This is a genomic window from Pseudomonas sp. BT-42-2 (assembly GCF_025847435.2).
GTDB lineage: Bacteria > Pseudomonadota > Gammaproteobacteria > Pseudomonadales > Pseudomonadaceae > Aquipseudomonas > Aquipseudomonas urmiensis.
The window spans coordinates 229,648-285,675 of the sequence record NZ_JAOYTM010000001.1 but is presented as its reverse complement, the minus strand read 5'-3'; the positions used below and the strand labels follow the sequence as shown (position 1 = coordinate 285,675).

At 62.4% G+C, this 56,028-nt stretch carries 50 protein-coding genes and 3 pseudogenes (1 of these 53 only partly in view); 26 read left to right on the top strand and 27 right to left on the bottom strand.

Annotated elements, in window-relative coordinates; all coding sequences use genetic code 11:
* Positions 1-35: 35 nt before the first annotated feature.
* Positions 36-143, bottom strand: a pseudogene (locus OIU19_RS01300) (DNA-binding response regulator); the annotation flags it as partial.
* Between the two features lie 86 nt (positions 144-229).
* On the bottom strand, positions 230-865 hold the full coding sequence (locus OIU19_RS01295; protein WP_264232798.1) for a response regulator transcription factor: 636 nt from the start codon (positions 863-865) through the stop codon (positions 230-232).
* A 200-nt stretch (positions 866-1,065) separates the two neighbouring features.
* Between OIU19_RS01295 and OIU19_RS01290 the strand changes: the two genes are divergently transcribed.
* Positions 1,066-1,731, top strand: a complete 666-nt coding sequence (locus OIU19_RS01290; RefSeq protein WP_264232797.1) for a response regulator transcription factor — start codon at positions 1,066-1,068, stop codon at positions 1,729-1,731.
* Positions 1,732-2,351: 620 nt separating this feature from the next.
* Entirely contained in the window at positions 2,352-3,422 is a 1,071-nt protein-coding gene (locus OIU19_RS01285) for a 3-deoxy-7-phosphoheptulonate synthase (protein WP_264232795.1), read from the top strand.
* 60 nt (positions 3,423-3,482) lie between these two features.
* Here OIU19_RS01285 and OIU19_RS01280 read toward each other — a convergent pair whose 3' ends face one another.
* Positions 3,483-6,434 carry an Ig-like domain-containing protein gene (locus OIU19_RS01280; protein WP_264232794.1) on the bottom strand — a complete coding sequence of 984 codons (2,952 nt, stop codon included), beginning with the start codon at positions 6,432-6,434 and terminating at the stop codon, positions 3,483-3,485.
* A gap of 160 nt (positions 6,435-6,594) precedes the next feature.
* Here OIU19_RS01280 and OIU19_RS01275 point away from each other — a divergent pair, with 160 nt between their 5' ends.
* The 10 genes from OIU19_RS01275 (at position 6,595) to OIU19_RS01230 (ending at position 17,686) form a co-directional block, all read left to right on the top strand.
* Complete coding sequence (locus OIU19_RS01275) at positions 6,595-6,876, top strand: peptidylprolyl isomerase (RefSeq protein WP_264232793.1); 282 nt, start codon at positions 6,595-6,597, stop codon at positions 6,874-6,876.
* Positions 6,877-7,054: 178 nt separating this feature from the next.
* Complete coding sequence (locus tag OIU19_RS01270) at positions 7,055-8,857, top strand: extracellular solute-binding protein (RefSeq protein ID WP_372353278.1); 1,803 nt, start codon at positions 7,055-7,057, stop codon at positions 8,855-8,857.
* Positions 8,854-9,912, top strand: a complete 1,059-nt coding sequence (locus OIU19_RS01265) for a microcin C ABC transporter permease YejB (protein WP_264232791.1) — start codon at positions 8,854-8,856, stop codon at positions 9,910-9,912. The genes OIU19_RS01270 and OIU19_RS01265 overlap by 4 nt, the downstream gene beginning before the upstream one ends.
* Complete coding sequence (locus tag OIU19_RS01260; protein ID WP_264232790.1) at positions 9,912-10,928, top strand: ABC transporter permease; 1,017 nt, start codon at positions 9,912-9,914, stop codon at positions 10,926-10,928. Before OIU19_RS01265 ends, OIU19_RS01260 begins: the two co-directional genes overlap by 1 nt.
* A 120-nt stretch (positions 10,929-11,048) precedes the next feature.
* Entirely contained in the window at positions 11,049-12,440 is a 1,392-nt protein-coding gene (locus OIU19_RS01255) for a sigma-54-dependent Fis family transcriptional regulator (protein ID WP_264232789.1), read from the top strand.
* A gap of 210 nt (positions 12,441-12,650) precedes the next feature.
* Positions 12,651-14,042: a GntP family permease gene (locus tag OIU19_RS01250; protein WP_264232787.1), complete on the top strand. Its 1,392-nt coding sequence runs from the start codon at positions 12,651-12,653 to the stop codon at positions 14,040-14,042.
* An 11-nt stretch (positions 14,043-14,053) separates the two neighbouring features.
* On the top strand, positions 14,054-14,824 hold the full coding sequence (gene hbdH / locus OIU19_RS01245) for a 3-hydroxybutyrate dehydrogenase (protein WP_264232785.1): 771 nt from the start codon (positions 14,054-14,056) through the stop codon (positions 14,822-14,824).
* Positions 14,825-14,879: 55 nt separating this feature from the next.
* Positions 14,880-15,359, top strand: coding sequence for a serine protease inhibitor ecotin (gene eco / locus OIU19_RS01240; RefSeq protein WP_264232784.1), 480 nt, complete (start codon positions 14,880-14,882; stop codon positions 15,357-15,359).
* A 58-nt stretch (positions 15,360-15,417) separates the two neighbouring features.
* Positions 15,418-17,376, top strand: a complete 1,959-nt coding sequence (locus OIU19_RS01235; RefSeq protein WP_264232783.1) for an acetoacetate--CoA ligase — start codon at positions 15,418-15,420, stop codon at positions 17,374-17,376.
* Between the two features lie 34 nt (positions 17,377-17,410).
* A complete protein-coding gene (locus tag OIU19_RS01230; RefSeq protein WP_186554429.1) occupies positions 17,411-17,686 on the top strand; it encodes a peptidylprolyl isomerase in 276 nt (91 codons plus the stop codon).
* A 6-nt stretch (positions 17,687-17,692) separates the two neighbouring features.
* On the opposite strand, the gene OIU19_RS01225 is transcribed toward OIU19_RS01230, so the two are convergent.
* Positions 17,693-18,316 (bottom strand): LysE family translocator, encoded by a 624-nt coding sequence (locus OIU19_RS01225; RefSeq protein WP_264232782.1) that lies wholly within the window; start codon positions 18,314-18,316, stop codon positions 17,693-17,695.
* A 133-nt stretch (positions 18,317-18,449) separates the two neighbouring features.
* Here OIU19_RS01225 and OIU19_RS01220 point away from each other — a divergent pair.
* Positions 18,450-19,256: pseudogene (locus tag OIU19_RS01220) on the top strand (AraC family transcriptional regulator); the annotation flags it as partial.
* A 149-nt stretch (positions 19,257-19,405) separates the two neighbouring features.
* Here OIU19_RS01220 and OIU19_RS01215 read toward each other — a convergent pair.
* The 3 genes from OIU19_RS01215 to OIU19_RS01205 all read right to left on the bottom strand — a co-directional run bounded on the left by OIU19_RS01215 (position 19,406) and on the right by OIU19_RS01205 (position 22,565).
* Positions 19,406-20,683, bottom strand: a complete 1,278-nt coding sequence (locus OIU19_RS01215) for an NTP/NDP exchange transporter (protein ID WP_264232780.1) — start codon at positions 20,681-20,683, stop codon at positions 19,406-19,408.
* Between the two features lie 4 nt (positions 20,684-20,687).
* Positions 20,688-21,596 (bottom strand): aldo/keto reductase, encoded by a 909-nt coding sequence (locus OIU19_RS01210; RefSeq protein WP_264232779.1) that lies wholly within the window; start codon positions 21,594-21,596, stop codon positions 20,688-20,690.
* 87 nt (positions 21,597-21,683) lie between these two features.
* Positions 21,684-22,565 carry a Dyp-type peroxidase gene (locus OIU19_RS01205; RefSeq protein ID WP_264232777.1) on the bottom strand — a complete coding sequence of 294 codons (882 nt, stop codon included), beginning with the start codon at positions 22,563-22,565 and terminating at the stop codon, positions 21,684-21,686.
* Positions 22,566-22,759: 194 nt separating this feature from the next.
* On the opposite strand from OIU19_RS01205, the gene OIU19_RS01200 reads away from it, so the two are divergent.
* A complete protein-coding gene (locus OIU19_RS01200; RefSeq protein ID WP_264232775.1) occupies positions 22,760-23,665 on the top strand; it encodes a bile acid:sodium symporter family protein in 906 nt (301 codons plus the stop codon).
* Positions 23,666-23,707: 42 nt separating this feature from the next.
* On the opposite strand, the gene OIU19_RS01195 is transcribed toward OIU19_RS01200, so the two are convergent.
* Positions 23,708-24,181: a sterol desaturase family protein gene (locus tag OIU19_RS01195; RefSeq protein WP_264232773.1), complete on the bottom strand. Its 474-nt coding sequence runs from the start codon at positions 24,179-24,181 to the stop codon at positions 23,708-23,710.
* 434 nt (positions 24,182-24,615) lie between these two features.
* Between OIU19_RS01195 and OIU19_RS01190 the strand changes: the two genes are divergently transcribed.
* Positions 24,616-25,323, top strand: a complete 708-nt coding sequence (locus OIU19_RS01190; RefSeq protein WP_264232770.1) for an MgtC/SapB family protein — start codon at positions 24,616-24,618, stop codon at positions 25,321-25,323.
* 18 nt (positions 25,324-25,341) lie between these two features.
* Here the strand turns inward: OIU19_RS01190 and dksA are convergent, their stop codons facing one another.
* From dksA to OIU19_RS01175, 3 genes are read right to left on the bottom strand one after another with little or no spacing between them, the layout of a single operon-like run.
* Positions 25,342-25,749: an RNA polymerase-binding protein DksA gene (dksA, locus tag OIU19_RS01185; protein ID WP_264232768.1), complete on the bottom strand. Its 408-nt coding sequence runs from the start codon at positions 25,747-25,749 to the stop codon at positions 25,342-25,344.
* A gap of 13 nt (positions 25,750-25,762) precedes the next feature.
* Positions 25,763-27,100 (bottom strand): dihydroorotase, encoded by a 1,338-nt coding sequence (locus tag OIU19_RS01180; RefSeq protein ID WP_264232765.1) that lies wholly within the window; start codon positions 27,098-27,100, stop codon positions 25,763-25,765.
* 2 nt (positions 27,101-27,102) lie between these two features.
* The gene (locus tag OIU19_RS01175; RefSeq protein WP_264232763.1) at positions 27,103-27,663 is read right to left on the bottom strand and encodes a carbonate dehydratase; all 561 of its coding nucleotides are present in this window, start codon (positions 27,661-27,663) and stop codon (positions 27,103-27,105) included.
* 126 nt (positions 27,664-27,789) lie between these two features.
* Here OIU19_RS01175 and OIU19_RS01170 point away from each other — a divergent pair, with 126 nt between their 5' ends.
* Positions 27,790-28,299 (top strand): GNAT family N-acetyltransferase, encoded by a 510-nt coding sequence (locus OIU19_RS01170; RefSeq protein ID WP_264232761.1) that lies wholly within the window; start codon positions 27,790-27,792, stop codon positions 28,297-28,299.
* 120 nt (positions 28,300-28,419) lie between these two features.
* Here the strand turns inward: OIU19_RS01170 and OIU19_RS01165 are convergent, their stop codons facing one another.
* From OIU19_RS01165 to OIU19_RS01155, 3 genes are read right to left on the bottom strand one after another with little or no spacing between them, the layout of a single operon-like run.
* Positions 28,420-29,982: a sensor domain-containing diguanylate cyclase gene (locus OIU19_RS01165; protein ID WP_264232759.1), complete on the bottom strand. Its 1,563-nt coding sequence runs from the start codon at positions 29,980-29,982 to the stop codon at positions 28,420-28,422.
* Between the two features lie 41 nt (positions 29,983-30,023).
* Complete coding sequence (gene xth, locus OIU19_RS01160; RefSeq protein WP_264232757.1) at positions 30,024-30,818, bottom strand: exodeoxyribonuclease III; 795 nt, start codon at positions 30,816-30,818, stop codon at positions 30,024-30,026.
* On the bottom strand, positions 30,815-31,057 hold the full coding sequence (locus OIU19_RS01155) for a hypothetical protein (protein ID WP_264232755.1): 243 nt from the start codon (positions 31,055-31,057) through the stop codon (positions 30,815-30,817). Before OIU19_RS01155 ends, xth begins: the two co-directional genes overlap by 4 nt.
* A gap of 165 nt (positions 31,058-31,222) precedes the next feature.
* Between OIU19_RS01155 and OIU19_RS01150 the strand changes: the two genes are divergently transcribed.
* Together OIU19_RS01150 and OIU19_RS01145 are read left to right on the top strand one after the other, a co-directional pair.
* A complete protein-coding gene (locus OIU19_RS01150; protein ID WP_264232753.1) occupies positions 31,223-31,723 on the top strand; it encodes a DUF4142 domain-containing protein in 501 nt (166 codons plus the stop codon).
* Positions 31,724-31,748: 25 nt separating this feature from the next.
* Entirely contained in the window at positions 31,749-32,000 is a 252-nt protein-coding gene (locus tag OIU19_RS01145) for a hypothetical protein (protein ID WP_264232751.1), read from the top strand.
* Positions 32,001-32,066: 66 nt separating this feature from the next.
* Here OIU19_RS01145 and OIU19_RS01140 read toward each other — a convergent pair whose 3' ends face one another.
* Complete coding sequence (locus tag OIU19_RS01140; RefSeq protein WP_264232749.1) at positions 32,067-32,243, bottom strand: DUF6021 family protein; 177 nt, start codon at positions 32,241-32,243, stop codon at positions 32,067-32,069.
* A gap of 58 nt (positions 32,244-32,301) precedes the next feature.
* Complete coding sequence (locus OIU19_RS01135) at positions 32,302-33,312, bottom strand: DNA-binding protein (protein ID WP_264232747.1); 1,011 nt, start codon at positions 33,310-33,312, stop codon at positions 32,302-32,304.
* Between the two features lie 384 nt (positions 33,313-33,696).
* Here OIU19_RS01135 and OIU19_RS01130 point away from each other — a divergent pair, with 384 nt between their 5' ends.
* The 5 genes from OIU19_RS01130 to OIU19_RS01110 all read left to right on the top strand — a co-directional run bounded on the left by OIU19_RS01130 (position 33,697) and on the right by OIU19_RS01110 (position 40,414).
* Positions 33,697-35,016, top strand: a complete 1,320-nt coding sequence (locus tag OIU19_RS01130) for an MFS transporter (RefSeq protein WP_264232745.1) — start codon at positions 33,697-33,699, stop codon at positions 35,014-35,016.
* Between the two features lie 213 nt (positions 35,017-35,229).
* Positions 35,230-36,060, top strand: coding sequence for an alpha/beta fold hydrolase (locus OIU19_RS01125; RefSeq protein ID WP_264232743.1), 831 nt, complete (start codon positions 35,230-35,232; stop codon positions 36,058-36,060).
* Between the two features lie 139 nt (positions 36,061-36,199).
* A complete protein-coding gene (locus OIU19_RS01120) occupies positions 36,200-38,524 on the top strand; it encodes a bifunctional diguanylate cyclase/phosphodiesterase (RefSeq protein WP_264232742.1) in 2,325 nt (774 codons plus the stop codon).
* Positions 38,515-39,384, top strand: coding sequence for a phosphate/phosphite/phosphonate ABC transporter substrate-binding protein (locus OIU19_RS01115; protein ID WP_264232740.1), 870 nt, complete (start codon positions 38,515-38,517; stop codon positions 39,382-39,384). The genes OIU19_RS01120 and OIU19_RS01115 overlap by 10 nt, the downstream gene beginning before the upstream one ends.
* Before the next feature lie 79 nt (positions 39,385-39,463).
* Positions 39,464-40,414 carry a site-specific integrase gene (locus OIU19_RS01110; protein WP_264232738.1) on the top strand — a complete coding sequence of 317 codons (951 nt, stop codon included), beginning with the start codon at positions 39,464-39,466 and terminating at the stop codon, positions 40,412-40,414.
* Here the strand turns inward: OIU19_RS01110 and OIU19_RS01105 are convergent.
* Together OIU19_RS01105 and OIU19_RS01100 are read right to left on the bottom strand one after the other, a co-directional pair.
* Positions 40,404-41,513 (bottom strand): SMP-30/gluconolactonase/LRE family protein, encoded by a 1,110-nt coding sequence (locus tag OIU19_RS01105; protein ID WP_372353277.1) that lies wholly within the window; start codon positions 41,511-41,513, stop codon positions 40,404-40,406. The genes OIU19_RS01110 and OIU19_RS01105 overlap by 11 nt on opposite strands.
* Positions 41,511-42,116 (bottom strand): annotated as a pseudogene (locus OIU19_RS01100) (SDR family NAD(P)-dependent oxidoreductase); the annotation flags it as partial. The gene OIU19_RS01105 and the pseudogene OIU19_RS01100, both read right to left, overlap by 3 nt.
* A gap of 272 nt (positions 42,117-42,388) precedes the next feature.
* On the opposite strand from OIU19_RS01100, the gene OIU19_RS01095 reads away from it, so the two are divergent.
* Entirely contained in the window at positions 42,389-43,360 is a 972-nt protein-coding gene (locus tag OIU19_RS01095) for a LysR family transcriptional regulator (RefSeq protein WP_264232736.1), read from the top strand.
* Here OIU19_RS01095 and asnB read toward each other — a convergent pair.
* From asnB to OIU19_RS01060, 7 genes are read right to left on the bottom strand one after another with little or no spacing between them, the layout of a single operon-like run.
* Positions 43,349-45,184, bottom strand: coding sequence for an asparagine synthase (glutamine-hydrolyzing) (gene asnB, locus OIU19_RS01090; RefSeq protein ID WP_264232734.1), 1,836 nt, complete (start codon positions 45,182-45,184; stop codon positions 43,349-43,351). The two genes, OIU19_RS01095 and asnB, sit on opposite strands and share 12 nt — an antisense overlap.
* Positions 45,185-45,195: 11 nt before the next feature.
* Entirely contained in the window at positions 45,196-46,581 is a 1,386-nt protein-coding gene (locus OIU19_RS01085) for an amidase (protein WP_264232732.1), read from the bottom strand.
* Positions 46,568-47,560, bottom strand: a complete 993-nt coding sequence (locus OIU19_RS01080) for an AMP-binding protein (RefSeq protein ID WP_264232730.1) — start codon at positions 47,558-47,560, stop codon at positions 46,568-46,570. Before OIU19_RS01080 ends, OIU19_RS01085 begins: the two co-directional genes overlap by 14 nt.
* The gene (locus OIU19_RS01075; protein WP_264232728.1) at positions 47,557-47,841 is read right to left on the bottom strand and encodes an acyl carrier protein; all 285 of its coding nucleotides are present in this window, start codon (positions 47,839-47,841) and stop codon (positions 47,557-47,559) included. The genes OIU19_RS01080 and OIU19_RS01075 overlap by 4 nt, the downstream gene beginning before the upstream one ends.
* The gene (locus tag OIU19_RS01070; RefSeq protein WP_264232726.1) at positions 47,838-48,245 is read right to left on the bottom strand and encodes a hypothetical protein; all 408 of its coding nucleotides are present in this window, start codon (positions 48,243-48,245) and stop codon (positions 47,838-47,840) included. Before OIU19_RS01070 ends, OIU19_RS01075 begins: the two co-directional genes overlap by 4 nt.
* A gap of 10 nt (positions 48,246-48,255) precedes the next feature.
* The gene (locus OIU19_RS01065; protein WP_264232724.1) at positions 48,256-49,998 is read right to left on the bottom strand and encodes a prenyltransferase/squalene oxidase repeat-containing protein; all 1,743 of its coding nucleotides are present in this window, start codon (positions 49,996-49,998) and stop codon (positions 48,256-48,258) included.
* Positions 49,995-51,311, bottom strand: coding sequence for a phenylacetate--CoA ligase family protein (locus OIU19_RS01060; RefSeq protein WP_264232722.1), 1,317 nt, complete (start codon positions 51,309-51,311; stop codon positions 49,995-49,997). The genes OIU19_RS01065 and OIU19_RS01060 overlap by 4 nt, the downstream gene beginning before the upstream one ends.
* A 295-nt stretch (positions 51,312-51,606) precedes the next feature.
* On the opposite strand from OIU19_RS01060, the gene OIU19_RS01055 reads away from it, so the two are divergent.
* Complete coding sequence (locus OIU19_RS01055) at positions 51,607-52,857, top strand: 3-deoxy-7-phosphoheptulonate synthase (RefSeq protein WP_264232720.1); 1,251 nt, start codon at positions 51,607-51,609, stop codon at positions 52,855-52,857.
* 36 nt (positions 52,858-52,893) lie between these two features.
* On the top strand, positions 52,894-54,084 hold the full coding sequence (locus OIU19_RS01050) for an MFS transporter (protein ID WP_264232718.1): 1,191 nt from the start codon (positions 52,894-52,896) through the stop codon (positions 54,082-54,084).
* A 3-nt stretch (positions 54,085-54,087) separates the two neighbouring features.
* Here OIU19_RS01050 and OIU19_RS01045 read toward each other — a convergent pair whose 3' ends face one another.
* A complete protein-coding gene (locus tag OIU19_RS01045) occupies positions 54,088-55,227 on the bottom strand; it encodes a glycerate kinase (RefSeq protein ID WP_264232716.1) in 1,140 nt (379 codons plus the stop codon).
* 176 nt (positions 55,228-55,403) lie between these two features.
* Positions 55,404-56,028, bottom strand: partial view of a sugar diacid recognition domain-containing protein gene (locus OIU19_RS01040; protein WP_264232714.1) — the 3' portion only. 476 nt of this gene lie beyond the right edge of the window; 625 of the gene's 1,101 nt are visible here — the last part of the coding sequence; the start codon falls outside the window, past its right edge; its stop codon occupies positions 55,404-55,406.

The following is a 56,028-nucleotide window of genomic DNA, read 5'->3' as shown; positions in this document are numbered from 1 at the left end:
GGGCTTGCCCGCGAAGAGGCCTGTATTGAACCCCCTCAGGCGGCAACCCGCAGCAACCCTGCCTCGATGGCCAGGTGCACCAGCTCCGCCTGGCAACTGACCTGCAATTTGCTCTTGAGCAAGGTCAGGTGATTGGACACGGTCTCCCACAGGTACCGCGCTGATCTTGGCGCTGGCACTGAGCCTGTAGGAGCGGGCTTGCCCGCGAAGAGGCCTGTATTGAACCCCCTCAGGCGGCAACCCGCAGCAACCCTGCCTCGATGGCCAGGTGCACCAGCTCCGCCTGGCAACTGACCTGCAATTTGCTCTTGAGTAAAGTCAGGTGATTGGACACGGTCTTGCTGCTGATACACAGCTGCTCGGCGATAGTGCGCACCGCCGTGCCCTTGGCCAGCATCAGGAAAATCTCCGTTTCGCGCTGGGTCAATCCCTGCAAACGGTCCCGCCCATGCTGACGCGGCTGGCAAGCCAGCGCGGTCGCCAGGGCTTGCTCGATATAGGCATGCCCAGCCATGGTTCGCTGCACCGCTTCAAGCAACACTTGCGGAGCCACCTGCTTGGACAAGAACCCGCACGCCCCCGCTTCCAGGGCCTGACGTACCACGCCAAGCTCGGTGTGTTCACTGAAAAACAACACGCGTAGCTGCGGCAGGCGCTGGCGCAGTCGCTTGGTAGTTTCCAATCCGCTGATGCCGGGCAAATCGAAGTCCATGATCACCAGCCCTGGCACCTGGGCCTGGACCTGGGCCAGGGCCGCCTCGCCACTGTCGGCCTGCAGCACCTGCATCTCGGGCATCGCCTGGGCCAGGGTCGCCGCCAGGCCGATGCGCAGCAGCGGATGATCGTCCACCAGCAAAATGGCCATGGGTGCTGCTCCTGCGCGAAGGTATCGCCCCATGCTAGAAGCAGCGCGCCTGCCACCCTCTACTACTTTGGTACTGGTTTGCCTGGCGATGGTCGCATTCACAAAGCCTTGCTACCGGCTCTTAATAGCGGCATAACAAGGGCTGCCTAGCGAACTGCCCCTTGCGTGCGAGCACACATACAACAATAAGGTGCACAGCCATGTACAAGATCCTCATTGCCGACGATCACCCGTTGTTTCGCGAGGCCATCCACAATGTGATCGCCGATGGCTTTCCCGGTAGCGAAGTGATGGAGACCGCAGACCTCGACAGCGCCCTGGCCCTGACCGGTGAACACGATGATTTGGACTTGATCCTGCTGGATCTGAACATGCCGGGCATGCATGGGCTGGGCGGGTTGATGAACCTGCGCAACGAAGCCCCGACCATTCCGGTGGTGATCGTGTCAGCCGAACAGGACAAGCAAGTGGTGTTGCAGGCGATCACCTATGGTGCGGTAGGTTTTATCACCAAGTCCTCGCCGCGCTCGCAGATGACCGAGGCGATCGAGCAGATTCTCAACGGCAACGTCTACCTGCCACCGGACATCATCCGCACCCAGAAACCGGGCAGCCGCCGCGCGACCAGCGAGCACCATGGCTTTGCCCCGGAGCTGCTGCAGGCGCTGACGCGCAAGCAACTGCTGGTGCTCGAGCGGATGACCAAGGGCGAGTCGAACAAGCAGATCGCCTATAACCTGGATATCGCCGAGACCACGGTCAAGGCGCATGTCTCGGCGATCCTACGCAAGCTCAATGTGCACAATCGGGTGCAGGCGATTCTCAGTGCTGGGGATATCGATTTCAGTGCTTATCTGCGGCGGTGAACCTTAGGGTCTGTTCGCGGGCAAGCCCGCTCCTACAGCGGGCCTTGCTGATTTTGAGAGCAATGGTGTGTCAGAAAAATCATTGCGCCGATAGCATTTATCCATTGAACACCTTGTTACAGGTGCAGTAAGCTCGGGCTCATTCACTGGAGAGCAACATGACCCACAGCATCCACGACCACGCCAACCACACCGCTCGCATCCTGCGCCGCGTGCTGGCCGTTGTCGCCTGCTCGTCCGTTGCCAGCTTTTATTTTGGGTATTGGTTTAGCCACTAGGCGCCGCTGATACCCCAACGGCGCCCACTCTTCGAGGGGCCGCCGAATACGAGAATACTCAACCCCCGGTCGGCTCCCCGACCGGGGGTTTTGCTTTTCCAGACCTTTGAAAAACACACAGATTGCACCTGAGGACAGATCGATGAACTACGCCACCTACGCCTACCCAAGCACCTACGCCTGGCGATTTAGCCAATCCCGTTCGGGCCAGCCTGCCGCCTCCGTTCGGTCGATTCGTGGTGGCAATGCCGCACAACAACCCCATTTGACGATCTGTCGAACACCTCGATAGGGCCGACTGCGCGGGCATCAACCCGCCGTCCGCCCAGGGAACAATACGCCATGCAAACCTCCAACCTCGCCCTGAGCCAACCGCAAGCTGCCAACACCACCGTCAGCCAGCGCCTACCCAGCCCACACCTGCTCAAGCAGCAGATGCCGCTCTCCAGCGAACTCGCCCAGCAAGTGCAGCGGCACCGCCAGGCCATCCGCAATATTCTTGACGGCCGCGATTCGCGCCTGCTGGTCGTGGTTGGCCCCTGCTCGATCCACGACCCACGTTCAGCCCTGGAATACGCTGACCGCCTCGCCGCCTTGAGCCGTGAGGTCGATGACCAGTTGCTGCTGGTGATGCGCGCCTACGTGGAAAAACCGCGCACCACGGTCGGCTGGAAAGGCCTGGCCTACGATCCGCACCTCGATGGCAGCGACGACATGCACGCCGGTATCGCCCTCTGCCGTGGCTTGATGCTGAACATGCTCGAACGCGGGTTGCCGATTGCCACCGAATTGCTGCAACCGATGGCCGCTGGCTACTTCGATGACCTGCTGAGCTGGGCCGCGATTGGTGCGCGCACTACCGAATCGCAGATTCACCGCGAGATGGTCAGTGGGCTTGAGTTGCCAGTGGGCTTCAAGAATGGCACCGATGGCGGTATTGGCACTGCTTGCGATGCCATGCGCAGCGCGGCGCACCCGCATCGTCACTTCGGGATGGATGCGCAAGGCTACCCGGCGATCATCGAGACGCTGGGCAATCCTGATACGCACCTGGTGCTGCGCGGTGGCCACAAAGGGCCGAACTACGATGCCGATAGCGTGGCTCAGGCACGCATTGGCTTGGCCAAGGTCGGTCTGGCGGCGCGAATCATGGTGGACTGCAGCCATGCCAACAGTGGCAAGGATCCGGCAAGGCAGCCGGCGGTGTTCGAACAGGTGCTGGCGCAACGCTTAGCAGGCGATACGTCGTTGGTGGGAGTGATGCTTGAGGGGCATTTGTTCGATGGCTGCCAGGCGTTGGGCAAAACACCGTTGAAATACGGTGTGTCCATCACCGATGGTTGTTTGGGTTGGGACAAAACAGCGCAACTTCTCACGGCTGCAGCGAGCAAACTCGCCCGCCAGGGTGCTTGAGCCTTGGCCCAAAAGCACCCGCACTGCTGTCGGGCGGTTGCGGGTGCTGCTTAGCTGCATTTAGGCGTTGTACAGCCTCGCACAGACTCCATTCAAGCGCTGGTGTGGGCCACCATCAGCGCCCCAGGCAGCGCTGGAGCGAATGGTTGTGTGAAAGAACCACCAATATCGCGGACTATTTGGAGGAACGCTTAACCAGGTATATTGCCTTAGCTGCATGGCGCCATACACTCGAGCGATGTCAGAGCTCATTGGCTGGCTAACATGCACACCCGTCTGTCTCAGCCAGGTATTGAACTGAGCATCACTAAGCTTGCCGGTGTTGACTACCAGAGTGTAGACGTTACTCACCTGCACCTGATAGGAAACCCGTGTTCCTCTTGCATCTGCAATAGTGATGGTTGCACTTCCATTCCTTTCCCCGACCACGCGCCCGGTAGAAGTCACTGTTGCAACCGCAGGATTGCTAGAACTGTAGGTGTAGGGTGCTTGTCCACCAGTCGCGGCCCTAACGGCGGTGTTATTAATAGAGTCCGCCCCGGTTCTTGTCCAACTTGGCATTTTTACAGAAATGCCATTAAGCACCAGCGGACGTTGATCCACCATCAGCGGTGGGTTGACCAATAAGTCTAATTGGGCTGAATGCTGAGGAGCTTGCCCGTTTCGAGTCAAGGTGTAATAGACCCGCACGGTCTTCAGTAGACTGGCCAAAATGACGTTTCGAGGAACAACAAACGTGAGCGGCCCAGGACGGCTGACGGTTTGAACTGCGCTGGCATGTGAACCAACACCGCTCACCAATAATTGCACTTGATCCAGCGGGAGCATCCCGGGGAAATTCACGGTAAAGGTTGCACCGGGCATCTCTGGAATCACGCCTGGAGCGAGCAGCCCACCGACAGCAAGCGGCGACTCTGGGCGCACCAGGTTCAACGGTTGAGGGTCGGCAACGATCATCGTCTCTTGCTGCGATAGACGTACGCGGCCGTTGCGATCTCTCACTGTGTAGAAGACCTGCACCACTTCATTCAGCCAGCTGGCAACGACATCTTGCTTAACGGTGATCGACACCGGCGTGGTAGAGCCGAACTGTTCGATGGTATGAGTTGCACTCGTCGACGGTACCAACACCAGGCTTACATAATCCTCCGAGCTCATGCCGTCGTAGGTGATCGTGACGGTAGCGCTGCTAGTGGAAGGTAAGGTTCTGTTCTGGCTCAGCCCCTGCACTAACGGAGCGGGTAGCAATGCCACTTGATCACCCACCAGCAAGTTAAGCGCTGCTGACGACACCGGCTCCGCCTCGCCTAGCTGCACTCGGTAGCTTACAGTCAATCGTCCACCATCCACCTCAGCCAACATTCCAGACGCATTGAGCCTTACAACTTTGACCCCGCTCTCAACATCCCGGCTATCGATGGGAAATGCAAATGTACTCTGGAAGCTCCGATTAGCGGCCGACGTGCCATCGAGCACGACTGTAACCCGCTCCTGCAGACTGATCGTCGGCCAGCGCAGCTCAACCGTCAGTTCAGGCAGATCGGCGGCTAGCAACAGCCCCCTGGCTTCGCGTACTACGGGCGCCGGTAGACGACGAACCGCAGCTCTGATAAATCGGCTGATGCGCGGCGAACGATCGATCTGAACCCCGTTGCGTAACTGCACATAGCTGACCCACAACTGACCTGCGGCACCAAGCAGTAGATCAGCATTGGGGATTGCACTGTTATGGTCCCCGCCCTCCGCGTCACCGACTGGCAAGATGGAGTTTCCGCTTCGGACCGATTGCCCATCGCTGGAGGTGATTTCATAGCTGGTGACGATTTGGTCTGAAGTCAAAAACGGTGGACTGGTCGCGCGAATGCGTACCTCAAGATCTAGCCTGCCAAGCTCGTCCAGATGAATTTCCGTATCCTGTCGCACGTTGTCGATCAGCAGCAGCGGGACGCCAAGTCGTCCATCGCTGAAATTGGGCCTGAGCAGTGTTGATAGGGATGGTTTGGGCTGAGGGTTGAGCACCAGGTCTACCACTCTCCAGAACACCGTTACCGTGTCCAGACTCTGGATAGGTTCCAGCGCAGTGCTGGAGACCATCAGTACCAACGGTTGGCCCGCAATGACTTGGCTTGCCAACACCGTTTGGCTGATCACGACGTTGCCGATGAACAGACTGATGACATCGCCGGCAGTTAGATTCACATACGGCGCAATGGTGACGGCAATCTGTGACTCGGGTACCAGCTGCGGCGGAAGCGTCAGTGTGGGCGCCAGTAAGCCCGGGTGCGTTGCAGCAGGACTCTCGTCGACACCGCCGGGCACAGTGTCCTTATAGAACACATCGAGCGGTACAGTTTCAATTGGGTTGCCAACGCCGGCAGTGGTGACTCTGAGATACCACAAGCCGTTACCGATTACCGCAGCGGCTGCCGGAATAACCGCCAGAATAGTTTCCTGTTCTTGCCCAGCCCGGACCGGCACGGTCAATACCGGAGCAGGATTGACGATGCCTGCTTCATGCCAGAACAGCTGGTAAGTGTGCTGGGTCGACCGGCCTTCGAACGGTCGGAGAGCCACCTGTAATCCCATGACTGTTTGGTTGGTATCGGGATCGAGGTGGCGCCCCAGCACGCCGGCCAGATTGAGCCCGACAACCGGGTTGTCGTCAGTACCGATCAAGACAAAAACTGTCGGTACCGCCGGCCCGAAACCGTCTGGCTCCTGCTGGGTGGATACCATCGCGCGGTTAGTCGCCTGTCTTGCTACAACTGAAGCATAGGTCGACTTCATTGTTTCGATTGCTGCTTCCCCCTCCAGCAACCGATGGGATCGTTCAGGTTCCAGGAAAGTCAGGCCGAAGTGCATCCTCCCTTCAATTTTAGGCTCACTGTCTGGTTGCGAGGGTTCAACGGAGGGTTCCTCAACTGAGGTTGGCGTGGGTTGGGCAGTTGTCGGATTGTTGGCAGCTTCTACCTTCTTTCGGTACATCTCATCGAAAATATTCAGGTCGGTCATGGCAGCGTTTCCTGGGCGAAGAGCGGCGGTGCTCTAACGGCCAATCTGACGCTGCGCGCCAAAACCAACAACTGGCAAAAATGCTAGGCCAGACTACAGCCAGGCTGTCAAAACGTAGCGTTTAGGCTACCCTGTGCCTTTTCCCCCAAGGAGTTACCTCATGGCCCGTGCCACCGCCCGTCACATCCTGGTTGCCAGCGAAGACAAGTGCAACGAACTCAAAGCCCAGATCGAAGCGGGTGCCGATTTCGCCGAAGTCGCCAAAGCCAACTCGACCTGCCCGTCCAGCCGCCAAGGCGGTGACCTGGGCTCGTTCGGCCCAGGCCAGATGGTCAAGGAATTCGACACCGTGGTGTTCAGCGCGCCGATCAACGTCGTGCAAGGTCCGGTCAAGACTCAGTTCGGTTACCACCTGCTTGAAGTGACCAGCCGCCAGGACTGATCGGCGATTGTTCCTCAGGAACGCTATGCAGCCTGTGGGGGTGAGGTGCTCGGTCGAGGGTGATCTGGCAGCTAACTGTGGTGACGTTGCTGACGCTATCGCGGAGCTAGCCCGCTCCTACAAGGTGCTGAGTCGTTTGGGGAAATGCGCCTGGCGCGGGTTGCTGGCCTGTCTGCTGGTGCAGTCGTCCAGCGCCTATGCGGGTGCTTCCCACGCACTCACGGTCTATGGCGAAGCCCCCCGCTACGCCGAAGCGTTCCGCCACTTCGATTACGTCAATCCCGATGCCCCCAAGGGCGGCTCCCTACGCCGCTCGGCGATCGAGATTGGTCAGTTCGACCATATCTTGCCTTACATCGACAAGGGCACTGGCGTCAGTGAAGTCGATGGCTGGCTGTATGCACCACTGGCAGTGCGTTCGTTCGATGAGCCTTACACCGTTTATGGGCTGATCGCCCGCCGCATGGAGCGTGGACCGGACGATGCCTGGTTGCGCTTTGACCTCGATCCGCGCGCGACCTTTGCCGATGGCAAGCCGGTGCGTGCCGAGGATGTGCGTTTTACCTTCGAGCTGCTGATGAGCAAGGGCAGCCTTAAATTCCGCACCCAATTCGCTGACGTCGCCAAGGTCACGGTAGAAAGCCCGCAACGGGTGCGCTTTGACTTCAAGCAGCCTCATGGCCGTACCCTGCCCTTGGATCTGGCCAGTCTGCCAGTTTTGCCCGAGCACGATTGGCAACAGCGTGACTTTGCCAGTGGCGCAGGCTTCAGCAAACCCGTTGGCAGTGGGCCTTATCGTATCGGCCGGATCGATAACGGGCGCAGCATTACGTTTGAGCGCAATGCCAATTGGTGGGCCAAAGACCTGCCGGTCAGCCGTGGGCGCTATAACTTCGAACGTATCCGCATCGAGTTTTTCGGCGATACCGAAGTCGCGCGCCAGGTATTGCGCGGCGGTGGCTACGATTACAACCGCGAGTTCTCCGCCACCGCCTACACCATTGGCTACAACGGCGCGCAGCTCGACGATGGCCGCTTGCAGCGTGCACACCTGGGGCCTGCCAAGCCACAGACCGCCCAGGGCTTTGTGTTCAACCTGGACCACGCCATGTTCAAGGACCGCCGCACCCGTCAGGCGCTGGCCATGCTCTGGGATTTCGAATGGAGCAACCGGCAGATGATGCGCGGTATGTACATCCGCCAGCAGAGCGTGTTCTCCAATACCCCACTGGCCGCGCGGCAACTGCCGGATGGCGAAGAGCTCAAGCTGCTGGAACCGTTGCGCGGCCAGGTGCCGGATGAGGTGTTCAGCACAGTCTTCAGCGCCCCGGTCACCGATGCCTCCGGGATCATCCGCCCGCAGCAGTTGCAAGCGTTGCAACTGCTGCAAAGCGCGGGTTGGCAGCCCGAGGGGGATCGCCTGGTGAACGCCCAGGGCGAGCCCCTGGAGTTCACCTTCCTCAACGGCCAGTCTGGCCTTGAGCGGTTGTTGCTGCCGTGGAAGCGCAACCTGGCGCAGATCGGTATCACCCTGAACATTCGCAACGTCGACTCGGCGCAATACATCAACCGGGTGATGGCACGCGACTACGACATGATCGTCACCGGCTACCCAGTCACCCTGTCGCCGGGCGCTGAGCTATACAACTACTTTGGCTCGGCATCGGCCAACGACCCGGGCTCGAACAACCTGATGGTGCTCAAGGACCCTGCCGTGGATACCCTGCTCGATGGCCTGGTGCGGGCTGACAGCCAGGCGAGCATGCTGCGCTACGCCCACGCCTTGGACCGGGTGCTGCAATGGAACTACTACTGGATCCCCAACTACTACCCGCCCGGCAGCTCGACTGTGTGGTGGAATCGCTTCGGCCTGCCCAAGGTGCAAGCGAGCTATGACGAAGGCCTGGATACCTGGTGGGAAATCAGCCCCACCGCCCTGACCAACGAACAGATGGCCGAGCGCCGGAAGACTTCGCCATGACGAGCTACATCCTGCGCCGGCTGTTGTTGATCATTCCCACCTTGCTGGCGATCCTGCTGGTCAACTTCGCCATCGTCCAGGCAGCGCCCGGTGGCCCCGTGGAGCAAGCAGTCGCGCGTCTGCAAGGAATTGGCGGTGGCGCACCCGGGGCACGGGTCGAGACGGTCCAGGGTGAATCGCGGGCCACACGCGGGCTGGACCCGAAGCTGATCGAAGAGATCAAGCGTCAGTACGGTTTCGACAAGAGCGCCCCGGAACGTCTCTGGTTGATGCTCGGCCAGTACGCCAGGCTCGACTTTGGCAGCAGCTTCTTTCGCGGCGCCAAGGTCACTGACCTGATCCTGGAAAAACTCCCAGTGACCCTGTCGCTGGGCTTTTGGGCGACGCTGATCACCTACCTGGTGTCCATCCCCCTGGGGATTCGCAAAGCCGTGCACCACGGCAGTCGGTTCGACGCCTGGAGCAGTGCGCTGATCGTGATTGGCTATGCCCTGCCCTCGTTCCTGTTCGCCTTGCTGTTGATCGTGCTGTTCGCGGGCGGCACGTCGCTGAACTGGTTCCCGGTGCGCGGGCTGGTCTCGGAAAACTTCGACCAGCTGAGCCTGCTGGGCAAAGTCGCGGATTATTTCTGGCACTTGGTGTTGCCGGTCGGCGCGTTGGTGATCGGCGGTTTCGCTACGCTGACCCTGCTGACCAAAAATGCCTTTCTCGACGAGATTTCCCGTCAGTACGTGGTCACCGCACGCGCCAAGGGCCTGAGCGAGCGGCGGGTGCTGTATGGGCATGTACTGCGCAATGCGATGCTGCTGGTGGTGGCTGGGGTGCCGCAGGCGCTGATCACAGTGTTTTTCGCCGGCTCCTTGCTGATCGAAGTGATCTTCTCGCTCGACGGCCTGGGGCGGATGAGCTACGAGGCCGCTGTATCACGCGACTATCCGGTGGTGTTCGGCACGCTGTTCATCTTTACCCTGGCCGGGCTACTGATTCGCTTGATCGGTGACTTGTGCTACACCCTGCTCGATCCGCGTATCGACTTCGACACGAGGGCGCATTGATGCTCTCGCCTGTCTCGCGGCGCCGCCTGCAACGCTTTCGCGACAATCGTCGCGGCTGGATTTCCCTGTGGCTGTTTGCCGGGCTGTTGCTGCTGAGCCTGGGCGCTGAGCTGGTGGCCAACGACAAACCGCTGCTGCTGTCGTACAAGGGTGAGCTATACGTACCGGCGCTCAAGCGTTACACCGAGCAGGCGTTTGGCGGGCAATTGCCGTTCCAGCCGGACTATCGCAGCCAATACGTACGCGAGCTGATCGAGGGCCAGGGTGGCTGGATGTTGTTTGCCCCGATCCCGTTCAGTGCCGATACCCCCAACTACGACCTGCAAGTGCCGACCCCCAGCCCGCCCACCAGCACAAACTGGCTGGGCACCGATGATCAGGGGCGCGATGTGCTGGCGCGGGTGCTTTATGGTACGCGGGTATCGCTGCTGTTCGCCTTCTCCCTGACGGTCGTCAGTGTGCTGATCGGGCTGCTGGCCGGCGCCTTGCAGGGCTATCACGGCGGTTGGGTCGACTTGCTTGGGCAGCGCTTGCTGGAGGTCTGGTCGGGGTTGCCGGTGCTGTATTTGCTGATCATCCTCAGTGGCTTTGTCGAGCCGGATTTCTGGTGGCTGCTGGGGATCATGGCGTTGTTTTCCTGGCTGACCCTGGTCGATGTGGTGCGTGCGGAGTTCTTGCGCGGGCGCAACCTTGAGTACGTCAAGGCGGCCCGCGCGCTGGGCCTGGCGGACAGCCAGATCATGCTGCGGCATATCCTGCCCAATGCCATGAATGCCACCCTGACGCTCATCCCGTTCATGCTCACCGGCGCCATCACCACTCTCACCGCCCTGGATTTCCTCGGCTTCGGCATGCCTGCTGGCAGCGCCTCGCTGGGCGAGTTGGTGACCCAGGGCAAGCAGCATCTGGAGGCGCCTTGGCTAGGCTTCACCGCATTCTTTGCCCTGGCCTTGATTCTCTCGTTGCTGGTATTCATGGGTGATGCCCTGCGCGAGGCGTTCGACCCGCGCAGGTAACAGGCTCAGCACTGGCAAGCGGATCGCTGCGCTCCCTGTGGGAGAGGGCTTGCCCGCGAAACAGCCAACCCGCTACGACTGACAAACCTTTAATCATGCTCCACCTATCCAGGCCTCCCCATGCACGACAGCGACAGCCTCAAGGACTATCCCCAAGTACGCCAGTTGGCGATCCGTTCGCTGTTCGAGATCATCGAGCAGTCCAGCGAAGGCACGGTGATCGTCGACCGCCAGGCGCGCATTGTCTGGATGAACGAGCGCTACGCCCGCCGCTTTGGCCTGCCGGACGCCGCCACTGCCATCGGCCAGCCGTGCGAGGCGGTGATTCCCGGTAGCCTGATGCGCGAGGTGGTCAGCGATGGCAAGCCGATCCTGCTGGATATGCTCGATACGCCCAATGAACCCTTGGTGGTCATGCGCCTGCCGATTCATGACGACCAGGGCAAGCTGATCGGGGCGATTGGCTTTGCCTTGTTCGATGAACTGCGCAGCTTGTCACCGCTGCTCAAGCGTTATTCGAGCATGCAGCAGGAACTGGCTTCGACCCGTTCGCAGTTGCGTGCGCGCCAGGCCAAGTACACCTTCGCCCAGTTCGTCGGCACCAGCCCAGCCAGCCTTGAAGCCAAACGCCGTGCCCGGCGTGGCGCCAACAGTGATTCGCCGGTGTTGCTGCTGGGTGAAACCGGCACCGGCAAGGAGCTGCTGGCCCACGCCATCCACGCCGCCTCGGCCAGGGCGCACAAGGCCTTTGTCAGCATCAACAGCGCCGCGATTCCTGAAACGCTGCTCGAGGCCGAGTTCTTTGGCACCGCGCCGGGCGCCTTTACCGGTGCCGAGCGCAAGGGCCGGTCCGGCAAGCTGCAATTGGCCGAAGGCGGCACGCTGTTTCTCGATGAGATCGGCGATATGCCGCTGGCATTGCAGAGCAAGCTGCTGCGAGTGCTGCAAGAGAAAGAGTACGAGCCGGTTGGTTCCAACCAGATGCTGCGCAGCGATGTGCGAATTATCGCTGCAACCTCCATCGACCTGCAGGCGGCCATGGCCGAAGGCCGGTTCCGCGCGGATCTGTACTACCGGCTGAACGTGCTGCCGATCCAGGTACCGCCGCTGCGAGAGCGTCTGGATGACCTGCCGGCACTGTGTGAGGCGATTCTGGCGGATTTGGGCAGTCAGTATGAGCTTGAAGATGAGGCGCAGGCCTTGCTGATGCGCCATGCCTGGCCGGGCAATATTCGTGAGCTGCGTAACGTGCTGGAGCGGGCCACGCTGTTGGCGGATCAGCCGCGCTTGGGGTTGAGTGATTTGCATGAAGCGCTAGGCCCTCTGCTGGCTGTAGAAGGGGCGCCGGTTGCGTTGAAGCTGCGCGAAGCGTGTGAGCAGTTTGAGCGTAAGGTGATTGTCGAAGCCTTGGCGCGTTATGCTGGAAATGTGCCGCAAACGGCGCAGAGCCTGGGGGTGGGACGATCGACGTTGTACAAGAAGATGGTCGCGCTGGGGGTTTTGTCTCAATAATGAGATTAGCGATCTATAGTTAGAGACCACAGAGTTGGGTCGCTTTGCGGCACATCGCAGCGGTTCGGCGCCCCGACAATCTCAAATCAGAGACATATATTCCTGAGCTCAAAGATAAACATATACAAATCAATCACTTAAGCAACTGGCACGATTCCCGCTATCCCCTGCAAACCCATAAAAACAAGATTCACCCAGGAGATAGACCCGATGACTGTGCTCATCGCCTTGGCGGCCCTCGCGCTGCTGATGCTCGCCGCCTACCGCGGCTACAGCGTAATCCTCTTCGCCCCCATCGCCGCCCTCGGCGCGGTGCTGCTCACCGACCCTGCTGCTGTAGCCCCGGCCTTCACCGGCGTGTTCATGGAAAAAATGGTCGGATTCATCAAGCTGTACTTCCCGGTATTTCTGCTCGGCGCGGTGTTCGGCAAACTGATCGAGCTGTCTGGCTTCTCGCGCTCGATCGTTGCCGCCGCCATCCGCCTGCTTGGCACCCGCCAGGCCATGCTGGTGATCGTGCTGGTCTGCGCCCTGCTCACCTACGGCGGTGTGTCGCTGTTCGTGGTGGTGTTCGCGGTGTACCCGTTCGCTGCGGAAATGTTCCGCCAGAGCAATATCCCTAAGCGCCTGATCCCGGCGACCATTGCCCTGGGTGCGTTCTCCTTCACCATGGATGCCCTGCCCGGCACGCCACAAATCCAGAACATCATCCCCAGCACCTTCTTCAACACCACGGCCTGGGCCGCGCCCTGGCTGGGCTTGATTGGCACAATCTTCGTGTTCTGCACCGGCATGCTCTACCTGCAGCGCCAACGCAACAAGGCTCAGCGCGCCGGCGAAGGCTATGGCAGCGAACTGCGCAATGAGCCAGAAACCGCTGACGACCTGGCCCTGCCCAATCCACTGCTGGCAATCGCCCCGCTGCTGCTGGTGGGGGTGATGAACTTGCTGTTCACCCACTGGATCCCCCAGTGGTACGGCAGCAGCCATAGCCTGCAACTGCCGGGGATGGCCACGCCAGTGCAGAGCGATGTGGCCAAGCTGACCGCGATCTGGGCGGTGCAGGCGGCTTTGCTGGTGGGCATCTTGATGGTGCTGGTATGCGCCTTCGGCGCAATCCGCCAGCGCCTGGCCGAGGGCAGCAAAAGCGCTGTCAGCGGCGCCTTGCTCGCTGCCATGAACACCGCATCGGAATACGGCTTCGGTGCGGTGATCGCCTCGCTGCCGGGTTTCTTGGTGCTGGCCGATGCGCTACGCGGTATCCCTAATCCGCTGGTCAACGAAGCCATCACCGTGACGTTGCTGGCGGGCATCACCGGCTCGGCCTCAGGCGGGATGAGTATTGCCCTGGCAGCGATGGGCGACAGTTTCATCGCAGCGGCCAACGCCGCCAACATCCCGCTTGAAGTGCTGCACCGGGTGGCGGCGATGGCCAGTGGCGGCATGGACACCCTGCCGCACAACGGCGCGGTGATCACGTTGCTGGCCGTCACCGGCCTGACCCACCGCGAAGCCTACAAAGATATTTTTGGGATTACCCTGATCAAGACCCTGGCGGTTTTCGTGGTCATCGCGACCTTCTACGCCACCGGCATCGTCTAAGGAGCTTTTGCATGACACTGACTGGCAAAACTGCACTCGTCACCGGTTCCACCAGCGGCATCGGCCTGGGCATTGCCCAAGTACTGGCAGGCGCTGGGGCGAACATCATCCTCAATGGCTTCGGCGATCCGGCGCCGGCACTGGCCGAGATCGCCCGCCACGGGGTGAAGGTTGCCCATCACCCGGCAGACTTGTCCCAGATCACGCAGATTGAAGACCTGTTCGCCCTGGCTGAGCGCGACTTTGGCGGGGTCGATATCCTGGTCAATAACGCCGGGATCCAGCACGTCGCCCCGGTCGAGAACTTTCCCCTCGAAAGCTGGGACAAGATCATCGCCCTGAACCTCTCGGCGGTGTTTCATGGCACCCGTCTGGCCTTGCCCGGCATGCGTGCGCGCAACTGGGGGCGGATCGTCAATATCGCGTCGGTGCATGGCTTGGTGGGCTCTACTGGCAAGGCCGCGTATGTGGCTGCCAAACATGGCGTGATCGGCCTGACCAAGGTGGTGGGGCTGGAAACCGCTACCAGCAATGTCACTTGCAACGCCATCTGCCCCGGTTGGGTGTTGACCCCGCTGGTGCAGAAGCAGATCGACGATCGCGCCGCGGCCGGGGCTGATCCGCAGCAAGCGCAGCACGATTTGCTCGCCGAAAAACAACCTTCTTTGGCATTCGTCACCCCCCAGCATCTGGGTGAGCTGGTATTGTTCTTGTGCAGCGAGGCCGCAAGCCAGGTCCGCGGCGCCGCCTGGAACGTCGATGGTGGCTGGCTGGCCCAGTGAGGGTTGGCGGTGGGCCTGGCGCGGTCTTGCATTCGTTCACTTGCAAGGAGGCCGCATGCGCCCATTCCCACTGACCGCGATCTTTTCCCTGACCCTGGCCGCCGCCGTTCCGGCAATGGCGGCCACGCTCAAGGACGTCGCGCCCTATCCTGAGGCGGAAAAAGGCTTCACCCGCCAGGTCATCCACCTGCCCGCGCAGGCTGATGAATCGGCCCACAAGCTGGAGATCCTGGCTGGCAAAACCCTTGAGGTAGACTGCAATCGTCAGCGTCTGGCCGGAACCTTGGAAGAAAAAACCCTGGAAGGCTGGGGCTACAGCTATTACCGGCTGGATAAAGTCGGCGGGCCAGCCAGCACCCTGATGGCCTGCCCGGATGGCAAGAAAACCAAGGCCTTCGTGCCGGTAATCGGTGAAGGCTTCATGCTGCGCTACAACAGCAAGCTGCCGGTGGTGGTCTACGTGCCCAAAGGTGTTGAGGTGCGTTATCGCATTTGGTCGGCGTCCGAAAAGGTAGAAACAGCTAAAGTGGAGTAATAGAGCCCCTGTAGGCGCGGGCCCGCCCGCGCCTACACGCCTTTGCGGAGATTTCGGCATGAACGATGTGCTCTGGCGCCCCTCCACGGCGCGGATCGAGGCCAGCCGGATGGATGCCTTCCGCCGCCGGGTCAACCTGCGTTTCAATCTGCAGCTCAACGATTACCCCGCCCTGCACCGCTGGAGCATCGAGCACCGCGCAGCCTTCTGGCAGACCCTGGCGGAGTACTTCCATGTACAGTGGCAATCCCCCGCCAGCCAGGTACTCGAAGAAGGCCCGCTGATGCCCGATGCGCGCTGGTTCCCTGGCGCCACCCTCAACTACGCCGAACACCTGCTGCAGCGCCGCGACGACCGCCCGGCGGTTATCGCCGTGCGTGAAGATGGCAAACGCCAGGGGTTCACCCATAGCCAACTGGCCGCCCAGGTGGCCGGTTTCCAGCGTGCCTTGAGCGCGTGTGGCATCCAGGCCGGTGACCGGGTTGCTGCGGTCATGCCCAATACCTGGGAAACGTTGGTGGCCATGCTCGCCTGCGCCAGTATCGGCGCGGTCTGGTCCAGCTCCTCACCCGAATTCGGCCTGCACGGCATCATCGATCGCTTCGGCCAGATCGAGCCGAAACTCCTGATTGCCTGCGCCGGCTACGAATACGCCGGCAAGCCCATCGACCAGGTGGACAAGATCAACCAAGTGGTCAGCCAACTGCCAGGCCTTGAGCGCTTGCTGATCGTGCCCTATACCCGCAGCCATACCCAAGCCGAGGAATTCGTCGCGCCCAACGTCAGCCTGTGGGATGCGTTCTACCAGGCCGAGGGCGAACCGCAGTTCACTGCGCTGGCCTTCGACCATCCGCTGTACATCCTCTACTCCAGCGGCACCACCGGCGCGCCCAAGTGCATCGTCCATCGCGCTGGCGGTGTGTTGTTGCAGCACCTCAAGGAACATGGCCTGCATAACGACTTGAAGGCCGACGACGTCCTGTTCTACTACACCACCTGCGGCTGGATGATGTGGAACTGGCTGGCCAGCGCTTTAGCCGTTGGCGCAACGATCGTGCTCCACGACGGCTCGCCATTTCATCCAAGCGCCGAACGCCTGCTCGACCTGATCGATAGCGAGCAGGTCACCGCCTTCGGCACCAGTGCCAAATACCTGGCCGCGCTGGAGCAAGAAGGCCTGCAGCCGGCCACCAGCCATCGCCTGGACAGCCTGCGTCTGATCCTCTCGACCGGCTCGCCGCTGTCGCCGCACAGCTACGACTACGTCTATCGCCAGATCAAGGCCGACGTGTGCCTGGCTTCGATGTCTGGCGGCACCGATATCGTCTCCTGCTTTGTCCTGGGGAATCCGTTACTGCCAGTGCGCCGTGGCGAGATTCAGTGCAAAGGCCTCGGCATGGCCGTGGAGGTGTGGGACGAGCACGGCCAGCCGCTGATCGACGAGAAAGGCGAGCTGGTGTGCACGCGCAACTTCCCCTCGATGCCGCTGGGATTCTGGGGCGATACCGATGGCAGCCGCTACCAACAGGCGTATTTCAGCCAGTTTGCCGGGGTCTGGGCCCAGGGCGACTATGCCGAGCAAAGTGCCACAGGTGGCCTGATAATCCATGGCCGCTCCGATGCAGTGCTCAACCCGGGCGGGGTGCGCATTGGCACGGCAGAGATCTACCGGCAGGTAGAGAAAGTCGAAGAAGTGGTCGAGAGCGTCGCCATTGGCCAGCAGTGGCACAACGATGTGCGCGTGGTGCTGTTCGTGCGCCTGCGCGAGGGGCTGCAACTGGATGACGCCCTGCGCCAACGTATCCGCCAGGTGATTCGCCAGTACACCACGCCGCGCCACGTACCGGCGGTGATCGCCCAGGTCAACGATATTCCGCGGACCATCAGCGGCAAGCTGGTGGAGTTGGCGATTCGCAATGTGGTCCACGGCCAGCCTGTGAAAAATACCGATGCCCTGGCCAACCCTGAAGCGCTGGAGCAATTCCGCGACCGCGCAGAGCTGCGCGATCAGGCATAATGGCGCCCTTTTTTGCCCGATACACAGGTGTCCCATGAAAGCTCAAGCCCGTCACATCCTGGTCAAGACCGCTGCCGAGGCCGAACAGCTCAAGCAACGCATCGCCAAGGGCGAGGCCTTCGACGTGCTGGCCAAGAAGTTTTCCACCTGCCCGTCGGGCAAGCGCGGCGGCGATCTGGGTGAAGTGCGCCCAGGGCAGATGGTCGGCGCGATCGACCAGGTGATCTTCAAGAAAGCCCTGCGAGAGATCCACGGGCCGATCAAGTCAAAGTTTGGCTATCACCTGGTGCAGGTGTTCTACCGCGATTGATGAAGCCTAGCGCCGCGCTGCCAGCAACCCTAACCCGGCACAACCAAGCAGCGAAGCACTGACCCGGTTGAATACCCGTCGTGGTCCAGGCCGATTGAACCAGCGCTGCAGGTAAGCGCCCAGCCCCGCATAGATCGCGATTGCCGCCCACTCCAACAGCAGGAACAGCCCGCCCAGCCAGAGGAACTGTTCACTGACCGGCATGGCGCTGTTCATCGAAACGAACTGCGGCAAAAAGGCGGTGAACAGCAAAATCGCCTTCGGGTTACCCGCCGCCACCCAGAACTCCTGGCGCGCCAGGCGCCAGGTGCCGCGCGGGTGATCGCCCGCCAGTTGCGCCTCAGCAACCGGTGCCCGCCACAGTTGCCAGGCGATGTAGAACAGGTAAGCCGCGCCAATCACCTTGATGCTCAGAAACAGGTATTCGCTGGTGTGCAGCACCACCGCCAGGCCCATTGCCGCCAGGGTGATCATGCCGCTGAAGGCAAGAATCCGCCCAGCGCCGGCCACACAGGCAGTGCGCAGGCCATAACGGCTGGCATTGTGCAGGGACAAGAGGTTGTTGGGGCCAGGTGCCATGTTCAGGGCAAAGCAGGCGGGGATGAAAAGCAGCAGGCTCGACAGGTCCATTAGTGTTCTCCGTTGCGACCGGGCCAGCCTCGCCGCCCTGGCCTGCCGGCGTCAAGCACAGTCATGGGGTAAATGGCCGCAACAGTGGGCCACAGGTTAGACTGCGAGCTCCGCTGACACCCGAGACAGGCCCATGCATTGCGCAAGCAGCGAAATCTGGCATGACCCCGCCCTGCCCTTCGTCGAAAGTCGCCGCGCTTGTCATAGCCGCGCCTGTTACAAGGCCCATAGCCACCCCACGTTTTCCATTGGTGCGGTCGATGAGGGTTTTAGCCGTTTCAGCGGTGCCGGCAAACGGCAAGTGCGCCTGGCGCCAGGCACTCTGGTGCTGGTGCCGGCGCAGCGGGTGCATGCTTGCAACCCGGAACCCGGTGCGGCCTGGAGTTACCAGATGCTGCACCTGAATGCCCAATGGTTGCAGGAGCTGCGCCTGGAGATGGGTACTCCAATGGCTGATGCGGGTGAACCGGCGCGCATCGTCCGCTCAGTGGAGCTTTACCAGCACTTTTGTCAGCTCAATGCGCTGTTGTTCTCAGACGCCGGGGTTGCCGAGAAGCACGCAGCGCTGGTGACGTTCATGGGGGATCATGATTTCAGTGCATACCCTGCTCTGGAGGCGGTCGCCCTTGCACCGCTTAGCCAGTCTGTTCTTGGCCAACTGATTGAGCATATCGATCAGGCGGAATTGGCCGAGTTAAGCTTGGATTCGCTGGCACGCCAAGCCGACCTTGGGCGCTATCAGCTGATTCGCGCCTTCCGTGCAGCCACCGGTTTTACGCCCCACGCTTATCTGCTCAACGCCCGGATCAACCGGGCGCGGCAGCTACTTCGCCAAGGTGAGGAACTTGCTGAGGTGGCTTATCGCTTGGGTTTCGCTGATCAGAGCCATTTTCAGCGGGTATTCAAGGCCCATACGGCGGCTACCCCAGGGTATTACCGAACTGCTGGGTCGCCTGTATTGGGGCTGCTGTGCAGCCCTTCGCGGGCAAGCCCGCTCCCACAGGTACAGCGCAAAACTTAAGAGCAGCGTTACCCCTGTGGGAGCGGGCTTGCCCGCGAAGGGCCGCACAGCGGCCCCAAGGCCGCATTTCAGTTTCGCTCCTCCAGCCCCCGCTGACGGCGACCCAGCCAACCACCGGTAACCGCCCAACCCAGGGCAATCGCCGCACCGATCAGCATGGCCAGCTGTGGGTGGTCGCCCATCACATCCAGCGCACGCTTGACCCAGCCACTCAAGGCATCGCCACCGCGATAGACCACGGTGTCGATGAAGTTCTTGGCTTTGTACTTGTCTTCAGCAGGTAACACGGTAAACAGCATTTCCCGCCCAGGGCGAACCAAGGCGTATTCACCGGCGCGGCGTACCACCATCACCACCACGAACACAGCAAACACCGGCGCCACGGCCAGCCAGAGGAAACCGGCCGCCATCACCAGCGGTACTGCCACCAAGAGCATGCCGACCCCAAGGCGCCGGGCCAGCCGGCCGGTGATAAATACCTGGGTCAGTATGGCCAGCGCCTGCACCACGCTGTCGATCAGGCCAAACACCTGGGTTTGCCGGGTCCGGTCAGCGAACGTTTCACTGACGATGCGCGCCTGTTCGAAGTACAAAAACGTACTGACACTGGCCAGCAGCACCACGAACAGTGCGATGCCCAATAGATACGGCGAGCGCAGCACCGCAGTAGCGCCGGCGAACGGATTGCCACCCAAGGGCTTGGAGGCCGGATGCTCACTCATCGCCGGCAACGGATGGCGGTCACGCCAGCGCTGCAGGTAGAGCGTGGCGCCGATGCTGCCAAGCAGCAACAGACACGCCAGGACCAGCAGCCCAGCATGCCCCAGCGGCGCCACCAGCAAGGTGCCGAGCACCGGACCGGTCAAGCCGCCCAAGCTGGCGCCGGCCGCCAGCAGGCCGAACAGTCGCTTGCCCTGTTCGCTGGAAAACAGGTCAGCCAACACGCTCCAGGCCAGGGATATGGCCAGCAGGTTGAACACCGACAGCCAGATGTAAAAAGCCCGCGCCTGCCAGATATCGTCAGGGTCGCGGGCAAACAGCACGGCAAATAGCAGCAGGTTGCTGGCGAAGAAGGCATACGTCCAAGGCAGGATCCGCCGCCGTTTGACCCGCGAAGCCAGCCAGCCGAACAGCGGCAGGCAGATCAGCGTCACCACGAAGGTGCCAGTGAACAGCCATTGCAGGTTGTCCACCCCGCCAGCTACGCCCATGGTCTCGCGTACCGGCCGCAGCATGAAGTAACCGGTGAACAGCAGGTAGAACAAGGCCAGGCCGGCGATCACCGCCGGGCCCTCGTCGGGCTTGAGGTTAAGCCCTTGATCCAGGCGCCGCCGCCAGTTGCTCATCGGCTCAGGCGAACTGCTCGATCAGCGCTTGCTGCTGCGTCTGGCTGAGTAACGCGCCACTGCCGGCTTTGAGTTGATCGAGCTGACGGTCCGGGCGACTGGTCGCGGGGATCACCGCCGTCACGGCCGGATGGCTGATGGCGAACTTCAGGAACAACTGCGCCCAGCTGCTAACCCCGGCCTCTGCCGCCCAGCCCGGCAACGGTTGATCCTTGACCTTGGCGAACAGCCGGCCGTCATCGAAGGCACGGTTGATCAGCACCGCCACGCCCTTGTCCTGGCACAGCGGTAGCAGGCTTTTCGCCGCCTCAGGCGAGTTGACCGAATAGTTGATCTGGATGAAATCGAGCTTCTCGCTGCGCACAATCCGCTCGACATCATCCTGGCCGCTGGCCAGGTAGTGGGTAATGCCGATATAGCGGGTCTTGCCCTGGGCCTTGAGCTCGCGGGCGTAGGGCAGTTGCCGTTGCCAGTCTCGCAGGTTGTGGATCTGCAGCAAATCGACCTTGTCGGTGCGCAGGCTCCTGAGCGTGCCGTCCCACTGCTCCTGGGCGGCAGCGGCGCTGTCGGCGGCGATCTTGGTGGCGATGAAGCACTGGCGGTGCCAGCCGCCCTCCTCCAGCAACTGGCCGAGAATGGCATCGGCGCCGCCGTAGTTGGGCGAGGTATCGATGACCTTGCCGCCACCGTCGAAAAACGCCTTGAGCACCTGCTTGAGCTGCTGGTACTGCGCAGAGCCAGCCTCGACCTCAAAGCTGCCAGAGGTGCCAGCGCCGATGACCGGCAAGGCTTCACCGGTTGCGGGGACCTTGCGGGTGAGCATGCCGCTGGCGGTTTCAGCGCGTAGCCAAGGGCTGGCAGCCAGTAGGCCTAATGCCGCACCAGTGCGTAGGACATCACGACGACCGTACATAGAAAAGCTCCCGTCATGAATCGGAAACTTTCAAGGCTAGCCGCTCCACCCTGCACCGGTGGGTGATTCTGTATCTGGATGTTAGCTTCAGGCTTGCAGCAGCAAGCTCAAGTCCAGGCCGCCGGCAGTGAGCGGTGGGCACCAGTAGTAACCGCCGGTCAGTGGCCGGCTGAAACGGTACAGGCCGTCGATCACGCCGTCTTCCAAGCCGCTCATGCGGCGCAGCTGCACCTCGAAAGCGTCGAAGCTACGCCCCAGGGCAACGAACGCCAGGCCCGCGCCACGCTCATCGGCCCAGGCGACCGAGCGCCTGACCATGAAGGCTTCAGGGTCGAAGCTCTCCTGAGCGGTACGTTTGACGTGTGCCGACTCTGGCGCATCGTCCAGCTCTTCGTTGTCGCTGAGACGGCGGCCAATGATGTTGTCTTGCTCAGCCTGCGGCAGCGACTTGAAGTAGTTCAGGTCATGCTTCCACAGCTGGAAGGCAGCAAAGCTCGAACCGCTCAGGCCTGGCTGCTCGCCGGCAACGATTGCCGCGTCTACTGCAGCTTGCTCGACCGGGTTCTCAGTACCGTCCTCATAGCCGGTCAGGTCGTGACCGCCGCGGTGCAGGAAGCCATCGACACTGTCTACCAGGCGCAAGGCCGGTGCCAGCAGTTGTTCCAAGGCCTGCGCGCGCAGGAACAGCTCACCGCGCTCAGCACCGCGCAGCCACAGCCACAGGGCGTGCTGGGTGCTAGGGTTCTCGACCGCCGCGTCCAGTTGCGGGAAGCTGCGTAGCTCCGGGACTTCGCGGCCCAGGGCCTTGGCCAGCGGCGCGCCGATGCCGACGATCAGTTGCTGGCCATCGACTTGCGTCAGCAAAGCGTCAAGCACGGCAGGCAGCGCCTGGCTTGCGTGCAAGGTGAAGAACAAGTGACGGGCGTGCGCCGGCACCGGGGTGGCAAGCAGACCTTGCTGGAACGGCATGACAGGCTAATCCTCGGCAAAAGCGCGAATCCTACTGCGCCCGCCGCCAGTAAGCAACGCGGCGCAGAGCCGCTGTAGCGGTGCTTTGGCCACAGGCGCAGTAACAAAACTTTACCAAGACCTGGCCCAGTGCGATTAGCTATCGTTCGGGCGCCACCTACACTGCTGGCACTACTTTGCTCGAGACAGTGCCCATGACCGCCTCACCCTTGCTTACCGCCGTCTTGCCTATCGCCTTGGGCATCATCATGCTCGGGCTTGGCTTGTCGCTGACCTTGGCTGACTTCGCCCGGGTGGTGAAGTACCCCAAGCCGGTAGTGATTGGCCTGGCTTGCCAGATCCTGCTGCTGCCGTTGGTATGTTTCCTGATCGCCAATGGCTTTGGCCTGGAGTCGGCACTGGCGGTCGGCCTGATGCTGTTGGCAGCCTCGCCCGGCGGCACTACGGCTAACCTGTTCAGCCACCTGGCCCACGGCGATGTGGCGCTGAACATCACCTTGACCGCGGTCAACTCGCTGATCGCGATCCTGACCATGCCGCTGCTGGTCAATTTGTCGTTGATCTGGTTCATGGAATCGGATCAGGCGATTCCGCTGCAATTTGCCAAGGTCATGCAAGTGTTCGCCATCGTCTTGCTGCCGGTGGCGCTGGGCATGATGATCCGCCGCTGGGCACCGGGCTTTGCCGCGCGCATGGAGAAACCAATGAAGCTGGTGGCGGCGCTGTTCCTGGCGTTCACCATCGTCCTGGCGCTGGCCAAGGACTGGCAGACCGTAGTCGAGTACGCACCGATCGTCGGCGGCGCTGCGCTATTGTTCAACCTGCTCAGCCTGGGCGTGGGCTACTGGGTGCCGCGCTTGTTGAACATCCCCAAGCGCCAGGCGATTGCGATTGGCATGGAGATCGGTATTCACAACGGCACCTTGGCCATTGCCCTGGCCTTGAGCCCATCGCTGCTCAATAACGCCACCATGGCAGTACCCGCGGCGATCTACAGCTTGCTCATGTTCTTCACGGCGGCGGGGTTCGGCTGGTGGGTGAGTCGGGGTCACAGGCTAGAGCGGAGCGCGGCCGGTTCTGGGCGTACCGCTGAAGATTGACCTTTGCAGGGGCGGGCTTGATCCGGGATGAGGCCCGCTGCTTCAGCGCTCGATGTGCGTACGCCGTGCACGCAATTGGCGCTTGAGCACGGCCAAGGGCGGCGCATAGAAAAAACCGAACGACACGCAGCCCTGGCGCCCCTTAACCGCATGGTGTAGCCGGTGCGCCCGATGCAGTCGCTTCAGGTATCGATTGGTTGGGCGCAGCTTGCGCGGCCAATGCCGGTGAAACCAGCCGTCATGGGCCAGCACATACAGCAGGCCATAACCCGCTACCCCGCCGCCGACCCACTGCAATGGCGCATGCCCGGCCTTGCCCAGCGCCACCAGGCCGGTCGCAATCAAGGCCAGCGCCACCAGGTAGACGTCGTTGGTTTCCAGCATGCCCAGCTGCGGCTGATGGTGCGAGCGGTGCAACCACCAGCCCCAGCCATGCATGATGTACTTGTGCGCCAAGGTGCCGACGCCTTCCATGGCCAGCACGGTGGCGAACAGGATGGCGAGATTGAACAGCATGGGAAAATCCGCAGTAGATGACCAAAGGCGCAAGATTACCACCGCAGCCGGTAGGGATCAGCCCAGCCTGATCAAGCAAACGCCTCGATGACGCAATTGTCATCTTTCTGTCGTTGACCTTGCCCCGTGCCAGGGGTAAGGTCCGCCGCGCAATTACGCATCCCCACACAGGAGTCCTGCATTGGACAGTAGCCCCAGTCGATTGCGACAGGTCCACACGGCGAGCTAGTCCGGCAGTATTTCTGCCACTGTCTCGCCAAACCCGGTAGACGGTGGTTCAGCACGGCCCAAACGGGTCAATGCTCCCTCCCCCCTCTTCTTTACACCGCCGCCCGATGGGCGATGGTTGCTGTGGTCCTGCGCATTCTCATTTTTCAACGTGCCATCTGCCGATGGTGCTCGTACGGGCGATTGCCCGTGCAACGAGGTTTGCTATGGATTGGAAAGTCTTTCTGCTGCGCGTCAGCGTAGCCCTGCTGCTCGGTGCCTTGATCGGCGCTGAGCGACAACTGCGTCAACGCCTGACCGGCCTGCGCACCAATGCGCTGGTCAGCACCGGCGCTTGCCTGTTCGTGCTGATGACCCAGGCAGTGCCGGGCATGGCCCCGAACGATGCGTCGCGGATCGCCGCGTATGTGGTGTCGGGTATCGGTTTTCTCGGCGGCGGCGTTATCATGCGCGACGGCTTGAACGTGCGCGGGCTCAATACTGCCGCGACCCTCTGGTGCACCGCCGCTGTCGGCGTGCTGTGCAGCGTTGAGCTGCTGTTGGAGGCAGCGGTGGGCAGCCTGGTGGTGCTCTGCGCCAACATTTTGCTGCGCGATATCGCCCAACGCCTGGATCATCAGGAAGTGTTGCCGGCCAGCGAGGTCGAGCAGCGTTTCGAGGTGCGTATCGTTTGCCGCGCCGAGGACGAGATCCAGGTGCGCAGCCTGATGCTGCACAGCCTCAGCGACCCTGGCCTGCGCTTGCAGTCGCTGCACAGCGAGGATCTGCCTGACGCCAGCCGCCTGGAAGTGCGCGCCGAACTGCTGGGCAATCCGCAAGCCACGGCTCAACTGGAGCGGCTGGTCGGCCGAGTCAGCCTGGAAAAAGGCGTCAGCGCGGTGCGCTGGCAGGTGCGTGAGCTGGGGACAGACTGAACGCCAGCGCGGGGCGGCTCAGGCGCCGTCCCGCTGGTGCTTTTCCTTCATTTCCTGGCGCTCCTTGGCTTCGATGCACAAGGTGGCGGTCGGCCGCAACAGCAAGCGGCGCAGGCCGATCGGCTCGCCGGTTTCCTCGCACCAGCCATACTCACCACGGGCTAGGCGCTCAAGGGCCTGGTCGATCTTGTCCAGCAGCTTCTTCTCGCGCTCCAGCGAGCGCAATTGCCAGTGCCGCTGCTCCTCGGCGCTGCCAATGTCGGCGGGGTCGCTGAGCACTTCCTGTTCGCGCAAGGCGCGAAACTCTTGCTCGATGCGCTGCTGCAGTTCGCTACGCTGGCTTATCAGCAATGTGCGAAAAAACTGGCGCTGCGGCTCGTTCATGTAGGCCGCTGGGCTTTGCTTGAGTAACTCTTGTTCGGTCATGGCGGTGCTTCCTTCATCGTTCAAACATCAACGGCAGCCCCTGGCAGCTGTCTATCACCTGGCCCTGGTGCCAAGCCAACTGCCCCGACACCACGGTGCTGCGCACGGCATGGCGAAAGCTGCGCTGGGCAAAGGGGGTCCAGCCGCAGTGGGCAAGTATCGGTTGCGCGCTGGCTGGCAGGGGCTGGGCCAGGCGCTCGACCAGCGCAAAATCCGCCCAGTAGCCCTCACGCAGGTAGCCGCGCTCACGAATGGCGAACAAGTCCGCTACTGCATGGCTGGTCTTGCTGACCATCTGGCTCAGGCTCAATACCCCTTCGCTGACCAGCTCCAAGGCGGCCGGCAAGGCGTGCTGGACCAATGGCAGCCCGGACGGTGCCTGGAGGTAATCGCGCTGTTTTTCTTCCAGGCTGTGCGGTGCATGGTCGGTGCCGATCACATCGATGAGATCGCTGGCCAGCGCCTGACGCAAGGCGTCGCGCTCGGCGCGCGACTTGATCGCTGGATTGCACTTGATCAGGTGGCCAAGCACTGAGTAGTCGCTGTCGTCGAACAGCAAATGGTGCAGGCAGACCTCGGCGGTGATGCGCTTGCCGGTCACCGGGCCTGGCTCGAACAACGCCAGTTCGCGGGCTGTGGTCAGGTGCAGGACATGCAGCCGAGTGCCGAAACGCCGGGCCAGTTCGACGGCCAGCTTCGAGGAGCGATGGCACGCCTGGGCGTCGCGAATCTGTGGGTGCGCGGCGGGCGGGATGAACGTGCCATGGCGCTGCTGCCAGCGCGCCTGGTTGGCAAGGATGCTGGGGGTGTGCTCGCAGTGGGCGAGCAGGATAGTGGGGGCACAGCTGAACAGCTTTTCCAGTACCTGAGGGTCATCCACCAGCATGTCGCCGGTCGATGCACCCATGAACACCTTGATCCCGGCGACCGCGCCAGGGTCGAGCGCGGCGATGGTTTCAAGGTTGTCGCGGCTGACACCAAAGTGAAAACCATAGTTGGCACGCGAAGTCGCCGCCGCGCGGCGCTGCTTGTCGGCCAGCGCTGCCAGGGTCAGGGTGGGCGGATGGGTGTTGGGCATGTCCATGAAACTGGTAATGCCGCCGGCCACTGCGGCGCGCGACTCGCTGGCAATGGAGCCTTTGTGCGCAGCGCCTGGCTCACGGAAGTGCACCTGGTCATCGATCATGCCCGGCACCAGCCAGCGGCCATCGGCGTCGAGTTCGATGCGCGCCTGGGCGTTGTCGATGCTCGCGGCGATTTTTTCGATGCGCCCGTGGGCGACCAGCAGGTCGGCGTCGAACTCACGCCCTTCATTGACCACCCGGGCATTGCGTATGAGCAAGTCGGCCATGCTCAAAACTCGTTCTGCAAGGCCTTGTAGCCCTGGACCAGATCGATATTGGTGCGCGCGACGTCTTCGGAGAACTCCGAGGCCGAAACGCTGACCGGCGGGTAACCCTGCAAATCGGTGTGGGGGCCAATGTGCTCGGTGGGCGGCACGTAGAAGCGTTCGGGCAAATCCCTGCCATCGACCACCGAGTTGTGCCGCACCACGCTGCCATTGCCCACGCGGCAGTTGAACAACACGCTGTTGAAGCCGATGAATACCCGATCACCCACGGTGCAGGGGCCGTGGACGATCGAGCGGTGGGCTATCGAGGTGTATTCACCAATGCTTACCGCGGCGCCAGACTTGGAGTGGATCACCACGCCATCCTGGATATTGGAGTTGGCGCCGATGACGATCGGTTGCATATCGCCGCTGGCGTCGACTTCGTCGGCGCGGATCACGGCGTAAGGGCCAACGAATACGTTGTCCTTGATCACCACCTTGCCGCAGATGATCGCTGTTTGGTCGATATAGGCCGACTCAGCGATTTCTGGGAGGTGGCCGGAGGGGTTTCTGCGAATCACAGTGGTTGATCCTGAGAAAGTGGGCAGCCTCAAATGTTACGTTATAACAGTTAACTTGCAAGCCCTCGCTTGCTCCCTACTTCGCCAGCTCTCAGACTTGCCGCTTTGCATGCCGAGGACCACCCTATGCGTATTCGCCCTACCCTAGCCGGGGATATCCCGCTGCTGCCGAGCATCGAGCGTTCGGCAGCCCAGGCATTTCTCAGCGTGCCTAGCTTGGCCTGGCTGGCGGCAGGTGAGGTGCTGAGCGAATTCGAGCATCAGCTGTTCGTTCAGGCCCAGGCAAGCTGGGTGGCAGTCGATGAGCACGAACGGGTAATGGGGTTTCTCTGCGCCCGTCTGGAGGGTGATGCGCTGCATATTCATGAAGTGTCCGTTGCTCAGCAAGCGCAGGGCCAAGGGCTTGGCCGTGGGTTGATTGCCCAAGCGATTGGTGCGGCTCGAGGGATGGGTTGTGCAGAGGTGACCTTGACCACTTTTTCGCAGGTGCCTTGGAATGCGCCGTTTTACCAGCGGCTTGGTTTTGCCGTGATTAGCCAGGAGCAGTTGGGCGAGCGGTTGCTAGGGATCTTGGAGGAAGAACGGCGCCTTGGGCTGGTTGGGCGCTGCGCCATGCGCATGATTCTGGCCGGATAATGTCAGTGCCGGCCTCATCGCGGGGCAAGCCCGCTCCCACGCAGCCCTCTATGAAGCAGGTTAACGTGGGAGCGGGCTTGCCCCGCGATGAGGCCGGCACTGCAGCCCACAAGCCACTGGCTATGCACTCGCGGCAGCCGCCCCGGCCAGGCAATAGCGATCCCTACCCTGGCGCTTGGCCTCATACAATGCGCTATCAGCCACCGCCATCAAACTCTCAGCGGTAACCGTCTCAAGGGCCGGATAAGTCACCGCAATCCCGGCACTGGCCGACACCTGTCCCAACGGGCTGCCGGCGTGCTCAATACCCAAGCGGCGCAGCATGTGCAGCGTTTCTTGCACGATCAACACCGCACCTTGCGCGTCGGTATCGGGCAACAACAGGGTGAACTCTTCACCGCCATAGCGCACCGCCAAGTCCGCAGGGCGCTTCAACATGTGCCGTAATAATTCGCCAACCCGGCGCAGGCATTGGTCGCCTGCCGGATGGCCGTAGCGGTCGTTATAAGCCTTGAAGTAATCCAGATCCATCATGACCAAGGCCAGCGGGTAGCCTTGCCGACGTGCCCGGCCGACTTCAGCTTCGAACACCGCATCGAGTCGCCGGCGGTTGCCCAAACCGGTCAGGCTGTCGGTCAGGGCCAGGTCCTTGAGGGTCTGGTGCGCCTGGTGCAGAGCGCGTTCGATGGCAATCCGTTCGCGCAGCTGGCGCAGCACCACCCAGCCGAATACCGCCAAGCCCAGGAGCAAGACCAGCAGTACGCCAATCGACTTGATCATGTCATGCCGCCACGGCGCGATGATCGACTCGCGCGACAGCCCCGCTTCCACCACCAGCGGATACCGGCTCAGCGCCCGGTAGGCATACAGCCGCGGCGTGCCGTCGACCACTGCCACCGCTTGCGCGATGCCTTCGTTGGCATACGGCAGGTGGTTGCGAAACACCTCGCTGTTGGCCAGGCTGCGGCCGACCACCTGCTCGACAAAGGGCCGGCGTACCAGAATGGTCCCATCGCGCTTGGCCAAGACCAGGGCGCCGCGCTCGTCGATCTTGAAATCGCCGTAATAGCGCACGAACCAGTCGACTTTGATGGTGCCCAGTAGCACCCCGGCAAAACTGCCGTCGGGATAGTTCAAGCGCCTGGAAATCGGAATGATCAAATCGCCGGTCGAGCGGCTTTTGACGACCGAGCCGATGCGGACGTGGCGATCGGTGTGGCTGCGGTGATAGCTGAAATAGTCGCGATCGGCGTTGTTGGCATTGGCCGGGATGGCGTCCTGGTCAGTGACGATCCAGCTGCCGTCGGGGCCATACACGAACAACCCGTGCAACTGCGGCATGATGGTGGCCTGCTGACGCAGCAAGGCGTGCAGGCGCGGTCGGTCGAGGTGCTCGAAGCCGTCTCCTTCCAAGCGCTCGGCCAATGCTGCGGTAATCGCATCGACCTGGCGGATAGCATCTTCGGCGTGTTGCGCAGAGGCACGGGCCAGGTTGGTGACCGAGTCTTCGGCATTGACGAACGCATGCCGATAATCACGCCAGATGCGCCAGGTTTCGGTCGACACGAAGGCCAGCATCACCACCGCCATGAACACCAATACCAGTCGAAACAAGGCCACTGCGCGGCCCTCGCCGGTTACCGCGAACAGTCCGTCATCGTCGTGTTTCCTGGCAGCACGCATTGAAGTCCCTTGTTGTCGCAATTGCCGTCCTTGACTATAGATCAGCGCCGTTTGCGCGAGCCCAGCTCGATCCAGGTCGGCGCGTGGTCGCTGGCTTTGGGCTCGTTACGCACCCAGGCATCGACCCCTGCCGCCTTCAGATAGGGGGCTAGCGCGCGATTGAGCAGCAAGTGGTCGATTCGCAGCCCGGCATTGCGCGCCCAGTGATTGCGGAAGTAATCCCAAAAGGTATACACCCGCTCATCCGGGTGCAGGTGGCGCACGGCATCGATCCAGCCTTGCCCAAGCAGGCGCTGGTAGCAGGCGCGCGATTCGGGTTGGAGCAAGGCGTCCTTGAGCCAGGAGCGCGGGTTGTAGATGTCTTGATCGGTCGGCACAACGTTGAAGTCACCGGCCAGCACCGTCGGGTGTTCGCTGGCGCATAACCCCTGGGCATGCGTGATCAGGTTCTCGAACCAGGCGAGCTTGTAATCGAACTTCGGCCCCGGTTGCGGATTGCCGTTGGGCAAGTACAGACAGGCGACCAGTACGCCATGGACCGCGGCCTCCAGGTAGCGGCTCTGGCTGTCGTCTTGCATGCCTGGCAAACCACGGCGCACCTCCAAAGGCTCACTGTCGCGGGCCAATATCGCCACCCCGTTCCACGCTGGCTGGCCCTGGTACACACAGCCATAGCCGGCCGCTTCCAAGGCCTGACGGGGAAAGTCTTTGTCTGCGGCCTTAAGCTCTTGCAGGCAGGCGATATCCGGTTGTTCCCGTTCAAGCCAGGCCAGTAACCCAGGCAAGCGACTGCGGATGCCATTGATGTTGAAGGTGGCAATCTTCAGCGCTTTCATGCGTCTGGATCGTTGACGTGGGCCTGCACCGCCTCCTCAAGGGCGCGGACATGGGCCTGGTCGGCCAGCGCCTTGAGGGCCAGCCAATCATCCCAATCGAGTGCGCCGTCGTCGCGCAGCGCCTCGGCAGTACGAATCAGCTCGTGGTGATAAGCATCCGGCGATTCGCGCCTATAGCTCTCGTCGTCGTACTGGGCGTACCAGGCCTCAAGCTCGGGAATGCTGCGTTCGATGCTCATGCCCTGCTCCTTCATGCAACCTTTGAATCTCTGAGCCCTGCCCGCTGGCATCGTTCCACAGGCTTTCACCGGTGGCGCTGTGCGCAGAAAAATTAAACCTTTGCCCTGCGCCATGGCTCAACCATAAGCGACATTGAGGTCGCGCCAACTGAGAAGGAGTGCATCATGAACAATCTGTTCCTCAAGCGGGTCGGCTTGTCCGTCGCATTGGGCATGGCTTCGTTGCATGCCATGGCCGCAAACTCCGATGATTTCGTCGATGCTGCCACCGAAGCCGGCATTGCCGAAGTGGTGACCGGCAACCTGGCCATGCAGAAGAGCCAGAATGCCGACATCAAGGCCTTCGCTCAACAAATGGTCACCGACCATACCAAGGCCAATCAGCAACTCGGCGATGTCGCCCGCAAGCACGATATCAGCGTGCCAGATGAGGCCGCGCTGACCGACAAGGTGAAGAAGGTGATCCTGGAGTGGCGTGACGAGTCGTTCGACAAGTCGTACATCAACAATCAGGTCGATGCCCACGAAAAAGCGGTGGAGTTGTTCAAGAAAGAGGCCAGCTCTTCTGACAAGCCTGATCTGAAAGCCTTCGCCAGCGACACGCTGCCGACCCTGCAAAAGCATCTGGAGCATGCCAAGCAGCTGCAAGCCAAACACGGCAAATGAATTGATTCTGCGAGGTTAGCCATCCATGAGTAACGATCCACTACGCTCAGAAGTTCTCACCCGCCTGCTGCATGCCCACCCACAGGGGCTGGGCAAGGAAGTGCTGGACAATTATCGCGGCGAGAAAGCCGTGGCCGGCATGCTCAAGACCCTGCAGGACGAAGGGCTGATTCACGATGGCAGCGTTGGCGTCGACGCCGAGCACCAGATCAGCGTGCAGTATCCGATCAAACTCTCCAGCGCGGGGGTTGAGGCAGCCAAGCAAGTCCAAGGCTGACCATTCTGACTGGTTTTAGCCAATTCCGGCCTCTTTGCGGGCTCACCTGCAAAGAGGCCGGATGCTTCACTGTTTCTTCTCAAAATCCCGCGGCGGCTTGGCCGGCCCCTGGGGGTCAACTTGCGGATCATCGACATCTGGCGAGTCTGGATCAAACCCCAGATCATCCTTTTGAGTGGAATGCTCGGAAGAATGAGGCCCCTTCCCTGGCGGTTCAGTACGCTGTTGCTCTGGCTTGGACATGGTTGAGCGACTCCGGTGGGTGTTTATAGAAGAAACCACCGACAGCGCAAAGTTTGATTTATCCGCCTTCGCCAAGCCGATTGGCAGGCTCTTTGGCAGTCAAAGCCGCGCGGCATTCGCTCAACGCGGCAGACCGACTGCCGAGCTCAGCCTGCAAATAATCCAACTGCTGCTTCTGCTCACTGCACAACTCACGCTTTTGCTCCAACTGCTGGGCTTGTGCCTCAAGCTGACGGCGCATCTCATCACTGCTGCCCTGCGCCTGGGCCAGGATCGAACGCAGCCCCTGCACTTGTGCATCGCGTTGCTCAAGTTGCTCGTTCATCAGGGTGTGCTGCGCGGTCAACTGACGGCTCTCGCCTAGCAAACGCTCATTGTCGCGGTGCAGGCGGGTCAATTCTTCCTGGCGCACGATCAAGCCCTGCTGCAATTGCCGCTGTTCGACCTGCAGCTGTTGAACCTGCGCCTCATGCCGGCGCTGTTCTTGCTCGCGCTGCTCGCGGCTGGCGGCGCGGTAGTGCTCGAGCGCATCGCGAGCGTGGCGATGTTTGTCTTCCAGCGAACGGATTTGCTCATCCTTGTCGGTCAGGCGCAGCTGTAACTCGCCCAGCGACTGGTTGAGGCTGGCACTGCGCAATTGCTCGGCTTGCAGAGTACTCAAGGTCGAGGCGAGCTTCTCCGATTCGGCCTGCAAGGCGGCGGCCTGGATCTGCTGCTGTTGGTGCGCCGCAGCCAGCGCCTGCTGAGCCAGCTGCAGCTGCGCCTGCAGCTGTTCACGTTGCTCGACGAATACCGCTTCGGCCTGGCGAATGTGCGCCTCTGCTTGCTCATGCAACTGCGCCGCCAGCTGATCCACCAGCCGTGCCAATGGCTCGTTCAGCCCTGACATCGCCAACGGCGCCGCGGGTTGCTGGGCCTCCAGTTCTTTGAGGTAGCGGTGAATGGTGGTTTTCGAGCCCGTGTTGCCCAACTCGATTCGTACCGCATCGATGCTTGGGTGTTCGCCACGGGCTATCAAGGCCTGGCGCGCCTGCTGCACTACCGCTTTGTTGATACCGCCGCGCGCCATGTGTGCTCCTACGATTTCGTAATGTGGTACGTACTATGTAATTACGTACCAATTCTGATCGCAGTGAAACGGCTTTTCAAGGACTGGATGACATTCAATAAACACGGCTTATCGCATGTGATAGGCAAATGAGTCGCTAAGAGTTGCCGGCAGATGTACAGAAGCGCGCGGCGGGAGTACTGGATAAGGAAAAGCGGCCGATACCCAGACGCAAGGAAACGCGGCCCGCTACTGTTCGATGATCGAACACAAGCGCCCCCCTTGAATTGACGGTCTGTGATTCACTGCGCACCATTCACCGACCTCGCGCCCCGCTCTGCCTAAAAGCTGGTCGCGTTCGATAAGCCCTTGCAGCTCATAACAAGTTCAATAAACGACCCTTAAATGACCGATTCCAAGATCACCACGCCCCGCCTCACGCAGGGAGGCATCGGCGACAAAGTTCGCGATGCCTTCGCCGTCGGCAAGACCCGCTGGGGCATGCTCGCCCTGGTGTTCTTCGCCACCACCTTGAACTACATCGATCGCGCTGCCCTCGGGATCATGCAACCGATGCTGGCCAAGGACATGAGCTGGACGGCGATGGACTACGCCAACATCAACTTCTGGTTCCAGGTCGGCTACGCGATAGGTTTTTTGTTGCAAGGCCGGCTGATCGACAAAGTAGGCGTCAAGCGCGCGTTCTTTGCCGCCGTGCTGCTCTGGAGCCTCGCCACGGGCGCCCACGGCTTGGCGACCTCGGCGGCGGGGTTCATGGTGTGCCGGTTCATCCTTGGCCTGACTGAAGCGGCCAATTACCCCGCTTGCGTCAAGACCACGCGGCTGTGGTTCCCCGCTGGCGAACGGGCGATTGCCACCGGCCTGTTCAACGCCGGCACCAATGTCGGCGCCATGGTCACCCCGGCGCTGCTGCCGCTGATCCTCGCCGCCTGGGGCTGGCAAGCCGCGTTCATCGCCATGGCTTGCCTGGGCCTGGTCTGGCTGGTGTTCTGGGGGCTGAAATACTTCGACCCTGAGCAGCACCCGCGGGTGCGCCAGAGCGAACTGGACTACATCCAACAGGACGTCGAGCCTGAGGCGCACCGCGTACCCTTCAAGCGCATCCTGCGCATGCGCGGGACCTGGGCCTTCGCCGTGGCGTACTCGATCACCGCCCCGGTGTTCTGGTTCTACCTGTACTGGCTGCCGCCGTTTCTCAATCAGCAGTACGACCTGGGCATCAGCGTTACCCAGATGGGCATCCCGCTGATTCTGATCTGGCTGACCGCTGATTTCGGCAGCATCGGCGGCGGCATCCTGTCTTCCTGGTTGATCGGTCGCGGCGTACGGGCCACCCGCGCGCGGCTGATCTCGCTGCTGATTTTCGCCTGCACCATGCTCAGCGTGACCTTTGCCGCGCACGCCAGTGGCTTGTGGATTGCGGTGCTGGCCATCGCGGTGGCGGTTGGCGCGCACCAGGCCTGGACGGCGAATATCTGGAGCCTGGTGATGGACTACACGCCCAAGCACCTGATCAGCTCGGTGTTCGGCTTCGCCAGCATGTGCGCGGCCATTGGTGGGATGTTCATGACCCAGATCGTGGGCAGCGTGCTGACTGCAACCCATAACAACTATGCGGTGTTGTTCACCCTGATTCCGGCCATGTACTTCCTGGCGCTGATCTGGCTGTACTTCATGGCGCCGCGCAGTATCGAAACGCTGTAAGCAGGCATGGTGCTTTCCTCACAGGCCCGTCATGGGCCTGTTTTTTTGTGCCGTATGCCCAGTTACCACTACTGATGCCGCACCTTCGAAAAATTCTCAGACCTTGAAGCTGACTTTAGTCCTACGCTGGATAGGCGACCGAGGGTTCAACCGGCTCAGGCTGTGCGGTGGATGTCGGTCACCACGCCACCCTTTGATACAGGAGACGCGAGCATGGGATACGTCACAACTAAAGATGGGGTCGAGATTTTCTACAAAGACTGGGGGCCACGCGACGCCCAGGTGATCCACTTTCACCATGGCTGGCCGCTGAGCGCCGATGACTGGGATGCGCAATTGCTGTTCTTCCTTGGCCAAGGCTTTCGCGTGGTCGCCCATGACCGGCGCGGACACGGGCGCTCCAGCCAGGTCTGGGATGGACACGACATGGACCACTACGCCGATGACGTCGCCGCTGTAGTCGAGCACCTGGGGACGCAGGGCGCGGTGCATGTCGGCCACTCCACCGGCGGCGGCGAGGTGGTGCGCTATATCACCCGTCACCCCAACGATCCGGTTGCCAAAGCCGTACTGATTGCAGCGGTGCCCCCGCTGATGGTCAAGACCGAGGCTAACCCGGGTGGGCTGCCCAAGTCGGTATTCGACGACTTCCAGGTGCAAACCGCGACCAACCGCGCGCAGTTTTTCCACGATGTGCCCGCCGGCCCGTTCTACGGCTACAACCGCCCTGGGGCCAAGCCTGCCGAAGGGGTCATCCTCAACTGGTGGCGCCAGGGCATGATGGGCTCGGCCAAGGCTCACCATGACGGCATCGTTGCCTTCTCGCAGACTGACTTCACCGAGGATCTCAAGCGCATCACCATCCCGGTGCTGGTCATGCATGGCGATGACGACCAGATCGTGCCCTACGAAAACTCCGGCCCGCGCTCGGCAGAACTGCTAAGCAACGGCACCTTGAAGACCTACAAGGGCTACCCGCACGGCATGCCGACCACCCATGCCGATGTGATCAACGCCGATCTGTTGGCGTTCGTGCGCGGTTGATCAACGCACGGCCATAGGCCTTGTCGGCCTATGGCTGTGTGCGCAGTAGAAAAATTGAAAGCAAAGTGCCATCAGTCATTCAGCTGTCATCTGCCTGTCGTATTTTCCGAGCATCACCCAGGGTCGGGAACCACCAGCAGTGATCCGCCGAACATCATCCTCCGCAGGCCTTCTGCCGATTCTGATCCTGGTGCTGTGCGCCGTGACCCTGGCATTTCTCTGGGGCCTGCACTTCACCCAGAAGCACGCCGCCCGCCAGGGCGCTTTGTCAGCCAAAGCGGCCGAGCACCTGAACCTTGCCAGTATCGTCGCCGAGAGCCTGCGCCAATTGGTCGATCGCGCCCAGGCGGTAGGCCGCGGTACCCAGGATGATATGAAAGCGCTGCGCCAAGGCAGCTTCAGTCTGGCGCGGATTCTCGCCGAAGACCCGGTGTTCAAGCGCATGAGCCTGTATGACCGGCACGGACAGCTGGTCTCGGCCAGCCATGGCGACGAAGTCCAGCGCCTGCCTGATGATTGGCTGGAGCAGCTGAAAAACCACGTCTCGCGCTACGGCTTCAAGCCGTTCCTGCCGCGCATCGCAGCGAGTGACAATCCCTCCGCCCTGCCCGACTGGCGCTTGCCGTTCCTGCTGCCCCTGACTGATCTGCCGGGGCGCGAGATCGACACTATCCTGGTGGTGCAACTGGACATCGGCTACCTGGCGGTGTTGTTTCAGCACATCGACCTGGGCCGCAGCGGGCTGATGCGGCTGCTGCAAGATGATGGCCAGGAGCGCTTGCGGATCGACACCAGCGGCGTAGTGGTGGCCGGCGAGACATTGATGCCCGACCTGCCAGACACCGGCGATGACGCCGGGGTGCTGACCCAATATGCCGCCGAAGGGCCCTACCAGAGCCTGTATCGGCGCGTGGCTGATCGCGGTTTCAGCATCGTGGTCAGTCAGCGCTATGAAGAAATCCTCACCCCGTCGGCACTGACCTACGAAGGCCAATTCTGGCTGAACCTGTGCATGACCCTGATGATCCTCGCCAGCCTCGCTTGGAGCCTGCGCCTGCTGGGCAAGCGCCAGGAAGCCTTCAGTGCGCTGGAGCAGGCCCAGCAGGTCAACCATGAGCTGATCGAGCGCCTGGAAGACGAGCACCGACGCAGCAGCCATGCGGCAGCCACCGATCACCTCAGCGGCCTGCACAATCGCCGCCAGTTCGTCGAAGTTGCTACCCAGACACTTAGCCGCCAGCGTGGCAAACGGCGCCTGATGGCGATCCTGTTCATCGACATGGATCGCTTCAAATCGATCAACGACTCGCTGGGCCACCGTATTGGCGACCTGCTGTTGCAAGCGGTCGCCGGGCGCATCCAGCGCCTGCTTGAACCAGGCGACGAAGCCTCGCGCTTTGGCGGTGACGAGTTCGTGGTGCTGCTGGCCGGGGAGCGCAGTGAAGAACAGATCAACACCTGGGTGCGCACATTGGTGCAAAAGCTCTCTGCCACCTATGCCCTGGATGGCCAGGAGGTCAACACCAGCCCCAGCGTCGGCGTCAGCATCTGCCCGCGCGATGGCCAGGACATCGACGCGCTGATCCGCTGCGCAGACGCCGCCATGTATTCGGCCAAGCAAGCCGGACGTGCCCAGTACCGCTTCTTCGATCCCTCGTTGAACCTGAGCGACATCCAGGCCTTCACCCTCGAACAGGCCTTTGGCAGCGCGTTGGCCGAGCGCCAGTTCGTGTTGCATTTTCAGCCGCAGATTCGCTTGGATACCCTGCAAGTGCTGGGTTACGAGGCTCTGGTGCGCTGGGACCACCCTGAGTTCGGCCTGCTTTACCCCGACCGGTTCATTAGCGTTGCCGAGCGCAGCGGCTTTATCGTCGAGCTGGGTTGGGAAGTGTTGCGCCTGGCCTGCGAGGAACTGGTGCGCTGGCGCCAACGCGACCTCGAGTCGCGCCTGGCGGTGAACGTCTCAGCGCTGCAACTGCGCCAGAGCGATTTCAGCGAACGCCTGCTCGCCGAGCTCAAGCGCCTGCAGATTGCCCCGCAACGGCTGGAGCTGGAGATCACCGAAACCACCGTGCTCGACCCTGAAGGCGCCGCCGTCGACCACCTGCACCGCTTGCGCGCGGCCGGTATCGGCATCAGCCTGGATGATTTCGGCCGCGGCTATGCAGGTTTTGCCCATCTGCACTCTCTGCCGCTGAGCAAGCTGAAAATCGACCGTGCGTTGATCGCGCCGCTGTGCAACAGCCACGACGACAGCCCGATCGTTTCTTCGACCATCATCCTGGCCAAGCGCCTGGGCCTGGAAGTGGTCGCTGAAGGCGTCGAGACCCGCGAGCAGGTGGTGTGCCTGAAGCTTGCCGGTTGCGACATTGCCCAGGGCTATCACTTCAGCCGGCCGTTGTCGGTCGCCCAACTGCAGGACTATCCACCATTCAGAAGCCTGGAGGTCAAAGCATGCGTGTAGCCAAGGCGCTGGCCGCGCTGAGCCTGGCCCTGGTTTTCATCAGTCACACCCAGGCCGACTGCAGCCCACGTGGGTTGCGCCTGGCGATCATTCCGATCAAGGGCGTGCAAGACATGCAGCGTGAACACCAGCCGCTGATCGACCGTTTGAGCCAGGCAACCGGAGTGCCGGTGGAGCTGACGATCGCCTCTTCCTATGAAAGTGTGGTCGATGCGATCGTCTCCGGCGGTACCGATATCGCCCGGCTGGGTCCGGCCTCCTACGTCCTGGCGCAGCGTCGCGACCCGCGCATCGAGCCCTTTGCCAGCTTCACCCTCAGCGCCGGCACCTATACCCCGGCGGGCAACTATTACCAGGCACTGCTGCTGACCCGCGCCGATGGGCCCGAACAGATCGACAGCCTGCGCGGCAAGCGGGTAGCGCTGAGCGATCCGGCCAGCACTTCAGGCAGCCTGGTGCCTAGCGTCGAGTTCGCCGCCACAGTGGGCGTGACGCTATCGCGGTACTTTGGCGCGCTGGTGTATGCCGGCAACCACGACAAGGCCCTGGAGGCACTGTTGGACGGGCGCGTCGATGCCGCGTTCATCGCCAGTGAACGGGCCGATGCGTATCTGGCCAGTCATTCAATCAAACCTGAACGGCTGCAGGTGTTGTGGCGTTCGCAGCCGATTCACTACGACCCGTATGTATTCAGTGCCAGCGTGTGCCCGGCGATCAAGGCGCGGGTTCGCGATGCCATGTTGAACGACCCACAGGCACTGGCAGGGTTCGTTGCCTCGCAGGAAGCCAGCGGTTTGGTGCCGGTGAGCCATACCGATTACGCGGCGTTGCAGCGGATGATGGACGCCGCCGTGCAGTGATACCCGTGCTGGCCTCATCGCCTCCCTGTCGCAACTGGTTTATCGTGTCAGCTCGATCCACTGCCTCACCACCCAGCCCATGACCGACATCGAGCGCTACGTACGCGCCGCCACCCGCGACAACACCCGGCGCAGCTACCAGTCAGCCATCGAGCATTTCGAAGTGCGCTGGGGTGGCTTCCTGCCGGCTACCGCCGACAGCATCGCCCGCTACCTGGTCGAGCACGCCGAACAACATGCGGTCAGTACCCTGCGCCACCGCCTGGCGGCGCTAAGCCAATGGCACGTCAGCCAAGGCTTCCCTGACCCGACCAAGGCGCCATTGGTGCGCCAGGTGCTGCGTGGTATCCGTACCCTGCACCCAGCGCCGCCCAAACAAGCCGCACCACTGCTGCTGCAGCACCTGCAAACCGCTGTCGAGCGGTTTGAAGAGGAGGCCCGCCTGGCCCGCGAGCGGCATGACCTGCCCACCCTGCTACGCGCCCGACGCGATACCGCGCTGTTGCTGCTTGGCTTCTGGCGAGGTCTGCGTGGCGATGAACTGGCACGTTTGCGTATTGAGCATATCCAGGCCGAAGCCGGCGTTGGCCTGACCTTGTTCCTGCCACGCAGCAAGGGCGACCGCGAGGCACTGGGCGTGCAACACCGCACCCCGGCGCTCAAGGCGCTGTGCCCGGTTGCGGCCTATCTGCAATGGCTGGAGGTGGCCGCCATCGCCCATGGCCCGGTGTTTCGCAAGCTCGATCGGTGGGGCAATCTGGGCCAGGCGCCGCTCAACAGCAACAGCCTGGTTGCGCTGCTGCGCGGCATGCTTGAGCGCGCCGGGGTGCCCGCTGCGCTGTACAGCGGCCATTCGCTGCGCCGTGGCTTTGCCACCTGGGCGACCGCCAACGGCTGGGAGCTGAAGTCGTTGATGAGCTATATCGGCTGGAAGGATGCCAAGTCAGCGCTGCGCTACATCGATGCAGCGCAGCGCTTTGGCGACCTGGCGGTGCTGCCGGGAGGCCAGGATAACCGCCTCATTCCTTGAACAGATGACGCGCCACTCCCGGCACCTCGGGGCGAATCATGTACAGATCGCCGGCATCCGGATAGTCGACCAGTTGCGCCGGCGCCATGCCAAAGCGCGCGGTGGTGATGTACAGGGTATCCAGCCCCTCGCCGCCAAAGCAGCAGCTGGTTGGGCGCGGTACCGGCATCAGCACCTGATCGCTCAGGTGGCCCTCGCGATCGTAGCGCAACAGGCAACTGCCATTGAACTGGCACACCCACAGACCACCCTCGCGGTCCAGGGCGATGCCGTCCGGGCGCCCCAGCTCAGCTGGAGTTTCGGCAAACAGGGTGGCCTCGCCCATCGTGCCGTCGGCCAGGTATTGAGCGCGGTAGATCCTGCGGGCAACCGAACAGACGAAGAATAGGGTCTGGCCGTCCTCGCTCCAGGCCAGGCCGTTGGGCAGAGACAGGTCGCGCTGAATCACCTCGGCATGCAACTCACGGTCAAAACGATATAGCGCGCCGGTCTTGCCGCTGGGGCCTTCATCCATCAGGCCGGTGACGAAATACCCCTGCGGATCACAGGCGCCGTCGTTGAAACGGTAGCTTGAACGATGATGCACCGGCGCCGAATACTGGCGTACCTTGCCTTGCGCCACATCGAGCAGTGCTGCACTGGCATCTTCGGTAAAGATCAGGTTGCCCTTGTCTGTCAGGGCCAGGGCGCCGATACGTGCAGCCGACGCATAGACTTCCTCTACCTCGCCACCCCGGTGCAGCCGATTGATCCGGCCACCGGAGATATCGACGAAGTACAGCAGCCCGGTTCGTTCATCCCAAACCGGGCTCTCACCCAGATCGGCACGGGTTCGGGCGACCTTGGTCGGTACGTAGTGACACTCCTTGATGCGGCTCCAGCGCTCTGCCACCTCGTTCAGGCTGCCCGCTTCGACCCGGGCCAGGTCGCGGGGATAATTGACGCCGCTGTTCTCGCAAAAGCGCGTAGCGGTGAACTGGCCATTGCTGGCGCGCAGGATATAGCCGGTGTCGCGACACAAGTCGCTGGCCAGGTACAGCACGCCAGGGGTGACCCACTCGGGCTTGAGGTCTTTTGGCGGCTGGGTTACGCCCCACATGCGGGTCTTGGCCACCGGCGAGATCGCATTGACCAGAATGCCGTGCTCCAGGCCCTCCATGCTCAGCGCGTTCATGATGCCGACCTGGGCCATCTTGCCGGCGGCATAGGCCACCAACCCTGGCTGGGCGTAGCGCTGGTACATCGCCCGGTCCGAGGTGGTCAGCACCACCCGCGGCGCAGCAGAACGCTTGAGGTGCTTCCAGGCATGCTTGGCCAGCCACACCGGCGCGTGCACGCTGATGCCCAGGGCGCGCTCAAGAAACGCCTCTTGCTGGTCTTCGATATCCTGGTAGCCGACCCAACCGGCGTTGTGGATCAGAATGTCCAAGGCGCCAAACTGTTCGATGGCCAGCTCCACCAGCTGCTGGCAGCCCGCTTCATCATCCAGATGGCCAATATGCGCCACCACCTGCCCGCCTGCGGCCTGCAAGGCGCTGACCGCCTCAGTCACCAGCGCCTGATTCTCACCTTGACCTACCCGATCAGTGCCCAGGTCACTGACCACGACGCGGGCGCCCTGGGCCAGTAGCGCCTTGGCATATTCAAGCCCCAGCCCCTGGCCGCCCCCAGTGACAATGGCGACCTTGTTCGTGAATGACATCGTCGAATCCCCTCCGATTCTTATTCACGAACCATAACAATAAAAAAATCAATGACTTAATACTAAAAGCATGCAACCTTGATATCTCCTGGATATCACCGAAGATTATCAATTGGATGAAGCAGGCTTTAAGACCTGTGCGTTTAGATAGGAAAAGCCCTCGTCTAGAGGCTTCTGCATGGCCAAGTCACACTCTATGATGGCGCGTTTGCAGGAATGGCCGGCGCCTGTCGCCGACCTGGCACCAGTTCGACTCGATGAAGGAACGTAGAATGATCGAGACACGTTTGCTCAGGCAGTTCATCGCCGTGGCCGAGGAGCTGCACTTTCACAAGGCAGCCATTCGCCTGCACATGGCGCAACCGCCCCTGAGCCAAGCGATCAACCGACTCGAGGAGAAGCTTGGCTTCAGCCTGTTCCTGCGCAACAAGCGCGGGGTCAAGCTCACAGCGGCCGGGATGGCTTTCCTGGAAACCGCGTATCGCACCCTCAAGGAGCTCGAAGAAGGCATCGAGTATGCGCGCAATGTCTCCGAGGGTATCTGCGGCAAGCTGACCATCACGGCCATTTCCATCGCTTACTACGAATCACTGCTCAATTCGCTGCGGCGCTTTCGCGAAACCTACCCCAACGTGCGCCTGACCATCCGCGAAATGCCCTCGGCCTCCCAGGCCACGGCGCTGATGGCCGGCGAAGCGGACATCGCCTTCATGCGCAAGCTGCCGATGCCGCCTGACCTGATCGAGTCGCGCTTGATCCTTAACGAGCAGATCGTGATGGCCTTGCCGGCCCATCATGAAAAAGCCCGCCAGTCGATGGTCGATCTGCGAGATTTTGCCGAGGAAGATTTCGTTTTCACCCCACAGGTATTGGGCAATGGTTACTTCAGCCAGCTGATGGCCCTGTGCGAAGCGGCCGGTTTCTACCCCAAGGTGGTGCAGGAAGCTGGCCAGATCCATACCCTGATCGGCCTGGTCGCGTGTGGCTTCGGGGTGGCGCTGGTGCCAGAGTCGATCGCCCACTCGACCCTGCGCGACCGGGTGCTGTTCCGCCCGATCAAGCCGGTCAATGAACAGCCCAACCCGAGCATGGGCCTGTACATGAACTGGAACAGCCAGAACGCCTCCCCTGCCCTGGGCAGCTTCATCTCGATGCTCGACCTGGGCGCGCCGAAGCGCTTCAGCGATACCCTGCTGGACCTCGCTACCCAGGAAGAGATCGTGCGCCGCGAACTACACCGCTAGCCCATGCAGGCGCATCCAGGCATCCAGCGCCAAGGCCGTTTCCAGGTTGTTACGGCGTAACTGCGAATTGAAATAACCCTGCGCCTGGTTGAGCTGCGCCGCCAGCTGGGCGCGGTCGATGACCTGGAACACCGGGCTGTGTGAATCGCTCAGCAGCAGCCGGATGCGATCACGCAAGAACCGCTCATACGCCAGGTTGGCCGAGGTCGGGTAAGGGCTTTTCTTGCGTTCCAGCACCGCAGCGGGCAGCAAGTCGGCACAGGCCTGCTTGAGCAACCACTTCTCCTGGCCATCCTTGCCCTTGATCGACCAGGGCACGTTATAGACGTACTCCACCAGTTCGTGGTCGGTATACGGCACCCGCACCTCAAGGCTTGCGGCCATGCTCAAACGGTCCTTGCGATCGAGCAGGATCGGCAGCCAGTGATGCAGGTGCAGGTGGCAGATCTCCCGCATCCTTCGCTCGTGCGGGCTGTCGCCGGCCAGATGCTCGACCCGGTCCAACGCCTGGTGGTAGGCGCTGTCCTGATACCCGGCAAAGTCGCACAAGCGATTGAATTCAGGGTTGATCAGCTCGGCTTGCAGCAGCTGCATGCGCGACAGCCAAGGCAAGCGCGGCGCGGCAATCGCCTGGGGATCGCGGAACCAGGCATAGCCGCCAAACACCTCATCGGCCGCTTCACCGGAGATCGCCACCGTGGAATGTGCGCGAATCGCCTTGAACAGCAGATACAGCGAGGTATCGACGTCACCGAAGGTATTGGCCGAATCGTTGGCCCGGTACACCGCCTCGCGCGCGGGCCCTGCGACCAGCTCGCGGTTGTCGATCAAAATGGTCTGGTGCTGGCTGCCAATGAACTGGGCGGCGGCCAGCGCATAGGGCTCATCCCGCTCGGGGCGAAAGCTATCGGCCTGGAACTGCTCGGCCTGGCCAACAAAATCCACCGAGAACGAATTGACCGTCGCGCCATGCTCGGCCTGCAGCTTGCCCTGGGCCATGGCGGTGAGAATGCTCGAATCCAGCCCGCCGGACAGCAGCGAGCATACCGGCACGTCAGCATAGAGCTGCTCGCCCAGCGCCTTGCCGAGCAGCTCGCGGGTGCGCTGCACTGTGCTGTCGAGGTCATCCTCATGCTCGCGCCGGCTCAGTTGCCAATAGCGACTGACCTTGACCTGGCCTTGCGGGCGCCAGGACAAACGATGCCCGGGCGGCAGCTCGCTGATGCCGCGAAACGCCGTGCGCGCTGTAGCGCGTGACAGGCTCAGGCCATCCACCAGGCCGACCACATCCAGCGCTTTGGCGAACTCCGGGTGGGCCAGGATGGCCTTGATTTCCGAGCCAAACAGCAGCCCTCGCCCCTGCTGCGCGTAATACAGCGGCTTGACCCCGAGGCGGTCGCGCACCAGCAGGAAATGCCCGTCACGGGTGTCGAACACGGCGAAGGCGAACATCCCCGAGAGCTGCTCGCAGCAGGCCTCGCCCCACTGCAGATAAGCGTGTAGCACCACTTCGGTATCGCTGCGGGTCTGGAACTGGTGCCCCAGCGCCTGCAAGCGTTCGCGCAGCGGGTTGTGGTTGTAGACTTCGCCGGTGTACACCAGCGCCACTTGCTGGCCGTCGGCGAACCGATAAGTCATCGGCTGCACGCCACCGGCCAGGTCGATGATCGCCAGCCGCCGGTGACCGAGCAGCGCGTGGCGGTGGCGCCAGCTGCCATGGGCATCCGGGCCGCGCAGGGCCAAGGTGTCGGTCATGGCGGCGATGATTGGCTGTTGTTGTTCAAGGTCGCGGGTGAAGTCCACCCACCCTGTAATTCCACACATGTGCGCCTCTCCTACTGAGCCTGGGTGTCTGCCGGCACCAGGCCGACCAGCGCTTGCAAGCGCTTGGCGATATCCAGCAACTGCCGTTCACTGTCGCGTCGACCCATAATCTGCACCGCCAGCGCCGCCTTGCCATCCGTGCTCTGGCTGATCGGCACGGTGATCGCCGGCAGACCGCTGAAGCTGGCCAGCGGGGTAAAACTGATTTTCTGCGCGTAGTCGGCGTCTGCTGGCGACGGGATGGTCGAGTCGCCGGGCTGCGGATGACGCAGGTCGAATGGCCGGTTGGGGTCCATCGGGAACACCACGAAGTCGACCTGGGCGGCGTCGAACCAGGCGTCAATCCCGCCACGAATCTGGTCCATGCGCTGGTGAATACGCTGGTATTCGCTGTCGCTCACCCCGGCGCCTACGGCCAGGGCGCTTTGCGTCGACCAGTGCAGCTCACAGTCGAAGGCCTGCTGCCAGGCTGCCGAAGCCAGCCAGGCATCGCGTGCGCACAGCTGCCAGGCGTCGCCACGGCAGGCCCACAGTTCAGGCATCTGCACCTCGCTTTGGCGCATGCCCAGCTCAGTCATGGCATGGCGGGTCTTGTCGAGCATGGCCAGCATCTGCGCGCTGGTCAGGCCCGGCTCGTGCACATGGCTGAGAAAGCCGACCTGGTATTGCGGTTTGAGGGGTTGCTGCTCGCCGAGCAGGCCTTCAATGCCCAGCAAGGGAAACAGGAAGTCGAGGTCGTCAGCGGTGCGTGTCACCCAGCCCAAGGCATCCATGCGGGGCGACAGCGGGAACACCCCGGCCAGGCTCTGGGCCTTTTGCGTCATGCGCAGGCCGACCATGCCGTTGTGTGATGCAGGCCAACGTACCGAGCCGAGTACGTCGGTGCCCAACGAGATATCACACAGCCCCGCTGCAACCGACACCGCCGAGCCCGTGCTGGAGCCTGAAGGGTCGATAGTAGGGAAACGCGGGTTGCGACAACCGCCACCAAAGGCAATGTTCAGCTCGGTGGTAGTGACCTTGCAGGTCAGCGCCACGCGCGGGTCCAGCCAGGTTAGCGCCTCGGCGCTGCGCGACGGGTAATGGCGGTAGCTGCGCAGGCCCAGGCGGGTGGGCAGGCCGGCAACGTCGACCGTGTCCTTGACGCCCAGGCGATACCACGGCGCGGCGACCGCTCGGCTACTGACCAGGCAGCGATAATGGTTATCGGCATGCACTGACCATTGCTCGTACTGGCTAGCCCATTCAGCGGCCAGCGCCGGGTTGGCTTCCAGGCGTGCGTGGCGCTCGCGCAGGCTCAGTGCCAGGTACTGCGGCGGCTGCCGGCCACGCGACGGATCGGCGCCGCAGTTGGCCAAGTAAGCGGCAATGGCATCTTCGGTTTTAACGTGTGGCATCGGTGTATTCCTTGACAGAAGAGGCAGCCGCCCAGGGTTGCGGCTTGCCGGTTGCAGAAAGCGGCAGATGCGCGACCCGCCGCACCGCGAGCGGGCGCGGGGTGGCAGGCAGCAGTTCGGTAAAAGCACCCAGTACTTCGCGCTCGGTCAGCGAACTGGAGCAAAACAACAGTTCATAAGCCTCGGCGCGCAGGGCGTCGCGCACCGGCACGCAGGCCAACGCCGGACAGCCGAGATGACTACTCAGCTCACTGCCCAGTCTTGCCAGATCGACGCGCAGGCCGTTGACCTTGATCAGGCTGCTGACCCGGCCGAGCCACTGGAAGCGCCTGGCATCCAGTGGCTGAACCAAGTCGTCGCAGCGGTGGCTGGCAGCGGTAGCCTGGCCTTGCTCACAGGCGATGCGCGGGCTGGCCACTTCAAGCGGCGCCGGTTGCCCTGCCGGGGTCAGCAGTTCGACATCGTCGAGCAAGGTCCAGGGCTGATCGGCCGTGCTCTGCCCATCGAGCTGCCGAAACGCCATGGCACCGGTTTCGGTCGAACCCAGCAGCTCGACGAAACGCACCTTCGGCCCGGCAAAGCGCTGCACGATGGCCAAGGCATCCGGTGGCAACGATGAGGCACTGTGCAGGACCAGCACCTGGCGGTTGCCCACTAGCCTGGCCAGCAGCCCCGGCAGCAGGCGCCAAGTGCTGGCGATCGCCAGGATCACGCAATGCCCTGTGCCGTCGAGCCTTGGCAGTTGTTGCTGTTCCATCGAGCAAAACTGCACCGGCGCGCCGCTCACGCTTGCGCCGAACTCGCCGAGGATCTTGCCGTAGCTGTGGCTCGCCGGGGCAAACGAGATAATCTCGCCGGCATCCGCCGCCCAGCGCTGGTAGATCAAGCGCGCCTCGCAGACCATCTGCGCATGGCTGCGCAACCAGTGCCGCGGCGCCCCGCTGGAGCCGGAGGTCTGAAACAGCTGGTGCTGGCTCACACGCTGGCCTGCAAAGTCAGTTGGTCCTCGAGCTTTTGCGCGACGAAGCGCTGCATCTTGTCCAGGGTCTCGAACCAAAAGCGCACGTCGTCGCTGAGGTAGTCCACTTCGATCTCAAAGCACTGCTCGATCGCGGTAATCACTTCGACCGCCATCAGGCTATCGAAGCGCTCACCAATGAAATCGCGGAAACTGGCGTGGCGATCAAGGCTGGCGACCTCGGCGCCGAGCAGTTGCTCAAGCGTGTGACGAATGCGCTGTTCAATAGAGGGGGTATTCACGAGCGTGTGCTTCCTTGTGGTGAGCCTGCGTTGATCAGCGCTGAACCTGCGCTGTAGAACACCTGTGCAGGCGCGATGGGGTCGAATTGCAAGTAAATGAATGCGCCGCTGTAAGTGGCGCGTAGCGCGGCATACAAGCCGTCGGCCAGCACCTGCTGGGCGAGCGCGTCGCGCTCTTCCGAGCAGGTGATGCGCAGGTGAAATTGCGCAGGCTTGCCTTGGCGATCGACGCTGGGCAGTGGCATGCCGGCGCTGAACACGCAATCCAGCGGCAAGGGGGCGAAGAACACCATGCAGTGCGCAGGGTCGGCGCCGAGCCCCTTGAGCACCCGGGTGAAGCCTAGGGCGATGCGCTTACGCTCGATCAGCGCCAACGGCGCGCAGGCGACAGTAATGGTGGGCATGGGCCGGTCCTTAGGAGAGGTGGAGGTTGGGTAGCTGCGTACGTGCGCCGTTGACCAACGCCAGCAATAGCTGGCCCAGACAGGCAGACAGTGGGTCCTGGCCCTCCAGGTACAACGGCGACCAGGCAAAGCCCTGCCCAGTGCCGACCTTGTCGAGGAAAAAAACCAGGTGCGGAATATCGATCGGCAACTCAAGGGCGAGCGACAACGCCAGGGCCTGATAGGTGCTGAGCAAATCAGGGATACGCTGGCCCAGATTGGCAAACCCTCCCTGGCGTACTTTGTGCGCGGCGAGCAGTGTCGCGGCCTCGGCCTTCACCTCCAGGCCGAGATAGGCCAGGCAGCCCAAAGCCTGCAACCCCGCGCGCAAGGACGACTGGCCTCGCGGATAGGCCGAATAGGCAATTACACCGCCCTCTTCGCGGCCACAGCTGCGCACGAAGCGTTCCAGGCCGGGCAGATCCACCCCGGCACTGTCGTTCAGCGCTTGCAGGATCGACACCGCCGAGGCGCTGGAGACCAGATCCGAGCCACGCCCTTCCCAGAAACCGAAACCACCATCGGGGTTCTGTAACGAGGCCAGCCACTGGCCGATGGCCTGGCGCGCCCTTGGCTGCTCGGCAAACGCCCCAGCGGCCAGGCCCCAGGCAGTACAGCGCAGCTCGGCGCCACGCCCGGGCATGTACATGATGCCGGCTTCATTGGGCATCTGGCAGCCTTCGATCCAGCGCAGTGCAGCATCACGATCATCATCGCCAAGGCCATTGCCGAGCAGGCCCGCTGCGGTGCTCAAGACATCGGCGGCGCTGCTCACTTCACGGTAGCTGTAGCCACCCTGGGGCATGGCCAGGGTAGCGATGAACGACGCCAGCGCATCGGCCATATGCTCAACCGGTTGGCCCATCGCCTTGAGCGAGCCCACGGCGCAGAACACCGCCCAGACATCCTCGCCGTCATAACCCTGCCAACGCACGAATCCGCCGCTTGGCCCACGCAAGGCCTCGATCCAGTTCACGCAGCGCTGTCGGTCCAGCGGCTGCGCGTTGAGTTCGGCCAGGCTTGCGGTGGCGCGATAGGTCGCCCACAAGCACGGCGATTGCGCCGTCTCGCTGAAGCGAAAGCCGCCTGCCTCGACTTGTTGCGCCTGCAGCCAGCCGATCAGCCGCGGCCGGTCCCAGGCCGGTGCGCGCAGGCCCGCTCGTTCAAGGGCGCGGGCGGCCATCACGCCATAGAAGCAGGCGCGGGTATCGGCCACATCACGCTTGGCGAAATCAGCTGACCAGCTCAGGCCGCCGTTAGCGCACTGCAAGCCGTCGAGCCAGCGGTACAGGGCGTCGGCGTCGTGTACCTGACCATTGCACACGTCCAACAAGGTGCGCAGTGCATAGTGCGTTGCCCAGGCATCTGCGGTTTGCCCTGGGCACATGGCATAGGCGTCGCCATCGAACAGGGTATGGATCCACTGCGCTGTGGCCTCGCGCTGATCGACCGGTGCGGCGAGATCCTTGAGTGTTTCGGTGCAATAGAATGTCGCCCAGGCATCGGACGGCATGCCCTTGCTCCAGGCATAGCCGCCATCACGGTTGCGCCGAGACTGGATATAGGCCTGTAGCTGCGCCACATTCGCGCTGGGAAGCCGCTCGATCCAGGCCAGGCTGCGGATCGCCGCGTAGGTGCACCACAAATCCGGTTGATGGTTAGCCAGGCCTCGCCCTTGCGGGAAGCGCGGCTGTTGCAGCAAACGCTCGCTCATTGCTGGCCACCGACAAAGCGCAGGTTGGTTTTCTTCCAGCTTTTCTGCGAGGCGCCGCTCTTGCTCAGGGCCGAGAGATTGTTGACGAACAGGATGCGGCTCCAGCGCAGGCGCATCCGCGCTTCGGACTGGGCTTGCAGGTGCTGCTGCAAGGCAGTCTCCTGGTCATTGTCCCAACGTACATCACGCTCCAGGATCAGTGCCGCGGTGTCGCTGTCACGGTCGACTTCGATCATGTAGCCGGTCGCGTCGCAGCTGCCGTACACCACCTCTTCCACTGCCCGAATTTCCAGGCCGACACCGCTGACCGTGACACTGTCATTGTCGCGGCCATTGATCAGCAGGGTCGGGCTGATCTGCCCCGGCTCACAGCCACCGGTGATGGTGACACTGTCGCCGGTGTCCAGGCGCAGGAGCGGCCGGGCGTAGAGATTGAGCGGCGTGACCAGCAAACGCCCAGTCAGGCCTTGGGCTGGCGCGACCACGCGGCCATCGGCCAGCAGCAGTTCGAAGTAGTTGGTCGCAGTGGCCAGGCGCATCACTTGATCGTCGCCCACCGCCGCCAAGGTGCCGGTCTCGGTGCTGCCGTAGCTTGCGTCGAACACCTGGCACTGCCACCAACGCGCCAGGCGCTGGCGAAACGGCTGGGTGTTGACCTCGCCCAACAGCATGATCGACCGCACCGACTGGGCGAAGCCGTCGAGCATGTCGCGCTGCTTCAGGTACCGGGTCAGTTGCACCAGTACGCCTGGGGCGATGAACAATACCGTAGGTTGGTAGGTGGCGAAGGTCTTGCACACCCGTTCCCAGTCGGTGATGCCGGTGGTGAACGGGTACAGCCGCACATGGGAGACATCCAGGTATTCGCAGACATTGGCGATCAGGTCACCGACTGGGACGATGTCCGAGGGCATCAGGTTGGCCACCCGTGCCCCGGCCGGTAACAGCGAGCGCCAGTGACTGGCAACGCTGATGGCGTTCCAGATGATGTCCTGTTTCAGGCGCGGGGTAGGCGTCGGCTCACCCGTGGTACCGGTGGTGGCGTAGTACTTGGCGGCGGCGCCAAGGCCTACGGTGCAAAAGTCCAGTGGCCGTGCCTTGAGGCAGGCCTTGGCGGTTGGTTGCAGCTGGTGAAAGGCTGCCAGGCTGAAGGCTGGCAAATCCCTGTAGAAGGTGCTGGCCCGAGCACGCTCCCAGGCCGCGTGCAACTTGCCGGTATAAAAAGCCTGTTCGGGCATGCGCCCAAGTTGCTGTCGAAGTTCGCTTTCGGCGTCCTTAACGACAGCGTAATCATGATCCGTGTGAACTAACATCGACCCGCCCCTCTCGAATAAGTCGCGACGAGAATTGGCGAGTGCCTGCGCTGAGTAAAATACTATTTTCGATCCTGCGGTGAGAGTCGCGAAGTATTAGTTGCCCTTGAAATACAAGGATTTAGCGTAGGAAGCGAGGACAAAAAATAACCATCTGCCGACGCCACGGGGGTGGTGGCCACGTATCAGATAAAGACGTTTATTGTATTTCCCAAGCTGTGTCGTCACTGCGCACTATCGCCGCCACCTGCAGCACTTGCAGATTGAGCGACGATCATTCAGGGAGACACAGATCATGTTGAGCACATGCGCCCAGGTGCTGGACGGCCAGACGGCCTGGACACCCGATTCATGGCGCGAATACAACGCCGCCCAGCAACCGCACTATGCCGATGTGCAAGGCTTGCGCCAGGCCACTGCCAGCCTGCGCCGGGCTGCGACGCTGGTCAGTGCGCAATCAATCGACCTGCTCAAAGCCCGCTTGGCTCAGGCGCAACAGGGCCATGCCTTCGTCCTGCAAGGCGGCGACTGCGCCGAGGCTTTTGCCGACACCGACCCCGCCGCGCTCAAGCGCCTGCTGGTACTGATGGAGAACATGAGCCAGGCGCTGATGCCCGGCCTGCAACGGCCGGTGATCAAGATCGGCCGCTTGGCTGGGCAATATGCCAAACCGCGTTCCAGTGATATCGAGACCCGTGCTGGCCTGAGCTTGCCGGTCTATCGCGGCGATATCGTCAACCAAGCCGAGTTCTGCCCGCAGGCACGCCGGGCTGATCCTGCCCGCTTGCTACAGGCCTACGCCCACTCCGCCAGTACCCTGGAGCATGCCAGGGCGATCCAGGCCATCATGCACAGCGACAACCTGGCCGAGCGAAGCCTATTCATCTCCCATGAGGCGCTGCTGCTCGAATATGAGCAAAGCCTGACCCGCCAACAGGCCGATGGCCGCTGGCTCAACCAGTCCACCCACCTGCCCTGGATCGGCCTGCGCACCGCCCAGCCCGACGGCGCCCATGTGGAGTACCTGCGTGGGGTGGACAACCCGCTGGCGGTCAAGGTCGGTGCCGACACCACGGCCAGTGACTTGCTGCAGTTGGTCGAGCGGCTCAATCCGGGCAATCAGCCAGGCCGATTGACCCTGATCCACCGCATGGGCGCGCTGTTGCTGGGCGAGCGTCTAGGTGCGCTGATCGATGCGCTAAAGCGCGCCGATGCCAAGGTGTTGTGGCTGTGCGACCCCATGCACGGCAACACCCGCACCCTGCCCTGTGCCACCAAGACCCGCGCCTTCGACGACATCCTCGCGGAAATCGCCATGGCCTTCCGGGTGCATGCCCGGCACGGCTCGATCCTCGGCGGCCTGCACCTGGAAATGACCGGCGAGGCGGTCACCGAATGCCTCGGCGGCCCCGCCGATCTGCAGCCGAGCGACCTCGGCCAGCGCTACCTGAGCAAGGTCGATCCACGCCTCAATGGCGAGCAAGCCCTGGAGCTGGCGCGGCGGGTCAGCCTCGATCGCCTCGCATGCAACGCCAACATCCGTTAACCTTTTCCTTCACTCAAGGATGAGTCTGATACACCAATGCCTATCGTCATTTACGTTTTTTCGCTGTGCACTTTCGCGTTCGGCCTGTCTGAATTCGTCGTCGCTGGCCTGGTCTGGGCCATGGCTGAGGATCTTGGCAGCCCCATCACTGCCGTAGGCTCGGCGATTGCCGCCTATGCCTTGGGCGCTGCCATTGGCGCGCCAATTGTCACCGCGCTACTGGTGACCTGGCGCGATCGCTCGGTATTGCTCTTGACCCTGGCGGTGCTCGGCCTGGGCAGTTTGCTGCTGGCCAAGGTCGATCAACTACTGGCTCTATACGTGCTGCGCTTTCTGATTGGCCTGGCCCATGGGGTGTTCATGGCCGTTGCCTCCAACGTTGCAGTCAAACTGGTCGAGCCGGCGCGCGCCGGCCGCGCGCTGTCGGTGGTGTGGATTGGCCTGACCTTGTCGTTAGCGCTGGGTGTGCCGCTTGGCACGGTGCTGGGTAGCTTCTGGTCGTGGCGAGTAATTTTTGTCGTGCTGGGTGTGCTGGGCTTGTTCAGCGTGATTGGGCTGCTGCGGCTGATGCCCAGCGGGGGCGCGCCACAGACTGCCGCGCAGGGTGGCCCGATGGCCGGTCTGGCGGCAATCATGCATACCGCGCTGCTGTCGGCTGCGGGGATTGCCATGTTGGTCAGCGTGGCGGTGTTCTCATTCTTTACCTACGTGTCACCGTTTGTGCTGGAGGTGACCAAGGGAAGCGTGCAGCTGCTGGGGCTGGCGATGCTGATGTTCGGGGCCTGCACGATCCTTGGCAACCTGCTGGGCGGCTATGTCGCCGATCGCTACGACAGCACGCGCTGCCTGATGGCTGCCCTGAGCTTGCTCGCCGCCAGCTTGGCGCTGTTGTACGTCGCCAAGCATTACGCGTGGGCGGTGCTAGTTTTGGTCGGCGTGCTCGGCGCGCTGTTCTTCGCCATTGTCACCCTTTCGACCTTGCGTCTGCTCAACCTGGCTAAAACCTTGGCCCCCAATGCCACCGGCGTAGCCTCTGGCCTGAGTATCGCCGCGTTCAACCTGGGCACAGCAGTGGGTGGGGCCATTGGTGGCGGGTTGATCACTCACCTGGGCTTGTCCTACCTGCCCCTGGCTGGGGTTGGCGCGGCGCTGATCGCGCTGCTGGCACTGGCCGCACAGGCAGCGCCTGATCCGGCACCCACTACGGATGCCGAACCGCAGCGCTGATCTTCAGCCTTGGCGGGCGCAGCGCCACAGTCTGGCGATGTCACTGGCGCGAGCCCGCAGCAGCTCAGGTGCATTGGCACAGGCTTGCTCCAGGGTCATCGGGCCACTGGCCAAGGCAAAGGCGGCATCGATACCGTGGGCGTACAGTTGCTGATAGCCGTCGCCCAAGGTGCCGGCGAGCACTACCACCGGCACGCCGTGGCGCTTGGCGACCCGGGCTACGCCCATCGGGGTTTTGCCGCGCAGGGTCTGCGCATCGAATCGGCCTTCACCGGTAATCACCAGATCAGCCCCCTGGACCAGCGCATCCAAACCGGCCAGCTCGGCCACCACTTCGACCCCGGGGCGGAAACGCGCGCCCATGAACGCCTTGGCCGCAAAACCCATGCCGCCGGCCGCGCCACACCCTGGAAAGTCACGTACATCTTCACCCAGCAGTGGCACACAGTGATCGGCAAAGTGGCCCAGGGCATGGTCCAGCGCCTGCACCTGGTCAGGGCTTGCGCCCTTCTGCGGGCCAAAGATGGCCGACGCGCCGTTAGGTCCGCACAGCGGATTGTCGACGTCTGCCGCGACCTCGACCTGTACTTCGGCCAGACGCGGGTCGAGGTCGCTGGCGTCGATCCGCGCCAGCTGCGCCAGGGCCAGGCCGCCCTCGGCGAGCGGCTGGCCGTTGCCATCCAATAGGCGCAGGCCAAGCGCACGCAGCATGCCGCTGCCGCCGTCATTGGTGGCACTGCCGCCGATGGCCAGGACGATCCGCCGCGCACCGGCCGCCAGGGCCGCCGCAATCAGTTCGCCAGTGCCCCAGGTGCTGCTGCGACAAGCATCGCGCTGACCGGTCGGCACCAGTTGCAGGCCGCTGGCCTGGGCCATTTCGATGATCGCGGTGCGGCTTTGCGCAAGCCAACCCCAGCCGGCTTCGACGCTGTCGCCCAGTGGTCCCCGAACCCGTTGCCGACGCAATTCGCCCTGGCTTGCGGCCAGGATCGCCTCCATGGTGCCCTCGCCGCCGTCGGCCATCGGGCATTCAACGTAGTCGGCGTGCGGCCAGACCTCGGCCAGGCCGCTGGCAATGGCGCGGGCGACACCGGCAGCGTCGAGGCTGTCCTTGAACGAATCGGGGGCGATAACGACTTTCATGGGGATTCTCCTGATCCAGATAGCCCGCATGCTGACAGTTGCGCCGCGCAGGGGCCTCGGTCGGATGCACAAAAGCCTGGCTGGGTTGTTTGGGCATATGCCTTTGCACGGGTGTTTGGGGTTGCTTGGGCTGACCTCATCGCGGGGCAAGCCCGCTGCCACGATAATCAGCCGAGCTATTCCTGCACAGGTAACAATTGCAGTCCCAAGTACAAACTCAGCATCCCTTCCAGACGCTGCGGGTCGACCTCGCTCAGCTCGGCGATGCGCTCCAGGCGGTAGCGCAGGCTATTGCGATGAATCCCCAGCGCCTCGGCACAGGCCTGGCTCTGCCCATCATGCGCGCACCAGGCGCGCAGGGTCGCCAGTAGCTGGCCGCTGGCATCCTTGGCGCGAATCCGCTGCAACGGCTCAAGCAGCTCATCCAAGGCATCATCGTTGCGGTGGCGCCAGAGCAAGGTCGGCAGACGGTAACGCGCCAGGCTCAGCAGCCGCTCGCCAGGCAATACCTCGCGGCCATAGGCCAACAGGTCACGTACTCGCCGATAGCCTTTGCGCAACTGCTCCAGGCTCTGCGCCGGTTGCCCCAGGGCCAGGCGCTGCACCTGCCAGCCGTGGCGCTGCAAACGCTCGAGCAAACGCTGCTCGTCCAACACCAACCCGGCTGGCCGGCACCACAGCAACGACTCGCGTGCGGGGCTGACGCACCAGCTGTCTGGGTAACGGCTCATCAGCCAGGCCGACAGTGCCTCGGCCGGTGGCCCGGAGTGCAGCTCGAACAGGCACGGCACCCGCGCCAGT

Coding starts and splice junctions, on each gene's coding strand:
- OIU19_RS01295 (WP_264232798.1), bottom strand. CDS start 865: ATGGCCATTTTGCTGGTGGACGATCATCCGCTGCTGCGCATCGGCCTG.
- OIU19_RS01290 (WP_264232797.1), top strand. CDS start 1,066: ATGTACAAGATCCTCATTGCCGACGATCACCCGTTGTTTCGCGAGGCC.
- OIU19_RS01285 (WP_264232795.1), top strand. CDS start 2,352: ATGCAAACCTCCAACCTCGCCCTGAGCCAACCGCAAGCTGCCAACACC.
- OIU19_RS01280 (WP_264232794.1), bottom strand. CDS start 6,434: ATGACCGACCTGAATATTTTCGATGAGATGTACCGAAAGAAGGTAGAA.
- OIU19_RS01275 (WP_264232793.1), top strand. CDS start 6,595: ATGGCCCGTGCCACCGCCCGTCACATCCTGGTTGCCAGCGAAGACAAG.
- OIU19_RS01265 (WP_264232791.1), top strand. CDS start 8,854: ATGACGAGCTACATCCTGCGCCGGCTGTTGTTGATCATTCCCACCTTG.
- OIU19_RS01260 (WP_264232790.1), top strand. CDS start 9,912: ATGCTCTCGCCTGTCTCGCGGCGCCGCCTGCAACGCTTTCGCGACAAT.
- OIU19_RS01255 (WP_264232789.1), top strand. CDS start 11,049: ATGCACGACAGCGACAGCCTCAAGGACTATCCCCAAGTACGCCAGTTG.
- OIU19_RS01250 (WP_264232787.1), top strand. CDS start 12,651: ATGACTGTGCTCATCGCCTTGGCGGCCCTCGCGCTGCTGATGCTCGCC.
- hbdH (WP_264232785.1), top strand. CDS start 14,054: ATGACACTGACTGGCAAAACTGCACTCGTCACCGGTTCCACCAGCGGC.
- eco (WP_264232784.1), top strand. CDS start 14,880: ATGCGCCCATTCCCACTGACCGCGATCTTTTCCCTGACCCTGGCCGCC.
- OIU19_RS01235 (WP_264232783.1), top strand. CDS start 15,418: ATGAACGATGTGCTCTGGCGCCCCTCCACGGCGCGGATCGAGGCCAGC.
- OIU19_RS01230 (WP_186554429.1), top strand. CDS start 17,411: ATGAAAGCTCAAGCCCGTCACATCCTGGTCAAGACCGCTGCCGAGGCC.
- OIU19_RS01225 (WP_264232782.1), bottom strand. CDS start 18,316: ATGGACCTGTCGAGCCTGCTGCTTTTCATCCCCGCCTGCTTTGCCCTG.
- OIU19_RS01215 (WP_264232780.1), bottom strand. CDS start 20,683: ATGAGCAACTGGCGGCGGCGCCTGGATCAAGGGCTTAACCTCAAGCCC.
- OIU19_RS01210 (WP_264232779.1), bottom strand. CDS start 21,596: ATGTACGGTCGTCGTGATGTCCTACGCACTGGTGCGGCATTAGGCCTA.
- OIU19_RS01205 (WP_264232777.1), bottom strand. CDS start 22,565: ATGCCGTTCCAGCAAGGTCTGCTTGCCACCCCGGTGCCGGCGCACGCC.
- OIU19_RS01200 (WP_264232775.1), top strand. CDS start 22,760: ATGACCGCCTCACCCTTGCTTACCGCCGTCTTGCCTATCGCCTTGGGC.
- OIU19_RS01195 (WP_264232773.1), bottom strand. CDS start 24,181: ATGCTGTTCAATCTCGCCATCCTGTTCGCCACCGTGCTGGCCATGGAA.
- OIU19_RS01190 (WP_264232770.1), top strand. CDS start 24,616: ATGGATTGGAAAGTCTTTCTGCTGCGCGTCAGCGTAGCCCTGCTGCTC.
- dksA (WP_264232768.1), bottom strand. CDS start 25,749: ATGACCGAACAAGAGTTACTCAAGCAAAGCCCAGCGGCCTACATGAAC.
- OIU19_RS01180 (WP_264232765.1), bottom strand. CDS start 27,100: ATGGCCGACTTGCTCATACGCAATGCCCGGGTGGTCAATGAAGGGCGT.
- OIU19_RS01170 (WP_264232761.1), top strand. CDS start 27,790: ATGCGTATTCGCCCTACCCTAGCCGGGGATATCCCGCTGCTGCCGAGC.
- OIU19_RS01165 (WP_264232759.1), bottom strand. CDS start 29,982: ATGCGTGCTGCCAGGAAACACGACGATGACGGACTGTTCGCGGTAACC.
- xth (WP_264232757.1), bottom strand. CDS start 30,818: ATGAAAGCGCTGAAGATTGCCACCTTCAACATCAATGGCATCCGCAGT.
- OIU19_RS01155 (WP_264232755.1), bottom strand. CDS start 31,057: ATGAGCATCGAACGCAGCATTCCCGAGCTTGAGGCCTGGTACGCCCAG.
- OIU19_RS01150 (WP_264232753.1), top strand. CDS start 31,223: ATGAACAATCTGTTCCTCAAGCGGGTCGGCTTGTCCGTCGCATTGGGC.
- OIU19_RS01145 (WP_264232751.1), top strand. CDS start 31,749: ATGAGTAACGATCCACTACGCTCAGAAGTTCTCACCCGCCTGCTGCAT.
- OIU19_RS01140 (WP_264232749.1), bottom strand. CDS start 32,243: ATGTCCAAGCCAGAGCAACAGCGTACTGAACCGCCAGGGAAGGGGCCT.
- OIU19_RS01135 (WP_264232747.1), bottom strand. CDS start 33,312: ATGGCGCGCGGCGGTATCAACAAAGCGGTAGTGCAGCAGGCGCGCCAG.
- OIU19_RS01130 (WP_264232745.1), top strand. CDS start 33,697: ATGACCGATTCCAAGATCACCACGCCCCGCCTCACGCAGGGAGGCATC.
- OIU19_RS01125 (WP_264232743.1), top strand. CDS start 35,230: ATGGGATACGTCACAACTAAAGATGGGGTCGAGATTTTCTACAAAGAC.
- OIU19_RS01115 (WP_264232740.1), top strand. CDS start 38,515: ATGCGTGTAGCCAAGGCGCTGGCCGCGCTGAGCCTGGCCCTGGTTTTC.
- OIU19_RS01110 (WP_264232738.1), top strand. CDS start 39,464: ATGACCGACATCGAGCGCTACGTACGCGCCGCCACCCGCGACAACACC.
- OIU19_RS01105 (WP_372353277.1), bottom strand. CDS start 41,513: ATGTGGGGCGTAACCCAGCCGCCAAAAGACCTCAAGCCCGAGTGGGTC.
- OIU19_RS01095 (WP_264232736.1), top strand. CDS start 42,389: ATGATCGAGACACGTTTGCTCAGGCAGTTCATCGCCGTGGCCGAGGAG.
- asnB (WP_264232734.1), bottom strand. CDS start 45,184: ATGTGTGGAATTACAGGGTGGGTGGACTTCACCCGCGACCTTGAACAA.
- OIU19_RS01085 (WP_264232732.1), bottom strand. CDS start 46,581: ATGCCACACGTTAAAACCGAAGATGCCATTGCCGCTTACTTGGCCAAC.
- OIU19_RS01070 (WP_264232726.1), bottom strand. CDS start 48,245: ATGCCCACCATTACTGTCGCCTGCGCGCCGTTGGCGCTGATCGAGCGT.
- OIU19_RS01065 (WP_264232724.1), bottom strand. CDS start 49,998: ATGAGCGAGCGTTTGCTGCAACAGCCGCGCTTCCCGCAAGGGCGAGGC.
- OIU19_RS01060 (WP_264232722.1), bottom strand. CDS start 51,311: ATGTTAGTTCACACGGATCATGATTACGCTGTCGTTAAGGACGCCGAA.
- OIU19_RS01055 (WP_264232720.1), top strand. CDS start 51,607: ATGTTGAGCACATGCGCCCAGGTGCTGGACGGCCAGACGGCCTGGACA.
- OIU19_RS01050 (WP_264232718.1), top strand. CDS start 52,894: ATGCCTATCGTCATTTACGTTTTTTCGCTGTGCACTTTCGCGTTCGGC.
- OIU19_RS01045 (WP_264232716.1), bottom strand. CDS start 55,227: ATGAAAGTCGTTATCGCCCCCGATTCGTTCAAGGACAGCCTCGACGCT.